This is a genomic window from Maribacter aurantiacus, assembly GCF_005780245.1.
Lineage (GTDB): Bacteria > Bacteroidota > Bacteroidia > Flavobacteriales > Flavobacteriaceae > Maribacter > Maribacter flavus.
Window position 1 is genome coordinate 288,357 of the sequence record NZ_VBUK01000003.1, and the last position, 57,671, is coordinate 346,027.

A 57,671-nucleotide genomic window follows, 5' to 3' on the forward strand; every position below is an offset into this window, starting at 1 on the left:
CTGCGGGGTGGATGTGTTGGAAACCGATAAACTAGGAACCCTGGCCCTAAGCTTAAACGGTTGCAAACAACGTGACGAATTTGTCCTAAAGACCTGCAAAGAACATGGAATTCCGGTCCAATGTAGTATGGGAGGAGGGTATTCCATGGAAATCAAAACCATTATTGAGGCACACGCCAATACGTTTAGACTAGCTACCGTTATTTTTACCTGAATACCGCAAAATAATATAATGACCCAAGTGCTCTCAAAATTAACTCGGTATGGGTCAAGCTTTTTATTTTTATGGCATATGTGAAAATAAATTTTTTAATAGTTTTAAAATCTTAAACGTTTATTTTGAAATACTTTCTTTTAATAACTCTATCCATATCCCTTTATTCAAATGCCCAGATTAAGCCTGTGGACACTGTGGATACCCGATGGAAAATGTTCACCTACGATATAGGCAACATATTCAAGGGGGTTGGCCACTCCTATTCCAGACCATTTCATTGGAAAGGGGAGCAATGGGCCGATTTTGGAATGGTCGTGGGTGGAACAGGGCTTGTTTACGTTTTTGACGACAATACATCAAGGTTTATTCGCAATAACAGGGAAAGTGTCCCGGGATGGATCAGGGACTATGGAACAAGTTACGGAAGTCCCGAAAACAATTATATTGCAACCTCTGCAGTTTATTTAACCGGACTTATACTCAAAGACGAAAAATTACGACGGACCGGGGTTCTATTAATATCATCGGCCACTTCTGCAGGTCTTTTACAACAAGTTCTAAAATCCGTTGTTGGGAGGGCTAGACCAGTGGCGAATTTGGGAAAGGATACGTTTGACCCTTTTAACTCCAGCAGAAATTTTCATTCCTTTCCATCAGGCCATGCTATATTAGCCTTTACGAATGCTTATGCCATTGCCAAACAATTCAAAAATCCTTGGCTAAAGGCCGGTATCTATACTGTAGGTGCCATTCCAGGAATATCCAGGGTCTGGGACGGACAACACTGGCTGAGCGATATGGTATTTGCTTTCGCCATTAGCATTGCCACAGTTGAATCCATAGACCGCTATCTGGATTCAAAATATGACCAAAAATATAATGACCAAGACAAAAAAGTAAGTTGGAACCTTACTTTCGGCCCAGGACAAATTGGACTTAACTTACAATTCTAGATTATTTTGCAAAGTAGACATAAATGGCTACTACAATTAGAACAACTGCAATACCGCCTTGTTTTACATACTTATAAGGCGATATATCCACCTGTTCCGTATAACGTAATTCAAAGGCCTCCTTCCGTGGATAAAACTTCCCAATAACGAGCATAATGATACAGTTCATCATGAACAATATAGCCATTACGTGCAAGTAATGTGGATAAGCATCGGCCTCTACCAAAGTAAGTTGTGCCGGGTCTGTAATACCGGCATTTTTTGCCTCCTCCAAAGATTTTCCAACAAAATGGGGCTTCATGATAAACTGACTGATAATATACAGCGCCGATCCCAAAAAGATTCCAATTTTGGCCGCAATGGCCGGAACACGCTTGGTGAGATATCCCACTACGATAATCGTGAAAATAGGAATGCTATAAATTCCATTGATTTCCTGAAGGTAATTGAACAAACTACCGGCATTGGCAATAAATGGGGCAATGAACATAGCGGCCAAGGCCAAGCAAATCCCAAAAATCTTACCGTATTTGACTACCGTAGCTTCGGAAGCCTCCTTGTTGATATGCTGTTTGTAAATGTCGATACCAAACAGGGTTACAGAACTGTTCAACACGCTATTGAAGGAACTTAGGATAGCCCCGAACAAAACGGCGGCAAAAAACCCGACCAAGGTTTTAGGCAATACGGCCCGCACCAATTCCGGATATGCCAAATCACTGGAAGCCAATCCTCCCTCAAAATAATAGTAGGCTATCATTCCCGGTAGTACCAGGATTATGGGCCCTAAAATTTTCAAGAAAGCGGCTAATAACAATCCTTTCTGGCCTTCGGCGAGGTTCTTGGCCCCCAAGGCCCTTTGAATGATCTGTTGGTTGGTGCCCCAATAGAAAAGCTGTACCAACATCATCCCCGTAAATATGGTCACAAAGGGTACCTCCTGTCCTTTCTCCCCTGTCGAATCGAATCGCTCCGGATTGGCAGTCATTAAAACGTCCAAGCCTTGCGTCACGCTTCCATCCCCAATGGCCATCAAACCAAAAATGGGAATCAATAAGCCCCCAATAATCAAACCTATGGCATTGATACTATCCGAAACGGCCACGGCCTTGAGTCCGCCAAAAACCGCATAAATAGACCCAATGATGCCAATCCCCCAAATACAATAGACCAAGGCGGCGGATTCAGAAATATTGAACATACCCGGCACATCGAACATACCACTAATGGCCACAGATCCAGAATACAATATGACCGGCAAAAGGACCACTACATAACCTGTCAAAAAGAGTGCGGAGGTAATCGTTTTGGTGGTAACATCGAAGCGGTCCGCCAAAAATTGCGGAACCGTGGTCAATCCGCCCTTCAAATACCTAGGCAACAAAAATACGGCCGTAACCACCATGGCCATGGCCGCAAGGGTTTCCCAAGCCATTACGGACAATCCGTCTTTATAAGCACTTCCATTTAAGCCAACAATCTGTTCCGTGGACAGGTTGGTAAGCAATAGGGATCCCGCTATGACCCCTGCCGTTAAGCTACGCCCGCCCAAAAAATAACCATCGGATGATTTTTCATTGGTAGTTCTAGTGGCATACCAGGCAATAATGGCTACAAGTAAGGTAAATCCCAAAAAAGAAAACACTGCAAGAAAATCCATAGGAAGGAGGTTTGTTGGTTATTATAGTCTATTAATTCTTGAATGCTGTTTCTCAATTGATTACAAAAAATCTGAATCGGATTTTTTGAAAATTATGAAATTCGCACAAAAGAACGGCAACTAATATAATACATACAATATTAGTCCGCACATTTTACCGATTAAATAAGAAAAACTTTTACTACATTTAAAAAAATCATACCAAACACCCTTAAAATGAAAAACCTCGCAGCCCATCTTCTGTTGCTTTATTCCCTTTGCCTAGCGGCACAAACAAATTCCATTCAAAATAGTCCGACACTAACTGAGGGCACTCCATCTGCCCAAGGCATGTCCCAAGAACGATTGGACAAGATCGACTTGATGTTAAGCAGCGAAATTTCAAAGGGCAATCTACCGGGGGCCGTTGCCCTCATTGCGAGAAATGGGAAAATCGTCTTTCATAAGGCCTACGGTATGGCAAATACCGAAAAAGGCGAGGAAATGGAAAAAGATGCCATTTTTAGGATAGCTTCCCAAACAAAAGCCATTACCGCCACGGCCGTGATGATGCTTTGGGAAGAGGGCAAGTTTAAATTGGACGACCCCATTTCAAAATATATCCCGCAATTTGAGGCCGCTCAAATACTGGATACCTTTAACGAAGCAGATTCCACCTACACCACAAAACCTGCGAAAAATCAAATTACCATTAGAGACCTAATTACCCATACATCGGGCATTGGCTATGGCATGATCGATGGTGACGCCCGTTTTCGCAAAATGTACGCGAAGGCCGGAATCATTGACGCTTTTACATCGGAAAAAATTCGTATTGGGGAAAACATAAAAAAGCTAGCAACCCTACCCTTGCATCATGAACCGGGCGAGGCTTGGACCTACAGCGAAGGGCTGGATGTATTGGGATATTTTATCGAAATAGTTTCAAGAATGCCCTTTAATGAATTTTTGCGCACCCGAATCTTTGAACCCTTACAAATGAACGACACGTATTTCTACCTTCCAAAGGAAAAAGCCGATAGGTTGGTAGCCGTTCAATATAAAGAAGGGAACAAATGGAAACGTTTTGAAACCCCTGTTTTCGATATTGACTACCCGAACAGCCCAGGAACCTTTTTTTCGGGCGGAGCAGGATTATCCAGTACGGCAAGGGATTACGCTAATTTTTTACAGATGTACCTCAATGGAGGCGAACTGAACGGAAAACGACTTCTTAGCAGAACTACCGTCAACAGCATCCTGAGCAATCAAATCGGCACTATTTGGGACGGTGGCAAGGATTATGGACTGGCGTTTGAAATTGTGAACAAAAAAGGCGCCATGGCCGGAGGCGAAGGAAGCGAGGGTACCTTTAGCTGGGGCGGCTACTTCAACACCCAGTATTTTGCGGATCCCAAGGAAAATGTCATCGGTATAATTATGAAGCAAACACAGGGACCCGTTAATGACGATACCGGATGGAAGTTCCGGCAGATGGTATCTACTACTATTGATGATTGATTATTGCAAGTACCAATTTAAATTAGGAAAGACTGGCATTCTCCTTTTCCAAATCCGTGAAATGGGCCACAGCCTTCACTAAACGATGATGGTTTTTCACAAACGGATTGGTCTTGTCCCAAACATAGCCCGCTAAAACGGAACAGATTTGTTCCTTGATTACTGGATTCTCAGAATCGTTAAAAAAAATTTTTTGAAGGTTGCCCGTATACCATTCCTTTACATAGGTAGAGAATACATCCACCCCTTCCAACATATATTGGGAGTACTCGGTTTCCCAGTCCACTTCCTCTCCTTTAAGTTCTTTGGCAATTAATTTTGCCGATAAGTGTGCCGATTCCGTTGCAAACGTTACTCCGGAAGAGAACACGGGATCTAAAAACTCCGCGCTATTGCCCGTAAGTACATAGCCCTTACCATAGAGTTGTTTGACGGATTTGGCTATGTTCTTTATCATTTTGGGTTCAAATTCATAGGACAGGCCTGCAAACCTGTCATGATAGTGGTCGCTCAATTTCATCATCTGCCGCAACTTTTCCTCAGTGGGGCCCTCAAAGGATTCCAAATACTCCGTGGGCCCCACATATCCTATACTGGTGTAGCCATTGGAAAAAGGAATGACCCATAGCCAGGTCTCCTGGCTTACGATATCAAAGGTAATGCGATGTCCCTCCCAGCCTTCAGGTCTTCGAACATCTTTCACATGGGTAAAAATGGAGGAGTGCTTGGGTATTTCCGATGGTTTTTCCAAATCCAACAATCTAGGGAGCACCCGACCGAAACCACTGGAATCTATGATAAACTTTGCCTCGATTTCAGAAGAATTGCCTTCTTCATCCATAATTGTGGTTACGGAACGGTCCTCCTTAAAATCGACGGCCAAAACTTCCTTTTCAAATTCGATATCAACCCCACGTGACAACAGTTCGTCCGTCAAGGTCTTATCAAATTCCGCCCTGGGAACCTGCCATGTCCAGTCCCAGCCTTTGGTATGCTTTTTACTGAAATCAAATTCGCACACCTTAGGACCCTGTAAAAATCGGGCCCCGGTTTTAACCTCAAATTTCTTTTTCTTGAGGCAATCCAGAAGACCTACTGCCTCAAAATGGTCCATACATCTGGGGATCAAACTTTCACCGATAACAAATCTTGGAAACTTGTTTTTCTCCACTACTTTCACCTTAAAACCTGCGTTGAAGAGATAGGCCGCCGCAACGGAACCGGAAGGTCCCGCCCCTATTATCAATATGTCCACTTTTTCCTTTTTCATCTAAAAACGATTTCCAGAACAATCCTGAACCTAGTTCACTAATTATTTTAAATTTGCTTCTGCAAGACCAATTACATAGACTAAAGGTATTATTTAAACCTTATAGAATCAACCATACATGCCAGAAATTAAAGGAAGTCTAGGAATTCAGGATTTTTATGATATTATTTTTGATCAAAAGCCCCTTACGCTTTCCAAGGAGCTTTTGGATACTGTAGAAGAAAGTCATAATTTCTTAAAGAAATTTTCCAAAAACAAGGTCATCTACGGGGTAAATACAGGTTTTGGGCCCATGGCCCAATACAAAATCAAGGATTCCCAGACCCTGGACCTACAGTACAATTTAATACGAAGCCATGCTTCCGGCACGGGAAATCCCATTGAACCAAAATACGTTAGAGCGGCCATGTTGGCCCGTTTAAACACCTTGAGTTTGGGAAATTCCGGGGTTCATGTTTCGGTTATTGAAGTGATGGCAGAATTACTCAACAAAAACATCGTCCCCTTAATTTATGAACATGGCGGTGTTGGAGCTAGCGGTGATTTGGTCCAATTGGCACATTTGGCCCTGGCCTTGATCGGTGAAGGGGAGGTCTTTTACAAAGGGAAAAGAAGACCTACCAGTGAGGTCTTTGAAATGGAAGGCATCAGCCCCATAAAAGTGGCCCTTAGGGAAGGTTTGGGACTTATGAACGGAACCTCAGTAATGACGGGAATTGGTATCGTAAACACGATTTACACCCGGCGCTTGTTGGAATGGGCCATTTCCTGTTCATCGGCCATAAATGAGATCATGCAAGCCTATGACGACCATTTGTCCGAAGCGCTCAACAGCACCAAAAAACACAAAGGCCAACAAGAAATTGCCCGCGCTATGCGGAGTCATTTAAAAGATAGTTCCCTAACGCGCAAGCGCGAACATCACTTGTACAATTCCAGTAGCGAAGTATCGGTCTTTGAGGAAAAGGTCCAAGAATATTATTCCATTCGTTGTGTTCCCCAAATACTGGGGCCTGTCTGGGATACGCTCAACGAAGTGGAACGTATTTTGATCGAGGAAGTAAATTCTGCCAACGACAACCCCATTGTGGATGTGGAAAAGAAACATGTATACCACGGCGGAAACTTCCATGGAGATTACGTTTCACTGGAAATGGACAAGCTGAAAATTGTGGTCACCAAAATGAGTATGCTGGCGGAGCGCCAACTTAATTATTTGCTAAATTCCAAATTGAACAATATTTTGCCTCCTTTCGTTAATTTAGGTACATTAGGATTAAATTTTGGTATGCAGGGGGTTCAGTTTACGGCAACTTCTACTACCGCGGAAAATCAAATGTTGTCCAATCCCATGTATGTTCACAGCATCCCCAATAATAATGACAATCAGGATATTGTGAGTATGGGTACCAATGCTGCCCTTATAACCAAAAAAGTAATCGAAAATGCCTATGAAGTAGTAGCCATAGAAATGATTACGATCGTTCAAGCGATCGAATACCTTGGAGTGGCCGATAAGGTTTCTTCCAAAACCAAAAAAATGTACGATGCGGTTCGTAAGATAGTTCCCCCATTCAAAGAAGATACCGTCATGTATCCTTATGTAAATCAAGTAAAGAGCTATATTATTAACCATCAAAATATGAAATCATGAAACGACTTTTAACACTATTGACCCTATTTTCATTTGTCATTTCTTTTGCCCAAGAATTGGCACTGGTTCGTGAAAACGACCTCTTCGGCTACATTAACAAATCCGGCGAATACGTAATCCAACCGCAATATGAAGGGGCCAAAAGCTTTTCGGAAGGCTTAGCGGCCGTAGAAAAGGACAAATTATGGGGATATATCAATACCAGTGGGGATTGGGCCATAGAACCGATTTACGACAAGGTCAAATATTTCAATTCCGGATATGCCCTGGTTCTAAAAGAGGACCGATGGAGGTACATCGATTCTAGCGGAAAGGAATTGGAAGTTCCTTCCACGGATAAATTCTATGACTTTGAAGATGGCGTGGCCTTTATCCGTCAGGGTGATAAGATAGGTCTCATAGGCACCGATGGAAAAATCGTCCTAGAGCCTACCTATGACGAAATCCAATCCTTTAGGGATGGATATGCGAAGGTTCAAAATGGGGAATTATGGGGAATGATAGACAATAAAGGAAAAGTGGTCATCCCAGTTGAGTACGAAGAAATTGGGAATACTTGGAACGAAGCCGGAGTGTATGGCAAAAAAGGTGCCGATTTTGGAATTATTCACAACGGATCGTTCAATGTCATCGCAGGTGCGGATAAAGTGTGGAACTTTCATGGGAACTCCGGTCTAACCTATGCCCGAAAGGATAAGTTGACAGGCTTCGTGAATTCAAAAGGGGAATGGGTGATTCAGCCGATTTATAAGAAAGCAAGAGCATTTTCAAACGGCTTGGCACCTGTGGTAGAAAATAAGGATTGGGGATATATTAACCAAGAGGGAAAAACGGTCATCGATTTCCAATATAAGGACGCTGAAATCTATTCAGAAAACGGGTTTGCCCCAGTCAAAGATAAGGATTGGGGTTTTATAGATACCAAGGGAAACCTTATTATCCCAATGGAATATGACATCACCGCGGGATTCGCCTTTTTGGCCGGCAACAACGACAAGGGATTCTTAGGGGATTTCGCCCGAATAAAATCAAAAGAAGGATGGGGCTTTTTCAACACGAAAGGAGAGCTCTTGGGCAACAAATGGTACCAAAATGCGGAGCCATTCGTAAAAAATTAATGCTTGTTATTTAATGGGAGCCGAAAAAATCAAATATGCCTTGGTCACAGGTGGATCTAGGGGAATAGGAAGGGCCGTTTGTATTCAATTGGCAAAGGATTTGGAGTATCACCTTTTGATAAATTACAACAGTAACAAAAAAGCCGCTCAAGAAACATTGACTATGGTAGAGGAAGTAGGTGGCTCCGGGCAAATCCTGCAATTTAACGTGACCGATTCCAAAGGTGTCAAAAACGCCTTGGACGAATGGCATGAAAAAAATAAAAATGCCATCATCGAGGTATTGGTCAATAATGCGGGTATAAAAAAAGACGGACTCTTCATGTGGATGCCGATGGAGGATTGGTCATCGGTTATAAACACCAGTCTTAACGGATTTTACAACGTGACCAATGCACTTATCCAAAAACTACTTACCAATAGATATGGCAGGATCATCAATATCGTATCCGTATCCGGACTCAAGGGAACCCCGGGCCAGACAAATTATTCCGCCGCCAAGAGTGCCGTTATTGGAGCTACAAAAGCCTTGGCACAGGAAGTTGCCAAGAGAAAAATCACCGTAAATGCAGTTGCCCCTGGGTTTATCGAAACCGATATGACCGAGGAATTGGACGAAGCGGAGCTTAAAAAAATGATTCCTGTTAACAGATTTGGCAAGGCCGAGGAAGTTGCCCATGTCGTCTCATTTTTAGCTTCGGACAAAACATCCTATATTACGGGCGAAGTAATCAATATCAACGGAGGTATCTATTCCTGATGAACTGAAAACGCAGAGGCAGATGAAGCGAGTCGTAATTACGGGTATGGGCATATATTCCTGTATAGGAAAGAATCTGGATGAAGTCAAGGAGTCCCTGTACCAAGGAAAATCCGGAATTGGTATCGACCCTGTTCGAACCGAGTTTGGCTTTAGATCTCCCCTCACCGGTATTTTGGAAGATCCCGATCTAAAAATGATGCTCTCCCGAAGACAGCGAATCAGCATGGGCGAGGAAAGCAGGTATGCCTACGTCGCCACGGTCGAGGCCATGCAGAACGCTGGAATCACGGAAGACTTTTTTGAGAAGAATGAAGTTGGAATCATTTTTGGAAACGATAGCACGGCACTGTCCGTGGTGGAATCCGTGGACACCATAAAAGAGAAAAAAGATACAACGCTTGTAGGATCGGGTGCCATTTTTAAGGCCATGAACTCTACGGTAACCATGAACCTTTCCACCATTTTTAAATTGAGGGGGATAAATCTAACCCTAAGCGCAGCCTGTGCCAGTGGTTCGCATTCCATTGGATTGGCCTATCATTTGATTAAAAGCGGGCTGCAAGATTGTATAATCGCCGGGGGAGCACAAGAAACCAACCACATTTCTATGGCAAGTTTTGACGGTTTGGGTGTTTTTGGTTTGCGGGATGACGACCCTACCAAGGCCTCCAGACCTTTTGACCAAGACAGAAATGGACTCATTCCCAGTGGTGGTGCAGCCACCCTTATCCTGGAAAGTTATGAGAGTGCCGTAAGAAGAGGTGCCCCTATTTTAGGTGAGGTCATTGGTTATGGTTTTTCTTCCAATGGGGACCACATATCCACTCCCAATGTAGACGGCCCATCCAGGGCCATGCAAAAGGCCCTAAAGGATGCCAACATCGATGCGGCTGCCATTGATTATATAAATGCCCATGCGACCTCAACGCCTGTAGGGGATGCCAACGAAGCAAAGGCGCTCTATGAAGTATTTGGTCAAAGTAACCCTTTGATAAGTTCCACAAAATCCATGACGGGACACGAATGTTGGATGGCCGGGGCCAGTGAAGTTCTTTATTCCATGTTGATGATGCGGCACAGCTTCGTGGCTCCAAACATTAACCTTGAAAACCCCGATGAAGTCTCGGCAAAACTTAACTTGGCCAACAAAACCATAGATAAAAAAATTGATGTATTTTTGTCCAATTCATTTGGATTTGGCGGTACAAACTCCGCACTTATCGTAAAAAATGTTGACCGATAAAATGATGACCAAACAAACCATTATCAAGAAGATAAACGACTTTTTGATAGAAGATTTTGAAGTAGAGGAGGAAGCATTGGAACCCAATGCAAACCTAAAGGATACGATTGGCCTGGACAGCTTGGATTTTGTGGACTTGGTGGTCGCCGTGGAAAGCAATTTTGGAGTGAAATTGGTTGGTGAGGATTTTGTCAACGTTGTGACCCTTCAGGATTTCTACAACCTTATAGAACGAAAACTGGATTAGCAAACTACCTCTGGGCTCGCCCCGGAGGCATTCATATGAAACCGAACCTCAATTTTGCGGCAAGCCAAGGGATATCAAATTCTTCGGCGGAGCCGATAAAATCCCAAAGAACATAGAGACATGGCGACGGAGTGGGAAGGAAAATCTAAAGGTACCGTCCTAGGCTATAAGCTATATATCTTTTTCCTAAACACTTTTGGAATTGGCACGGCCTATTTTATTCTGAGGTTTGTAGTCCTGTATTATTTCCTATTCTCCTATAGTAGCTCCAAGTCCATTTTCTATTATTTCAATGGAAGACTCAAATACACCGGGTTAAAAAGTATTGCCGCCATTTACAAAAGCTATTACATGCTGGGCAAGGTGTTGACGGACAGGGTCGCCATTTCTACAAAATTCAGGGACAGATATCAATATACCCATGACGGAATGGAGCATATTGATGAGTTGCTTAAACAAAACAAGGGTGGTATCTTAATAAGCGGACATATTGGAAACTTTGAGGTTTCCCATTATTTTTTGGAGGATCGTTATTCCATTTCAAAGATTTTCATGGTGACCACACATGCGGAACATGAGAATATAAAAGAGTATATGGACGGCATTGTATCAAAATCCTCCATGGAGTTTATTGTGGTCCAAGAAGATATGTCGCACATCTTTGAAATACACAATGCCCTGGCACAGGGTGGTCTGGTCGTTTTTACGGGAGACAGATACCTTCCAGGCACCAAGACCCTAAAACAGGAATTCTTGGGTGCCGAAGCTGAATTTCCATTGGGCCCCTATCTTTTGGCCACCCGTTTAAAGGTGCCCGTACTGTTCGTGTATGTCCTGAAAGGCCCAAAAAAAGAATACCATCTTTACGCAAAACAAGCGGTTGCCAAGGCACGGGATCCACAAGCCTTACTAAGTGAATTCACCCAAAGCATGGAATGGATTTTAGTAAGGTATCCCTATCAATGGTTCAACTATTTTGACTTTTGGAAAGACAGTCTAAAGAAATGAAGGAAGTTTTAATTATATATTATTCCCAGACCGGACAGTTATTGACCATACTGGAAAATATCGCAAGAAACATACAAGGCGATAACGTTCGTATTTCCTATTATGAAGTAGTGCCGAAACCAGCATACGACTTTCCCTGGAAGAAGGAAAAATTCTATGATAGCTTTCCTGAATCTTTCCTTCAGATTCCAACCGATTTTGAATCTCCATCCAAAACGATCTTGGACAAAAAGTACGATTTGGTGATTTTAGGCTATCCGGTCTGGTATCTGACCCCATCGATTCCCATAAACTCCTTTCTAAAATCGGCCGATGCAAAATTACTTCTTAAGGACACCCCAGTGGTTACGGTGGTGGCCTGTAGAAATATGTGGATCATGGCCCAAGAAAAAATGAAGAAGCTGCTGCTTGATGTAGGGGCGAAGTTGGTGGGGCATATCGCCCTTGTAGATAGAAATATCAATCATATCAGTGTGATCACCATTGCACATTGGATGTTTTCAGGCAGAAAGGACCGGTATTTGGGTATTTTTCCAAAACCCGGGGTATCTGATAAGGACATTAAAGAAGCGGAGCGGTTTGGGACTCCCATTAAGCAAGCCCTGCTTTCCAATAATTTTGACGCCCTTCAAAATGAAATTTTAGCCCTGAACGGAGTTAGGGTAAATCCCTTTCTCATCATGACCGATAAAAGGGGAAACATACTTTTTTCCAAATGGGCGAACCACATTATCAAGAAAGGAGAACCCGCAAATCCCAAACGCCTCAAATGGATTGGTTTCTTCAAAATTTATTTGTTATTTGCTATTTGGGTCATAGCCCCTATAGTTTTTGTCGTATTTTTGCTGACTTATTTGCCGAGCTATAAACGAAGGAAAAGGGATAAAATCTATTATTCCTCGGTTGCGTTAAAAGAGAATTGATGAAGGACGTATTTATAACTAAAATTGCCAAATTTTTACCCAATAAACCCGTATCCAATGAGGAAATGGAGGAAAAACTGGGAGTTATAGACGGAAAGGCCTCCAAAGCTCGCCGTATCGTCCTACGCAACAATCAAATAAAACAACGGTATTATGCCATTGATGAACATGGCAATACGACCCATAACAATGCACAACTGACCAAAGAGGTGGTGGAGAAACTGTGTGATGAGAGTTTTACCACCAAGGACATTCAACTATTGTCCTGTGGCACCTCCAGTCCCGATCAAATATTGCCGTCGCATGCGGCCATGGTGCATGGATACTTGAAAAATGGCAACATGGAAATCAATTCGCCTTCCGGGGCATGTTGTTCCGGAATGAATGCCTTAAAGTACGGTTATCTTTCTGTAATGACAGGACAAGTGGAAAATGCCGTCTGTGCCGGTTCCGAACGTACCTCATCCTGGATGACCAACGATATTTTTGAAAACGAGGTCACCCATTTAAAGGAATTGGAGGACAATCCCATGTTGGCCTTTAACAAGGAATTCCTTAGATGGATGCTCTCCGATGGGGCGGGCGCCGTCTTATTGGAAAGTAAGCCAAAAGGACCCAATCCCCTGAAAATCGAATGGATGGAGGGTTACTCGTATGCGTTCGAAATGGATGCATGTATGTACGCTGGCGCCGAAAAAACTGAGGATGGCAATCTAAAACCCTGGAGTGAATATCCCGCAGAGGATTGGGGAAAGATGTCCCTATTTGCCATGAAACAGGACACCCGTTTATTGGGCGCCAACATCTTGGTCAAAGGAGTGGACAGCCTAAAACAAGCGTATGAAAAACATGGCATAGGCCCAGGGGACGTAGACTATTATTTGCCCCACATCTCCTCGTATTATTTTAAGGAAGGCCTGTACAAGGAAATGGAAAATCAAGGGATACCCATGCCATGGGAAAAATGGTTTTTGAACCTTGAGCGGGTAGGCAATGTGGGTGCCGCTTCCATTTATGTGATGCTGGAAGAGCTTGTAGCATCGGGAAACTTGAAAAAAGGGGACAGAATTTTGCTCCATGTTCCGGAAAGTGCCCGATTTTCCTACATGTACGCTTATTTAACCGTCTATTAGATGGAACGATTGCAACCCCCAATTACCGATTCGGAATTCATCATCGAACTGATACCCCAAAAAAATCCGTTTGTAATGGTCGATACGTTGCACCATTTTTCAGAACATAAAATTGTATCGGGACTGACCGTAAAAAGCGAAAACCTTTTCTGTGTCGATGCACTATTTTTGGAGCCTGGGCTGATCGAGAATATGGCCCAAACCGTGGCCATGCACAAAGGCTATACCTACTATTTAAAAAATAAACCTGCTCCTGTAGGATACATAGGCGCCATTAAAAAAGCCGAAATTTTCGAATTGCCCAAATTGGGTTCGGAATTGGTTACAACGGTTACGATTCTTCATGATATCATGGGTGTTACCTTGGTGGAGGCAAAAGTCGAATGTGGCGAAAGAGTGATCGCAACCAGTGAAATTAAAACCGCTTTGGCATAAATCCAATGGAAAGGGACGGGCAAAAAATAGACATTCGGAAGTTCTTGCCCCATAGGCCTCCCATGCTTTTGGTAACCGATATGCCCTTTGTGGACAGTACTTCCGTAATTACGGAATTCAACATACAGCCGCACTGCATTTTTTTGGAAAACGGATACTTTACCGAAGCTGGACTCATTGAAAACGCCGCCCAAACCTGTTCCGCGATCGTTGGCCAAAGTTTTTACGACGTAAAGGATTTTGAAGGTACGAGCAATGACCTCATCGGCTATATAAGTGCCATAAAAAAAGTTCGTATTTATGAACTACCCAAAGTACATGAGGTTCTGGTTACAAAGGCACAGCTCTTGTCACGGTACGACCTTAACGGGGTAAGCATTTGCACGATGAGCTCCAGCACTTTTAGAAATGACGATTTAATTGTAGATTGTACGTTGAACTGTTTGATCAAAGAAGTACACGTATGAAGAAAGAAGATGTGCCGCAGGACGAAAGTAACCTGGCATCTGCCAATTTCAGGGAAATGGTCTATGCAGTGGACGAAGACGGCAAATACACGACTTCACTGAGCACTGGCTGGGATCCCAAAAAAATTGCCTTGGACAACGCCATTAAGGAAATAGAAGAGCGTGTGGCACATGCAAAGAGTCGGGTTCTGAACCATGAAACGAGTCCCATTGAATATTATATGGAAGTCCATAAAATGGATCTTCCCGTGCTGGCAAGCTATATGGGCCTTTGGCAATGGCGCGTAAAAAGACACTTTAAACCATCGGTATTTAAAAAATTAAGCCAAAAGACGTTACAGAAATATGCCGATGTATTCGATATCAGTATTGAACAATTGAAATCCATTGATGACGGAAAATCTTAAAATAGACTTTACCCACAATCAGTCCGCACATTGTGAAAACGGCGTGGTTTCAAACCTCATGAAGCACAACGGTTTCCAAATAAGCGAGCCAATGGTCTTTGGCATAGGTTCTGGATTGCTTTTTAGTTACCTCCCTTTTTTAAAGGTCAACTATGCCCCCGTGTTCACCTACCGATCCATGCCAGGGTTCATATTCAATAGGTTTGCCAAACGGACAGGCATAAAAATGAAACGGGAAAAGTTCAATAATCCAAAAAAGGCGCAGGAACGTCTGGACCAGAATTTGGCAAAGAACAATCCGGTAGGTCTTCAGGTAGGTGTGTACAATCTGGTGTATTTTCCAGATGAGTACCGTTTCCATTTCAATGCCCATAATATGGTCGTGTACGGCAAACACGGAGACCGGTATTTGATCAGTGACCCCGTAATGGAAGAGGTTACCAGCCTATCGAGTAAGGAGCTGGAAAAGGTACGCTTTGCCAAAGGCGCATTTGCGCCCAAAGGACATATGTACTACCCTATTTCTTTTCCGGAGAAACTGGAACTAAAAAGCGCCATTGTAAAGGGCATCAAACAGACGGCCCGGGATATGACGGCCCCCGTGCCCATTGTGGGCGTAAAGGCCATGCGGTGGGTAGCCAAAAACATTCGTAAATGGCCCAAAAAACTGGGGCCTAAAAAAGCGAACCATTATTTGGGCCAGATCGTGCGTATGCAGGAGGAAATTGGTACGGGCGGTGGCGGATTTAGGTACATTTATGCTGCATTCTTACAAGAGGCCAGTGTTTTACTGGAAAATCCCAAACTCATGGAGCTTTCCAAGGAGATGACTTCTATAGGTGACGCTTGGCGCGATTTTGCGGTGGACGCCTCACGGATCTATAAAAACCGAAACGCGGAAAGTAACGGCTATGAAGATGTGGCCATCCAATTGGAAGCACTTGCAGACAGGGAAGAACATTTTTTCAAAACCTTGAAGAAAGCCGTATAAACCGCCTTACCCCATGATTCAAATAGACCAACTTTCCAAAAAATACAAGGAGGCGGAACAGTACTCCCTTCTGGAGTTGGACCTGAACATCCAAACAGGGGAAATATTTGGACTGCTGGGTCCTAACGGCGCCGGTAAGACCACCCTTATTTCCATACTCAGCGGTTTGATAAGGCCCACTTCCGGTTCCTTCAAGATAGACGGACTTGATTATGCCGCAAACAAAAAGGAACTGAAACAACTGATCGGTATCGTGCCCCAGGAATATGCCCTCTACCCCAGTCTTACGGCGTACGAAAACCTCTATTATTTTGGAAGTATGTTCGGGTTAAAAGGACCCTCGTTCAAAACTTCCATACAGGAACACTTGGGAATTTTGGGGCTCGAAAAATTCGCCCATAAAAAAATAAAGGGTTTTTCAGGTGGTATGAAACGAAGGATCAACCTAATTGCCAGTATCCTTCACCGTCCCAAAGTACTGTTTTTGGACGAACCAACGGTTGGGGTGGACGTTCAGTCCAAGTCGGTCATTATCGAATACTTGAAGGAACTGAATGCCCGTGGAACGACCATTATTTATACATCGCACCATTTGAACGAAGCCGAAACCTTTTGTACCAAAGTGGGTATCATAGACCATGGCAAGCTATTATGTTTGGGTACGCCCAAGGAATTGATCCAAAACGAACAAGGTGCGGAACACCTGGAAGAGGTTTTCTTGGCCCAAACTGGTAAAGCCCTTCGCGATTATGCATAAACTCTGGGTATCGGCAAAAAAGGAGTTTTGGTTGCTCACCAGGGATATGGGCGGCCTGGCCGTTTTGTTCCTGATGCCATTGCTTTTGGTCGTTACCATCACGCTGATACAGGACAATACCTTTAAGACCATTCAGGAAAACAAGATACCTATTCTTCTGGTAGATTTGGACAAAGGCGAAGTCTCGGACCAGGTTGGAAACAACCTAATGGAGTCCCGTATTTTTGAAATCGTTAGGGAAGAAAGTGAGGAACAAGCTCAGAACCTGGTACAAAAAGGAGAATATCAATTGGCCATTATCCTACCCAAACACCTGACGCGGGATTTACATCTGAAAATAGACCAAAACGTATCTGGAATATTGGCCCAATTTGGGGTTGAAGAAACACAGGATGGTCAAGAACTAAAAATCGAAAAAAAGGAAATTAGGCTCTACTTTGATCCCGCCACCCAACAATCGTTTAAAAGCTCGGTGCGGAACAACATTGATAAAATGATTTCCCAAATAGAGAGCAAATCCATTTACAAGGCCTTCCAAGAGGAGTTAGGCGAAGAAGAGGACAGTCCCATTTTTGATACGGAAAGTTTTATTTCCTTCACGGAGATCGTTCCGAATACTAACAAAAAAGAGGGAATTCCCAATTCCACACAGCACAATATTCCGGCCTGGACCCTGTTCGCCATCTTCTTTATCATTTTGCCCTTATCCATCAATATTGTACACGAAAAAAATCAAGGGACTTTTATTAGGCTTAAAACCCAGCCCGTTCCTTATGCCACGGTGTTGGGCGGCAAGGCCCTTGTCTTTGTGGTCGTTTCCCTCCTCCAATTTTTATTGATGTTATTGTTGGGGGTATACCTATTTCCCGTAATAGGACTTCCAAAACTGGAAGTCGCGGGAAGAATTCCGCTGTTGATGATCGTTGCGTTTTTTGCAGGGCTGGCGGCCATTGGTTTGGGACTGCTGTTGGGAACCGTTGCCAGGTCCCAGGAGCAATCGGCTCCCTTTGGGGCAACCTTTGTGGTGATTCTCGCGGCCATTGGCGGGGTTTGGGTGCCCGTTTTTGCCATGCCCCATTTCATGCAGCTGCTCTCAAAACTGTCCCCAATGAACTGGGGACTGAATGCCTTTTATGATGTATTTTTGAGAAATGTTGGGTTTGGGGAAATCCTTCTGGAAATAATCGCCCTTTTCCTATTTTTCATTGCTACAACGGTTGTGGCCATAATTTATAACGAAAGAAAAAATGCCGTCTAACAGTTCCAAGGAAATCAGTTTTACCAGCAAGGTACGTGTGCGTTTTACCGAAACCGACCCATTGGGTATTGTTTGGCACGGAAACTACATTCAATATTTTGAGGATGGGCGTGAAGCTTTTGGGAGGCATCACGGTATTTCCTATTTGGATCAGCAAAAGCATAATTTTTCATCCCCTATTGTTAAATCGACCTGTGAACACAAACTTCCCCTTCGCTATGGCGATGTTGCCGAAATTAGGACGACCTACGTGGATTCTGCCGCTGCCAAGATGATATTCAGGTACGAAATCATGAATCCCGAAGGAAAAGTGGTATGCACCGGGGAAACCGTACAGGTTTTTGTGGAACTCCAAGGGGAACTTTCCTTGGTCATTCCCAATTTTTTTAAGGAGTGGAAGAAAAAAGTAGGTTTATTGGATGGATAACGTTTACCTATCACATAACAACATCGTTTCTTCCTTAGGTTTTGATAGTACCACGGTTATCGATAGTATCGAAAAAGGAAACTGCGGGTTATCGGTCTATGAGGACAACAAGGTATTGCATGTGCCCTTTTGTTCCTCACGGATAGCCCCAAAGGAGCTTCAAAAACGATATGAAAACCTCAATCCCAACACGGAACACACCCGTTTGGAGAAAATGATGTTGGTTTCCCTTGCGGACACGCTAGAAAAATCAAAAATAGGATTGGACGAAAGAACGGGACTACTTATTTCCACCACCAAAGGAAACATAGACGTTCTGGAGGAGGACAGTAATTTTGCGGAATCCAGGGCCTATCTTGCCGAATTGGGCGAACAGGTTCAGAAATTCTTCGGATTTAAAAACAAGGCCATCATTGTTTCCAATGCCTGTGTTTCCGGGGTTCTGTCAATTGCCGTAGCCAAAAGGCTGATTAAACAAGGTAGGTACGACCGCATTCTTGTGGTGGCTGGAGATCTGGTAACCCAGTTCATACTTTCTGGGTTCAATGCTTTTCAAGCCTTAAGCTTGGAACCCTGTAGACCGTACTGCAATTCCCGGACCGGCATCAATATCGGAGAGGTGGCGGCAAGTGTTTTGGTGACCAAAAACCCGAAGGAACTTGCGCCGGAATCTGTTCAAATCATGGGGGAGGCATCGTGCAATGATGCCAATCACATTTCGGGTCCTTCCCGCACGGGTGAAGGGCTGTACAGAAGTATTGAAAATGCCCTGGGACAATCCGGTGTTCGCAAAAAGGATATCGATTATATATCGGGACATGGTACGGCCACGATGTTCAATGACGAAATGGAGGCCATCGCCTTTGAACGGGCCGGCCTATCCAAAACACCCGTAAACAGTCTAAAAAGTTATTTTGGACACACCCTGGGCGCATCGGGCCTACTGGAATCCATCATCGGCATGCATTCCCTGCATAGAAACACTTTGTTCGCTTCTTTGGGTTTTGAGGAACTGGGCGTCTCAAGGCCCATGAACATTATCAAAAAAACAACCAATAAGGAACTAAACGTATTCCTGAAAACTGCCTCAGGGTTTGGCGGTTCCAACACCGCAGTCATCTTTAAGAAGGTATAAACTTTGTTATTATGATGTGGGGTATTAAATTCGCCTTTTTCAATCCTTGATTTTAAGAAATGCCAAAAAAATACATTAAGGCCATTGATGCACTGCAGGAGGCTCAGAAGATAGCTTTTGCCCCTTTCGTATTCCAGACCACGGTTTCGTTGAAAAACCTAGGCGTTTTTGACTTTATCTTTCAAAACGTAGCCAAAGGCGGGGTCACCCTTACCGAAATTTGTGAGGAACTCTCCATTAGCGAGTATGGCCTGAGCGTACTATTGGAAATGGCCGAAAGTGCCAACATTGTCTCCATGGACGAGCGCGGAAGGTATGAACTCACCAAAATTGGGTATTTCTTAAATTACAATCCTATGACCCAGGTGAACATGAATTTTACCCAGGATGTTTGTTACCAGGGACTTTTCCACTTAGAAGAATCCATCAGGGAAGGAAAACCTGCCGGACTCAAGGAATTGGGAAATTGGCCCACAATTTATGAGGGACTTTCCCAATTGAAACCTGAAATCCAGAAGTCATGGTTCGCTTTTGACCACTTCTATTCCGATGGCATTTTTGAGGAAGCGCTAAAAATCGTCTTTAGGCACCAGCCCAAACTGTTGTTCGATATTGGCGGAAACACCGGTAAATTTGCCATCCAATGTTGTGCTTACAGCGAAGAGGTAAACGTGCATATTTTCGATTTACCAGGACAATTAAGGGTAGCCTTGAAGAATACCGCAGATCAAGGTTTTGGGGACAGGGTCCAAGGAAGTGAAATCGATTGGCTTTCAGAAAATCCGCAAATTCCCATGGGTGCGGATACGATTTGGATGAGCCAGTTTTTGGACTGTTTCTCCAAGGAAGAAATCCTAAAAATTCTCAAAACGGCCGTTAATGCCATGGATTCCCAAACGGAATTGATCATTATTGAGACCTATACGGACCGACAAAAATTTGACAACGCCAAGTTTACCTTGGAGGCCACATCCCTCTACTTTACCGCCTTGGCCAACGGAAACAGCAAGATGTACAAGGCCACGGAACTTATTGAACTTGCCGAAGCCGCCGGTTTGGAATTGAAGGATGATATAAGTTTGGGCGAATTCCACACATTATTCGTCTGCAAAAAGAAATAATTTTATTGGAGAACCGGTACTACATAGAATCCTTTAGCCACGTAAACAATGGCATCGTTTCCGTTAACGGCGCGCCTGTATTCAAGACCTTGGAAACCGATTTTAAATCGGTCATGAAATTGGCCTACAAACAGCTGATCGTGGATTATCCCAAGTTCTTTAAAATGGACAACCTGAGTAAACTGGGACTTTTGGCCGCGGAAGTGCTATTGAGGGAAGAATGGGAAAAAAATATCGCCATGGTATTCTCCAATAGGGCTTCCAGTTTGGATACGGACCGTGGGTACCAAGACTCCATAAAGGATGCCACCCAGTACTATCCCAGCCCCGCCGTTTTCGTATATACCTTGGCCAATATCTGTATGGGCGAAATTAGTATCAAACACAAGATTCATTCGGAGAACTGTTTCTTTGTCATGGACGAATTCAGTCCTGAAACCCTGAGTTCCTATACTGCGGAATTGATGGATGAAAACAAGGCCGAAAAGGTATTATGTGGGTGGGTAGATGTGGATAATGAAAAATATGATGCATTTTTGTATGTTGTAGCGAAGAAAGGTACTTTTGTCCATTCCGATGCTGAAATAAACCGATTATATAAGACGACCCATGAGCAGTGATTTGAAACAAGAATTAAAGGAAAAAATTATAGAGCAGCTGAACCTGGAAGATGTTACCGCAGCTGAAATTGCGGACAACGATCCATTGTTTGGAGACGGTTTGGGACTTGACTCCATTGACGCGTTGGAACTCATCGTAATGCTGGACAAGGATTATGGCATTAAACTGGCAGATCCAAAGGAAGGCCGAAAAATCTTCGAGTCCATAGATACCATGGCCGCTTTCATCAGTGCGAACAAAGCCTAACTTGGTACCCTATCACAGATTTACATACAAGGTGTAATCTGCTATTTGTCTAAATATTTTCAATGAATCAAGGAGTTGCGATTACTGGAATGGGCCTAATTTCCGCTATTGGTAACAATGTTGCGGATAACTTCGCTTCCTTGATTTCTGGCACAACGGGCATTTCCAAAATTAGCCGTATAAAAACGGTCCATGAACATGAAATCATGGTGGGGGAAGTTCTGTTGACCAATGGGGAATTGGAAAAATTACTGGGCCTGCCCGCAGATTCCCATTCGAGGACCCCATTATTGGGGATCATGGCCGCAAAGGAAGCACTGGCACAGGCAGAAATTCAAGATATATCTGAGTACAGAACCGGACTTATATCCGGCACTACGGTAGGGGGCATGGACAAATCCGAGCAATATTTCTATGACTTTTATGAAAGGGACCTCCATTGGAATCATATAAACAGCTTACATGCCGGTGACTCCACACAAAAAATTGCGGATGCCATAGGTCTGACCAAAAGCTTTGTAACCACCATTAGTACGGCCTGTTCCTCCGCCGCCAATGCAATCATGTTGGGGGCCAGAATGATAAAAAGTGGTGAACTGGATCGGGTAATCGTGGGAGGGTCGGACAGTCTTTCAAAGTTTACCATCAACGGTTTTAAGACCTTGATGATCTTATCCGATACGTATAACACTCCCTTTGATGAACACAGAAAAGGGTTGAATCTGGGCGAAGCGGCGGCATTTTTGATTTTGGAATCCGATGCAATCGTTTCAAAGGAAAACAAAAAGGTCTTGGCCTATGTAAAAGGCTATGGCAATGCCAACGACGCCTATCACCAAACCGCTTCCTCGGAAAATGGCGACGGAGCCGTCATGGCAATGGAGAAGGCCCTAAAAGTAGCAGGTATTACTCCAAGCGAGGTGGATTATATCAATGCCCACGGTACGGCAACGCCCAACAACGACCTTTCCGAAGGGAGGGCCTTACTTCGTGTGTTTAAGGAGAACGTTCCGGAATTCAGTTCCACCAAACCCTTTACGGGGCATACCTTGGCAGTAGCGGCGGGTGTAGAGGCCGTTTATTCCGTTTTGTCCATCCAAAACAACGTCATCTATCCCAACCTCAACTTTAAGACGCCCATGACCGAATTTAATTTGGTTCCAGAGACCCAATTAAAGTACAAGGAGATAAAAACGGTACTCTCCAATTCCTTTGGTTTTGGCGGTAACTGTTCTACCCTTATTTTTACCAAAGAGGCATGAAACCCTCATCGAGGGCATTGGTAAGGTAAGTGAAATACCCAGGCGAAAGAAAATGTTTAAAAATCAAGCCAATAAACTAATTTTAAACGCATGAAAATGGAGGTGTACATAAACAGTATCGGATCTGTTTCCGTCCAAAAAACTTTTGATGATTCGGGGTTTTTAGATGAGGTCGTTGATTATGAGGGCACTTCGGTTAAAGCGGTCGACCCCAATTATAGGGACTACATACCTCCAGCTGCGGCTAGAAGAATGGCAAAAGGCTTAAAAATGAGCACCGTAAGCTCCCAAAATGCCCTAAAGGAAGCGGGTCTGGACAATGTGGACGCCATCATCGTAGGTACGGGTCTAGGCTGCTTGGGCGAATCCGAAAAATTTGTGCGGGACTTATTGGATAACGATGAACAATACCTTACCCCTACCCGGTTCATTCAATCTTCCCACAACACCGTAGCGGGCTCCATTGCATTGGATATGGGGTGCAAGGGATACAATTTTACCTACGTGCATTCCAACATATCGTTCGAGTCCAGCCTATGGGACGCCAAGCTACAATTAGAGAACAATGAAGCTGAAAACATATTGGTAGGTGCCGTGGACGAATTGGTAGAACACCATGTAACCACCCATCAATTCATCGATCATATAAAAAAAGAACCCGTTTCCAGGGAACAGGTACTTCGCTCCGGCACCAAGGGCATTGTTTTTGGGGAGGGATCCCACTTTTTTGTACTGTCCAATCAAAAACAGGATACAACCTATTCAAGGCTCATTGCCATGGGAATTTACAATACCCTAAAGAAGGAGGAGGTCTCCGATACAATTCTGGGTTTTTTGCATACGAATGGATTGACACTCGAAGATTTGGACGGTGTCATTTTAGGTAACAATGGGGATATAGATTTCGATACGATTTACCAAGACCTTGCAAATGGGATATTTCAAACTATTCCACAATTTGTGTATAAACATCTTTCCGGAGAATATGACACGGCTTCCGGTTTCGGTTTTTGGATGGCCAATAAAATCTTCAAAACCGGTAAGGTTCCAGAGGTCATCCGCTGGAACGATATAAAAGTAAGCCAACCAAAAAGGCTTTTATTATATAACCAATATCGGGGTAAAAACCACAGTCTGGTAGTCCTGGAAAAATGCTAACTCGGAAAACAGTAAATACCATTTTCCTGTTGGGCCTGGTTTTCTCTCTGGTCATTTCCATTTTCAAACCGATTCCGTGGCCCGCTTTCGCCCTATTGATGGCAAGTTGGTTCCTTTTGACACTGGGTGGTTCTTTTTTTATCCGGTGGAACTACCACATGACTTCCTTGAATTCAAATAACGAAATCAATAAACCCCAGGTCGCCATAACCTTTGATGACGGGCCGCATCCGGAATACACGCCAAAGGCGCTTTCCCTCCTAGAAAAGTACAATGCCAAGGCGACCTTTTTCTGCATCGGGAAAAATATTGAAAAACATCCGGAGCAATTTAAGGAGATTATACGGCGGGGACATTCCGTTGGAAACCATACCTTTTCACATGCCAACACTTTTGGTTTTTTTGGAACTGAAAAGGTTATGGAAGAACTTACCCTAACCAACAAACTTGTTGAAGGTATCTCAGGGTTAAAAATGGCCTTGTACCGGCCCGCTTTTGGTGTCACCAATCCAAGTATAGCCAGGGCGGTAAAAAAGTTGGGGTTAAAGACCATAGGATGGAACGTGCGTTCCTTGGATACAACCTTTAGAAATGAGGACCAGGTTTTAAAACGGATAACCAGCCGTACCCAAAACGGGGCCATCATCCTACTTCATGATACCAGTGCAAAATCGATCGCCGTTTTGGAACGATTATTGGTATTTTTGGAGGAAAGAAAGTTGCAATCGGTCACGGTAGACCAAATGTTCCAAATACGGGCGTATGAATAGAATCCTGGCAATCCTCTTATTATTCTCCTACTTGGGTTTCGCACAGACCAGAATGTCAGCGGAAGCGGCAAAATCCTTACAGCAATTGGTGAAACGAAAGGCAGAAGAGACCCAGACCATCACCAGTGATTTTGTACAGTACAAGCATTTGGACTTTTTGTCAAGCGACATCGAATCGACCGGCAAATTGGCTTACAAAAGCCCGGACAATGTGAGTTGGCAATACGTAAAGCCTTTCTCCTATAAGGTAGTCTTTAAGGACCAAAAACTGCTTATCAATGACAATGGCAACAAAAGTAAGCTGGATCTTCGTTCCAACGAACTTTTTAAACAGCTAAACCATTTGATAAGCGCCAGTATTAACGGGAATATGTTCAATGCCGATGATTTTGAAATTGCCTACTTCAAGGAGAACAAGACAAGTTTGGTGCATTTTTTACCCAGGGACCCTCAGTTTTCAGAGTTCATCCAAGCCTTCCACATCACATTTTCGCAAAGAGGGACCGTGGAAGAAGTGAAAATGATCGAACCCAGCGGCGATTACACCAGAATTGTTTTTTCCAATCGGATAGAAAACAAAACCCTACCCGATGCGGTTTTTGACCTTTAGCCTTTTCCTGCTCCTATTCAGCTGTGCCTCATACCCAAAAAAAATGGGCTACCAACCTACTGCACTTGACACCCTGGAAATAATGAACCCCTATTTCTCGAATGTACAAAAGGATTACGTCTACAAGGCGAACATCATTGTTTTCGAGAATAACTTCGGAGGGATCTTGGTCCTAAAAAAGTTGGCAGATCAAACCCATAGAATTGCCTTTACTACGGAACTTGGGAACACGATTTTTGATTTTACCCTTAGCGGGACCGACTTTGAAGTGAACCGCATCCTAAAGGAAATGGACCGTAAAATCCTTTTAAGTATCCTGGAACAGGATTTTAGAAGCTTGATCCAGGAAGAAATTGTACCATTGAATACCTACACGAAGAACGACAGCGAACTGACAAAGACCAAAATAGGTTCCAAAACACATTTCTACACGTTCAAAAACGATATCCTTACCAACATTACACGGGTGGGAAACGAAAAGGAAAAAGTGGTCATCACATTCTCAGAGATCGATGACCGTGTGGCAAGACAAATTGTAATTTCGCACAAAACAATGAAACTTACCATATCTTTACAGGCCATCAAATGAAGAAGTCCATAACATTCCTGTTTTTGTTTGCATGTACCTTTCCCTATTTTTTAGGAGCTCAGGTAGCTCCCGGCATCAAAATGGGCTACAACGAAAGCACCATTAGCAAAACAAGGCTGGAACCAAAATCGGGTTTGTATATTGGTGGATTTCTGGACATTCCCATTACGAAGTTGTATACCATTCAACCTGAAGTTTTTTATTCCTCCCAGGGAGGTACCTCGGTGAGCCTGGATTACGGAGATGTTCAGATCGATTATTTGTCCATCATGGGCGCCAACAAATTCTATGTAGGTCCCAACAAGGGGTTCCATTTCAATCTTGGTTTGGGTCTGGATGTCAACTTAAAGAACAATTTAGTGAATTTGTCCAATGGTAACGGTGATGGAGAAATATCCCCTTTTGATGTGGTCGTTTTTGGAGGCATTGGTTATGAATTCAAATTTGGGCTTACTTTGGAGGCGCGGTATAAACAGGGAACCGTAAGTGTGGACTTTTTTGGTGCCGATGACCTTTACGAGGAAGCGGGAAGCAACCTGAACGGTGTTCTTCAAGTGGGCGCCGCTTATAAATTTAAAACCAAATAAATGCTGTTAGAAGGATTGTACGAGATTCAGGAATTTAATTACATGGAACCGTATGTGAAGGCCACGGTCAAACTCAACAAGGATCATGAAATCTTTGAAGGTCATTTTCCCGGCCATCCTGTATTGCCCGGGGTCTGCGTGATACAGATAATTAAGGAACTCACCGAAAAATCCCTAGAAAAAAAACTGCTGCTGTCCGTTGCTTCCAACGTCAAGTTCATGGCCGTTATCAATCCAGAAAAGAATTACACCGTCCAATTTGATATTGAACTTTCCCAGTCAGATGACGAGGTCAAGATCAAAAATACGGTCAGCTTTGAGGACACCCTGGCACTAAAATTGAACGCAAGTTTTAAAATTAGGGCCTAATGAAGATGTTGTTGCTTGGTTTTCTGAGTTTTATAGCTTACTCCACATCCTTGGATGAGGTACGCAGCTTGTATCCAAAGGCCAAGGACGATGCCTCCATAACGAACACCCTCGCTGAAAAACTATCTGGCATTTCCCAAGATGATGCCATAGAACTTTATGGATATAAAGGAGCCGTTTTGACCTTAAAGGCCAATCGTGCCAAAGCCGTCAAGGATAAAAAAGGGTTTTTTAAGGAAGGTGTAAGCATCTTGGAGGCCGCCATCGCTTCAGAACCTGGGAACATTGAACTTCGTTTCATCCGGTTGAGCGTTCAGGAAAATGCTCCCAAGATTGTAAAGTATAACGATGCTATCGATTCCGATAAGGGTTTTATCCTAGACCACTTTACAGAAATTAAGGATGGTTCCCTGAAAAAAATGATCCGTAACTATATTCAGGGTTCAAAGGTATTTACCGATGAGGAGAAGTCGGCCCTGTAGACCTATTTGATTGTGTATCTTTACGAAGATTTTAGGCCCAAAAACCTATAAGCCCGTGCCAAACCAAGCGACCATACAGGAAAAGATGCAACAATGGCGTTGCTGTGTGCTGATACCTACGTACAACAATGAGAAAACGTTGGCCCGGGTTCTGAAGGATGTATTGCGGTACACCTCCAATATCCTGGTTGTAAATGATGGCGCTACTGATAGTACTTCCCAAATCTTGGATGAGTTCCATGAAATTGAAGTGTTTCAGTTGGAGAAAAACCAAGGTAAGGGCAAGGCCCTTAAAACCGGATTTAAAGAGGCTTTGAAAAAGGGCTACGAATATGCCATAACTATGGATTCTGATGGGCAGCATTTTGCGGAGGACATTCCCGTGTTTCTGGATGCCTTGGAGTCCGAGACCACCAAAAACGTGCTCTACATAGGGGCAAGAAATATGACCCAGGCCGATGTACCAGGAAAAAGTAGTTTTGGCAACAAATTTTCCAATTTCTGGTTTTGGTTCGAGACCGGAACCTGGTTACAGGATACGCAATGCGGCTATCGCCTTTATCCACTAAAAGAGATCAAAAAATTATCGCTTTATACACCCAAGTTCGAATTTGAAATCGAGGTCATCGTAAAAGCCTCTTGGAAAGGCACCTTGGTTAAAAACGTTCCCGTCAAAATTTTATATGACGATGTAGACCGGGTCTCCCATTTTAGGACGGTCCCGGATTTTACACGGATAAGCATCCTCAATACATGGTTCGTAATCGTTACCATATTCTATATAAAACCGCGGGATTTTTTTAGAAAGATAAAAAAAAAGGGAGTCAAGAAATTCCTTTTGAACGATGTGCTGGGAAGTAACGATTCCCCTGCGAAGAAAGCGGGATCGATTGCCTTGGGGGTATTTATTGGCCTTAGTCCGTTTTGGGGCCTGCATACACTTTTGGTGCTTTTTTTATCCTTCTTATTGAAATTGAACAAACCCATTGCCTTCGCTTTTTCCAATGTTAGCCTTCCTCCCTTTATACCCTTCATAATACTTGCAAGCCTGCAGACCGGTAGCTGGATTTTAGGTGAATCCTTTACACTTTCATTGGATTCCATCAATGAGAATTTCGACTTTGTGATACACCTAAAGGCCTATCTTCTGGGAAGTTTGGTATTGGCCATTTTAGGTGCGGTACTTTTTGGTGGAATAGGCTATCTTACCCTTACATTTTTTGGAAAGCGGAAAATGGCCGTCAACAATGGGTGATTTCTTTTTTAGGGCATACCAACGAATACGAAAAAACAGGACAGTAAGTGTTTTTCTGCTACTACTTATAATTGCAGGACTAATAGTTTGTACTACCAGAGTCAATTTTAAGGATGACATCACGGCCCTCATACCTTCCAATCCGGAGTCTAGGCGCATCCAAAAAGTATTGAAGTCTATTGCCTTTACGGACAAAATCATTGTAAATATTGAAAAAAAGGAAGCAGGATCCGTAGAAGAACTTACCAAGTATGCCTCGGAATTCCTGGACAGCCTTCAAAATGGGTATTCAGATTATGTCAAGAACGTTCAAGGAAATGTCGCTGATGCGCAGGTATTGAACACGTTGGATCTGGTGTATAACAATCTTCCCGTTTTTTTGGACGAACCGGATTATGGTAGCATCGAACAAAAACTTTCAAACGATAGTATTGACGTACAAATGGCCCAAAACTATCGCACTTTGGTCTCCCCATCAGGAATAATTGCCAAAAAGAATATTCTCAAGGACCCGCTTGGACTTTCCTTCATTGCACTCAAAAAACTTCAAAAAATAGGTGTTGCCGAGGATTTTATCATCCGCGATGGTTTTTTGCTCAACAAGGAGGAGACCAATATCCTATTGTTCATCACGCCTACAAATCCTTCAAGTGCCACGGTGGAAAACCAACCCTTGGCCGAAGGCATGTATGACATTCAAAATAGCTTGAACGTATTATACGGCGGCAAAGTGGAAGCTTCGTTTTTTGGCGCGGCCTTGGTTGCAGTGGCCAATGCCCAGCAAGTAAAGAACGACATCCTATTTACGGTGAGCATCGCCATGATCGTCCTTCTTGTACTATTGATCTTGTTTTACAGACGCCTCGCCCTGCCCTTCATACTTTTTGCCCCAACACTTTTTGGGGCGCTTTTGGCGATGGCCCTATTGGCGATTTCACGGGAGTTCCTTTCGGCGGTCTCTTTGGGAATCGGGGCGATATTACTGGGGGTTACCCTGGACTATGCCCTGCATATTTTGACCCACATTCGCAAAGGCGAAGAATTGCAAACAATGTACCGGGAGGTGACTCCCTCCATTTTAATGAGCAGCCTTACGACGGCTTCGGCCTTTCTATGTCTGTTGTTTTTGGAATCCCAAGCGCTACAGGATTTGGGAGTTTTTGCATCGGTCAGTGTAGTGGGATCGGCTGTTTTTTCGTTGTTGTTCATCCCACAGGTATATGCTTTTGAGGGACATCGGCCCAAGGATTCCAACATATTGGAAAAAATGGCGGCTTTTGAATTCCATAAAAATAAATGGGCCATTGGCACTGTACTCTTGGGGAGTATACTGAGTATTTTTTTCTACAGCCGCGTGGGTTTTGACCAGGATATCGCAAAACTCAATTATGAATCCGAAGTGTTGAGCGCTGCGCGGAAAAAATTGGAGTCATTAACAGATCTGGAATCAAAATCGGTATACCTATCCACCTACGGGACCGAACAGGAAAAGGTATTACAGCAGAACGATGTCATTTATACCGACCTACTAAGACTGAAAAAAGAAGGAAAACTGGTCAATTTCACCTCTGTATCCAGCCTTGTTAAATCCGAAAAGACCCAAACCGATAAAATAAGGCAATGGCAGAAATTCTGGTCGCGACCCAGAAACGATTCCTTAAAGAAACAATTAAATAATAGCGCCGATGCTTTGGGCTTTAAGGAGGGTACCTTTCAACATTTTTACGATTGGCTCCAGGGTGATTTCAAACCCATGTCCTTATCCTCATTCAAGGAATTTCCGGCACTCAGTGTCGATGACTATCTTGTAACCGACAGCACAGGAACAACGGCCACTTCGCTCCTCAAATTGAACGAAGATCAATACCCTGGCATCAAAATCTACTTTGCCAATCATGAAAATACGCTTTTGATCAACCGAAAAGAGGTCAACGAATCCTTCCTGGGAACTTTAAAGGAAGACTTTAATCGTCTGCTCTGGCTGTCCCTACTCGCGGTTGTCATTATTCTGGCCCTATTTTACAGAAGCCTTTCGCTTACCCTGGTCACTGGTATACCCATTTTTTTAACATGGTTTTTGACCGTGGGGATCATGGGGATTTTGGATATCGAATTCAATATTTTCAATATCATCATCTGCAGTTTTATCTTTGGGCTGGGAGTGGATTATAGTATCTTCATTACCAACGGGTTGCTCATGGAGCACCGAACGGGCATTAAAACCCTCCCGACGCATAAAACTTCGATCATACTTTCGGTCATAACGACCATTGCCAGTGTAGGGGTAATGGTTTTTGCCAAACATCCCGCGCTGTTTTCTATATCCAGGGTATCCTTGATCGGGATTTTTTCAGCGGCTTTTGTGGCGTTCACCATTCAACCGCTATTGTTCCTGCTGTTTATCGGCACTAAAAACAAGCGGCCCATTTCACTGCGCTATTTTGTGCATTCCGTTCTTTCCTTTGCCTATTTTGGCCTGGGCGGACTCCTATTTTCTCTATATGCATGGGTAGTGACTTTGTTGAACCCAACCCAACCTAAAAAAGAGAACCTCGGTTTTCATAAGTCGGTTTCCAAGTTGATGAAATCGGTCTTATACACCAACCCTTTTGTCAAAAAGCAGGTGTTGAATCCTACTAAGGAAACTTTTGAAAAACCAGCAATGCTCATCGCCAACCATACCTCATTTTTGGATATTTTATGTATTGGGATGCTGCATCCCAAGATTATCTTCCTAGTAAACGATTGGGTCTACAACTCGCCTATTTTTGGAAAGGCAGCAAAGTTGGCAGGAGCCTATCCAGTCTCTGGCGGTGTGGAAAACGGGGAGGAATATGTGGCCGAAAAACTCCAACAAGGATTTTCCATCATCGCTTTCCCGGAGGGTACACGTTCCACATCCAACAAAATAAACAGGTTTCATAAAGGAGCATTTTATTTGGCCGAAAAATTCGGATTGGACATCATCCCCATTTTGATCCATGGGAATTCCGAAGTACTTCCAAAAGGCAGTTTTGTGATTAGGGACGGCAGTATCACGGTGAAAATCCTACCACGAATTGTACATGGGGACAAAAAATACGGGGAGAATTATACCGAACAGGCAAAAAAGATAGGCGCTTATTTTAGGAACGAATTTCAAAACATGCGTACGCATGTAGAAACCAAGGATTATTGGAGAAAAACCCTGTTGGAGCATTTTCGCTTTAAAGGGAAGACGCTATTTAATCGGGTAAAAATTGATTTGCAACAAAATGATGTATTCTATTATGATTTGCTAAGGTCAATTCCATCCAAAGGAAGTATCGTACATCTTTCCAAGGACGATGGACAGTTGGACCTACTCTTATCCATAGATTCTTCAGAACGTAAACTTCACTCATTTATAGAAAACAAGGTGGCTTCAACAGCCTTGAAACAGAATTTTCTCTACAATAATTATAGTAAAATAAACCTGTACGATACTCCAGAGGATGCATTAGCAAACGAGGCGGAAATTCTACTATTCAATTTGGATACATGCTCCTTTTCAGAATCTTTATTTGCGAAATTTGAGACCATATTTCTATTGAAACAGGGCAAACAGTTGAAGTATGCCGAAGTTTTACCCTTAGATTTTCTGGTTAAAGCGCAAAATGATAATTTTATTGTACTCAACAAAAACCTATCACATTGAATAAACAGTACGATGTCGTCATCATAGGTAGTGGTATGGGCGGACTCGTGGCCGCCAATATCATGGCCCGTGAGGGACTTACTGTTTGTGTGCTGGAAAAGAACAACCAATTTGGGGGCAATCTGCAGACCTTTGTAAGGGACCGTACCATATTCGATACCGGGGTCCATTATATTGGCGGATTGGCACCCGGACAAAACCTACATCGCTACTTCGACTATTTGGGTATTCTGGATGGTCTGCATCTGAGAAAAATGAACAGGGACGGGTTTGACATCATCACATTTGACAACGATGAAATTGCCTACCCGCATGCCCAAGGCTATGAAAACTTCATAGACCAACTGGCAAAACAATTTCCGCAGGAAAGAAAGGCTATTGAGATTTATTACAAAAAACTTAGGGAAATATGCCACAAGTTTCCGCTTTACAATTTGGAGGAAGGAAAGCCCTATGGAAACGACCCGGAGCTTTTTCAACAAACCGCGAAGGAATACATTGCCAGTATTACCCAAAACGAAAAGCTGCGTGCGGTTTTGGCAGGTTCCAATTTGTTGTACGCCGGCGACCCTGATAAAACTCCATTGTATGTACACGCCCTATCCATCAATTCCTATATTGAAAGTGCCTACAGATGTGCCGATGGGGGTAGCCAGATTACCAAATTATTGATCAGAAGGCTTAAGGAAAACGGCGGGGAGGCCTACAAGCACAGTGAGGTAACGGATATAACCTGTACAGGCAAGAAATTGGAATCGGTTACCCTAAAGAACAGCAAAAAAGTGTACGGCAATATCTTCATTTCCAACATAGAACCAAAGCATACCCTACGGATGATCGGGGAGGAGCACTTTAGAAAATCCTATAATCACCGCATCCAGAATATGGAGAGTATAATATCTGCCTTTAGCATTCATATTGTATTGAAACCGAAAACTTTTAAATACCTCAACAAAAACTATTACCATTTTAAGGATTATAGAAAGGTCTGGGACGCCCATAAGTATACCCAGGAAACCTGGCCGGAAACCTATATGGTCTCCATGGGGGTACGTAAAAATCAGGATGCATGGGCAGAGCAACTTACGGCCATTACCTACATGCGATATGAGGAGGTAAAAGAATGGGAAAACACCTTTAATACGGTAGCCCATACACGTGACCGCGGAAAAAGTTATGAGGAATTTAAAAAGCACAAAACAGCCGTGTTTCTGAAGGAACTGGAGAAAAAATTTCCGAATATCAGGGAGTGTATCCGGTCCGTATATGCTTCCACCCCACTATCGTATAGGGACTACATAGGGAATCATCAAGGATCCATGTACGGTTACGTAAAGGACGTTAACGACCCTTTAAAATCCTTTATTTCGCCCCGCACCAAAATCGAAAACCTGTATTTAACGGGGCAAAGCCTGAACATGCATGGCATTCTAGGTGTCACTATCAGTGGTGTGGTTACCTGCTCCGAGATTTTGGGAGGTTCCTATTTGATCAACAAGATTACCGATACACTTGCGAAAAAGGCCAACGAAAAAATGACCGTCTAATGGGCACGTTTAAAACAACTCCAATTACAGTTTTGGAAACTATTTCCAAGGAAGATTTTATCCGAAATTATTACAAGCCCCAGAAACCTGTGTTGCTGAAGGGCCTGACCAAAGATTGGCCCGCCTATAGAAAATGGTCCTTGGATTATATTCAAGGAAAGGCGGGCGACCAAATCGTGCCTTTGTACAACAACGAACCGGCCAAGGACAAACAAAGTGTATACGCGCCCGTGGAGGAAATGAAATTGGCGGATTATATTGAAATACTGAAAACCAAGCCTACGGACCTTCGGATTTTCTTTTATGAAATCCTGAAAAAAATGCCCGAACTAACCAACGATTTTGAGTACCCGGATATAGGTCTAAAATTTTTTAAAAAACTACCCGCACTGTTCTTTGGTGGTGGGGAGTCCAAGGTTTTTATGCATTATGATATCGATTTACCGGATAGCATGCATTTTCACTTTGACGGTCATAAGCATGTGACCTTGTTCTCTCCAGAGCAGACAAAGTATCTGTATCGGGTGCCGTATTCCATCCATAACCTGGAATCCATCGATATGGACAATCCCGATTTTGAAAAATATCCAGCATTACAATATGCCGAAGGAATTACCGCCAACATGGAACATGGCGATGCCCTTTTTATGCCCAGTGGCTATTGGCACTACATAAAATATCTGGATGGCGGCTTTTCCATGACGCTCCGCGCGCTTCCCCGAAACCCCAAAAGATTCGCTAACATGCTCTATAATGTATTGGTCATGCGCAATTTCGACAACTTTACCCGAAAGCATTGGGGACAAAAATGGTTGGATTACAAAGACCGTATTGCCATAAAAAAGACACATAAAAACCTAGTGAACCTTTCATAATTGGAAAATTACAAGCCATTATTGCGAGTTTTTTGGATGCCGATGTGCATGGCACTATGCGTATCCTGTGGGGTTTCCAAATCCTTACGGGAGAAACCCGATGTCTCCCTGTATCAAACCGAAATTCCGGCACGTGAAAAAATAAACGATTCCACCTTTACCATTGCCCATAATTTCCTGCGAAAGAACCGCCAAGGTCTATGGGAACTTAAGGTTAGTGGAAATCCCTTGGAACTGGGGCTAAAAACAGGTAGTCTCACACAAGAATTGTTCAATGAACAGGAAGATATCTTTGTAAAAAAAATAGATGAACTGGTACCCTCCAAGGGCTATCAGAATTTGCTTCGTAAGTTTTTGGCCTGGTTCAACCGTAAAATGTACCTCAATATTGATTCGCAATTTAAGGCGGAACTTTATGGGGTCTCCCAGTATGCCTCCCCCAAATATGATTACATAGCCAAACCCTACCAACGGGTCATGTATTTTCACGGGGCCCATGATATTGGTCATGCCTTACAGGATTTGGCCTTGGTAGGCTGCTCCTCCTTTGCGGCTTGGGGAGATAGCACTGAGGATGGTAAATTATTGATCGGCAGGAATTTCGACTTCTACGCCGGGGATGCCTTTGCAAAGAATAAAATCATTGCGTTTGTAGCGCCTAATCAAGGTTACAAGTTTATGTCGGTCACCTGGGGCGGTATGATCGGCGTGGTCTCCGGGATGAACGATCAAGGGTTGACCGTGACCATCAATGCCGGAAAGTCCGAATTTCCCCTAATTGCCAAAACTCCTGTTTCATTGGTCACCCGTGAAATTTTACAATATGCCTCCACCATTGATGAGGCCATTGAAATTGCCAAGAAACGGGAAGTCTTTGTTTCGGAATCCATATTCGTGGGAAGCGCCAAGGACAAAAAAGCGGCTATCATTGAGGTCTCTCCCAAGAATTTCGGGGTCTATGAAGTGGAAAATTCCGATCAGTTGATCTGTGCCAACCACTTCCAAAGTGCTGCCTATGCAAATGATAAAAAAAATCAGAAACATATTTTGGAAAGCCATTCCCAATACCGATACGAACGCATGGAAGAACTTTTGAAGGAAACACCCAAAATCGGCCCAGAAGATGTGGTTTCCATATTGCGGAACAAAGAGGGCTTGGACGAGGAAAAAATAGGGTACGGAAATGAAAAGGCATTGAACCAATTGTTGGCCCACCATGGCATTGTTTTTCAGCCCGAAGATTTATTGGTCTGGGTATCCAGCAACCCCTATCAGTTGGGCGAATTTGTGGCCTATGACCTAAACGAGGTATTTAATCTTTCCGCATTTGCCGATGCTCCTATAGCCGAAACGGAACGCAATATTTCCAAAGATCCCTTTTTACAAAGCGAAGCTTACCTGAATTACGAACGATATAGAATTTTGAGAGATGAAATAGAGGATGTTATTTCCAATGAAGCCCATGTGGAGCAAACCAAATTGAAAAAATTGGTGCAACTAAACCCTTATTTCTGGGAAGGCTATTATCTGGCAGGATTGTATAATCACAACAAGGGCTACGATTTGGTAGCTAAAGGCTATTTTGAAAAGGCCTTGGAATTGGAAATTACTACTGTTCCAGATCGGGAAAATGTGGAGAAGTATCTTCGTAAACTACGATGACTAGGAACTCCTAAAAAATAACCCCGATATCCATAAAGGGAACCGGGGCTTATCAAAACTTTGATTTAATTTATTTTCCCAACATCAAGAGTTCATTGCAACGGATTTCCGTAATATAACGCTTGTCACCTTCCTTAGTCTCATAAGAGCGATGGGTCAGTTTACCTTCTACGGCCACTTGCTTTCCTTTCGTCAAATAATTTTCCACGATTTCCGCTGTCTTGCCCCAAGCTACTATGTTATGCCATTGGGTGTCGTCTACTTTCTCGCCTTTGGCATTTTTGTAGCTCTCTGTAGTGGCCAATGAAAATTTGGCCAATTTGGTACCATTCTCCATGGTTACGATTTCTGGGTCTTGACCCAAGTTTCCAATCAACTGTACTTTGTTTTTAAGTGCATTCATAATTTTATTTTTAGCGTTAAACAGTTAATACTATCGAACTGCTTTTGTTCGACGGGACAAACGTATAACCACTTCAAATCGGTACTCGGTTTTAAAACACTTATTTTCGTTTGTAATCGTTTATTGTCGTTTGTAAACTTTTATTTACTTGAATATAAGTTTCTTATACAAATCACAAATGATAAGATTTTTTCAAAAAAGAAGAGTTTTTTTCAAATTTTTTAAAACAACAGGGTAAATTTTAATTCAAAAAAAATTAAATTTATGAGGTTCTCGAATTATCCAAAACAATGGGAATAGATTCACGACCTAGATTCGAATTTGAACCTCATCACAAAGCTTAATGAGTATACCTATGAAAACACTCTATTCTCTTATAAGTTCTCTTTTATTAGTGCTCACCACCCAGGGTCTGTTTTCACAACGTTTGCAAGTGAGCACCAACGGGCGGTATTTGGTGACCCAAGAAAACGAACCTTTCTTTTGGTTGGCGGATACGGCCTGGGAACTATTTCATCGATGCGATGAAAAACAGGCTGCCCTGTACCTATCAAAAAGAGCGGAACAGGGATTCAATATCATACAAGCGGTGGCGCTGGCAGAACTGGATGGGTTGAACGACCCTAACCCGTATGGAGAAACACCCTTGAATAACAACGACCCAACATCTCCAAACGAGGCTTATTTTCAGCATGTGGACCGTATCATCCAAATGGCGGATTCCTTAGGACTTTATATAGCCTTGCTTCCCACTTGGGGTGATAAGGTCAACACCAAGGAGTGGGGTGTTGGTCCGGAAATCTTCCATCCGAAAAACGCCTACTCATTTGGTGAATGGATGGGAAACCGATACAAGGATTTCGAGAATATCATTTGGGTCATCGGGGGAGATAGAAACCCTAGGAACGAAAGTGATGACGTACTTATTTGGAACCAAATGGCCGAAGGCATCGTCAAAGGTGCCGGTGGCTATGACCGAACCTTAATGACCTATCATCCACAACCGACCCAAAATGGAGGTTCTTCCACTTGGTTTCACGATCAAAAATGGTTGGATTTCAATATGCATCAAACGGGACACTGTGCAAATAAAGGCACGTACAAACACATCCAACACGATTATGCGCTTGTTCCCGTAAAGCCCGTTTTGGACGGAGAGCCACTCTATGAAGATCATCCAAATTGTTTCAATGCCAAGGAGCTTGGTTATAGTTCCGCCGAGGATATCAGAAGAATCATGTATTGGAACATTTTTGCAGGAGCTTTTGGACAATCCTATGGATGCCATGACGTTTGGCAGATGTACACTCCGGACAAGGAACCTATAAACGGACCCTTGCGCCCATGGACCGCCGCTTTGGACATGCCCATGGCCAATCAGGTAAAGTATCTTAAAAATTTAATGCTGTCCAGACCCTACCTAACCCGTATACCCGACCAAGGTATAATTCATGGTGAACAAGCGGAGAACAATGATTACAAGATTGCCACGCGAGATCAAAATGGTAGCTATGCCATGGTATATATGCCTACTGGCGGAAAAGTTGATTTGGATGTGACCGCATTGACTTCCAACAAATTGACAGCTTGGTGGTATGACCCCAGAACGGGGAATAGCTTTTTGGGCGGTGAAGTGTTGAAATCGGACCACGTAACCATTAACGCGCCCACCTCCGGTAAAGGCCATGATTGGGTGTTGGTGCTGGATGCCACTCAAACCGAGTTTTCCGCGCCAGGAAAGGTAGGTAATTCCCAACCTTGAAAATATAGGAACAACTCCGTAATTTTTCCTATCTTAAAAGCTTCAAAATACGAACTCCCTATGGATTTAAACGTGACCGATAATCCGGACAAAAAGAGATACGAGGCCAACGTTGAAGGCTCAACGGCCTTTATTGAATACATTAAGGCAAATGATAAAATCTACCTCACCCATACGGAAGTACCAACGGCCTTGGAAGGTAAGGGCATCGGTTCATCGCTCGTCTTAAAAGTATTGGAAGACGTAGAACGACAGGATTTGACCCTTGTTCCCCTGTGCCCCTTCGTAGCGATGTACTTAAAAAAACATCCCGAATGGAAAAAATTGGTCATGAAAGGCATCAACATTGAATAATCGAATTGTATGGATAAAGAAATCGTAAAGGAATACACCAACGGAGAACTGACCGTGGTGTGGAAACCAAAAAAATGCATTCACTCAGAGGTCTGTGTAAAAACCCTCCCAGAGGTATATGACCCCAACGGAAAACCTTGGATTACCCCGGAAAATGCCAGCACGGAGTCTTTGAAATCCCAAATCGAGGCATGTCCATCCGGAGCTTTGACCTTCTATATGAACGGTAGTACAAAGGAAGCGTCTGAAAATACCGAAGAAGGACAAAAAACGGCGATAGCCGTACTTGCCAACGGTCCCCTACGCGTGTCTGGCAATTTGCAGATACAATTGGTTTCCGGAGAAACGGTACAAAAAGAAGGAACCACGGGCTTTTGTAGATGTGGTGCTTCAGAAAACAAACCTTTTTGCGATGGATCACATCGAAAAATACAATTCATCGGATAACCGAGATAAAAACAAAGCAACCTTATGGAACTAGCCATACATAACTGGATGCGGGCAGAATCCCTGGAACATACCTTGGGCCGTATTGCCAAGCTGGGATATACCCGTCTGGAAATCCAGGGCACCCCGGAAAACTATGATGCAAAAAAAATAAAACCTGTCATGGACGACCATGGCATACAATGCTGGGGTTCCGTTACCTTAATGTTGGAAGAGCGAAACTTATTGGCGAAGGACCCCGCGCAGCGTAAAATGTCCGTGCAGTATGTGAAGGATGTAGCCAAAATGGTATATGACCTTGGTGGTTCCGTGATCTCGCTGGTTCCTGCAACGGTCGGTAAAATTATCCCGGATGCCACCCCGGAACAGGAATGGGAGTGGGCCGTTGAAGGCGTGAAGGAAATCTATGCCTATACCGAGGATTTAGGGCTGAAAATAGGCATAGAACCTATCAACCGATTTGAAACCTATTTTATCAATCGGGGCGGACAGGCATTGGCCCTTGCAGAGGCCGTAGGACCCAATTGCGGGGTGTGCTTGGACACCTTTCACATGAACATTGAGGAGGTGGACATGTTCGAAACGATGAAAAAAGTGGGCGACCGCTTGGTAAACTTCCATGTGGCGGACAATAACCGCATGGCGCCCGGCATGGGCCATTTGGACTGGGCACGAATCATACGCACGCTGAACGAGATCAATTATGACCAGGTACTCTCGGTTGAGTTCTGCGCCCCCTTGGATAGGACCCCGGCCAATCCCTTCCCCAATTCCATCGATACTGACCCGGAAGGCTTGACCGCTGAACAGAAGAAATTTTTGGAAGATCATGGCAGTTCCGCCGTTACGGATGAATTCTATACCATGCTGACGAAAAAATCCATGGAAACATTGACCAAACTGATCAATAAATGAAAATAGCGAATATTGAGGCTTTCTGGTTGCGTTGTCCCATCCCCAAGGAAAAGCAACATTTTAGCGATTACGGACTGCTGACCAATTTTGATATGACACTGGTGGTAGTCACCACGGATACCGGTCTACAAGGTTTTGGGGAGGCCAAGGCCGCGGTGGGATCCTCGGGATCCTGTGCGAGTATTGTTAGTTGTATCGAGAACGAACTAAAACCCCAACTAGTGGGGCAGGATGCCCGAAATATTTCTCGAATCTGGGAGATGGTCTATAACGGAACTCGTGACCACTATTCCTTGTCCCGAGGTCGTAAGTTTCCTATTTTAGGCCGACGGGGACTTACCATTTCCGCCCTTAGTGGTATCGATACCGCCCTTTGGGATATCAAGGGAAAGGCCCTCAACGCTCCGGTGGTGGATCTGTTGGGCGGTAGTTGCCGAGAGAAAATGGAAGCCTACGCCAGCGGTGGATGGGCCAAAGTGGATGCCATTGGGGAGCAATTGAAAGGGTACACCGCCAAAGGTTTTTCGGGGGTGAAAATGCGTGTGGGCATCATGGACGAGACCGTAATAGCGAGCGTGGATCGCGTAAAGGCCGCACGTGAAGCCTTGGGCGATGCTATCAAGTTGATGACGGATGCCCACGGCACCTTCAGCGTGCCGGAGGCCAAACAGTTCTGTCGTGGTGTGGCCGATTGCAACTTGTATTGGTTCGAGGAACCCATCAACCCAGATAACAAAATAGGGACCGCCGCAGTGCGTTCCCAGACCCATATTCCCATCGCTGCCGGGGAAAGCGAATATACGGCCTTTGACATCAGGGATATGATCGCGGAACGGGCCTTGGATGTCATCCAGCCCGATTGTGCCATTATCGGCGGTATCACGGAGGCCATGCGTGTATCGCAATTGGCCCATACCTATCAGTTGGAACTGGCACCGCATTGTTGGGGATCTGCCTTTTCCTTTATGGCCGGACTATCGGTGGCCTTTGCCTCGCCTTCGGCTAATGTCATTGAATTTTCCTTGGGTGGAAACCCCATGATGTACGACCTGGTGAAAGAACATATTAGTGTGGACCAAAACGGCATGATCGCCGCTCCGGACAGACCCGGTTTGGGCCTGACGCCCAATTGGGATTTTGTAAAAGAATTTAAACAATAAGATCCATGGCAAAAGCAGTAAAAATCAATCATGTAGCCTTGGTGGTGAGCAATTTGGAGGAAGCTTGTGAATTTTATGAGCATGAACTGGGCCTGGAACCCATTCCCGCATTTTTGTTCGACTACCCAACGGCCTTTTTCAAGTTCAATGAGGAGCAACAGCTACACCTGACCGAATGGGAAGATACCTACTCCTTTCGAGGACATTTGTGCGTTACCGTAGACGATATCAACGCGGTTTTCTTCAGAATGAAGGAACTGGGAGTCATTGACATCCAACCTTGGGGAAAGGTGCGCCAACTGCCCGATGGTGCTATCCAGATGTTCGTGCGGGATCCATCGGGCAACTTGGTGGAAATATCCTCGGACCCGGACGATAAGGATAAAATCGACCCTAAGATTTTTGAGGACGAATTATACCAAGAAGGAATTTATGTGTCCGGAAGGAACGATTTTAGGGGATACAAGACCAAGGATGCCACCTTATATCACAATAAATAAATGCCTAAAAACATCCTTTTATTGGAAACCGTAGCCGAGGAAGCCATGCAGGTTTTGGAATCGGCCGAGGATATGAACATCCTAACCGGTTTTGACCCAGCTTCTTTGGAAAGGCATCTTTCCGAGAACGAAATTCATGCCATTATCACCCGGGGAAAAGGTCAGGTACGGTCATCCCTAATAGCATCCCTCCCCAAATTGGAAGTCATTTCAAGATGTGGCGTTGGCTTGGACAACATCGATGTCTCAGCGGCGACCGAACAAGGCATCAAGGTCGTAAATGCGCCCAATTCCAACGCCAATACCATTGCGGAACACACCATTTCCCTGTTATTGGTACTGCAAAGGAACCTTTACAATGCCATCACCCTGGTGAAGGAAGACCGATGGCAAGATCGTGGCGGTTATGTGGGCGACGAACTGCACGGGAAGACCTTGGGTATTTTGGGGATGGGCAACATCGGTAAAAAAGTTGCCAAAATTGCCGATGCCCTAGGTATGGAAGTCATTTATTGGAGCTCAAAACAGGAAGAAGTCCCCTACCCTTTTAGGGATTTGGATGATGTCCTGAAAACTTCGGATTGCATCAGTCTGCACCTACCCCTTACAAAGGAAACGGAAAATCTCATCGATGCCCAAGCACTATCAAAAATGAAACCATCGGCCCTAATCATCAATACCGCCCGGGGCAAGATCATTGACCAAACGGCACTGACCGAAGCACTCTACGCCAACCGATTGGGCGGTTTTGCCGCCGATGTACTATCCGAAGAACCGCCAAAAACGAACGACCCTTTATTAAAACTGCCCAATACCTACATTACCGCGCACGTGGGTAGCCTCACCAAAACGACCTATGATTTTATGTGCATGTTCACGGTACAAAATACCCTGGCAATCCTTCGGGACGAAATGCCCGCCAACAATTGCATCTATAACTTGAAGGAATTAAAAGATTCAAACCGATAAGAATGAAGTATCAATCCAAACCAACCCTTCTTTTCTTCCTGTTCCTATTGTCTTGTATTTCAGCGAATTCCCAAATTCTTGTGAATCAAGACCGATTGGAACAACGGATTTTCGATTTGGCAAAATTCGGACTTCAGGAAAATGGCGAAACGGAGCGGGTCGCTTTTAGTGATGCCGATTTGGAAGCCCATCAATGGGTAATAAATGAACTTACAAAAATGGGGCTTGATACCCATACCGATTTTGCAGGGAACATAGTGGCGACCAGGTCGGGTACAAAAAAGAACATAAAACCCATCGTTTTCGGGTCGCACATAGATCGTGTCCCAAACGGAGGTAATTACGATGGCTGTGTGGGCTCCATGGCCGCTTTGGAGGTGATTAAGACCTTGAACGAAAACAATATCAAAACAAAACACCCGCTTCAGGTCATCATCTTCTCCAACGAGGAAGGCGGTGTTATGGGTAGCAGGGCCATTGCCGGACATTTGGGCAAGAGTGCCCTAGGCGTTAAAAATTCCACGGGCTACACCATGGGCGAAGGCATCATGCGTTTGGGCGGGGACACTACCCGACTTGCGGAGGTTGTACGAAAAGAGGGTGACGTGGCCGCATTTTTGGAGCTTCACATTGAACAGGGAGGCATCCTTGAAAAGGAAAATTTGGAAATTGGGGTGGTAGAGGGTATTGTGGGACTTAAATGGTGGGATGTCGTATTTACAGGTTTTGCCAACCATGCAGGCACCACGCCCATGGATGCCAGACAGGATGCGCTATTAGCAGCGGCAAAATTCATCGTTGCCGTAAAGGAAATCACCAACAGCTTTGACGGGGCCCAAGTAGGTACGGTGGGACGGATAAAAGCGGAGCCAGGTGCGCCAAATGTAATTCCTGGAAAGGTAACCGCCAGCTTGGAAATACGGGATCTCTCATCGGATGTAATCCAAAAGGTGTATCAGGCCATTAAAACCAAAACGGAAGAAATTGCAGCTTCCTCAAATGTCACGGTGGAATTCCGTCCCTTGGATACAACTGCGGACCCTGCCATTATGAATTCGGAAGTACAAAAAATCATTGCCGAAAATGCCAAATCCTTGGGATTGACCTATAAATATATGCCCAGCGGAGCGGGACACGATGCCCAGGATATGGCCATCCTTGCCCCCACGGGAATGATCTTTGTTCCAAGTAAGGGAGGTATAAGCCACTCCCCCAAGGAATTTACTTCTGCAAAGGATATGGCCAATGGGGCCAATGTGCTCTTGAAATCCTTATTGGAGTTGGATAAAAAATTGGATTAATTGGGATACTTTAGATATCATTTTCGGGGTTTTATCCCTAACTTGAAAGCATATCACTAATAGCTACAGAAAATGCAAAAACAACTACTATTTTCCATCCTGTTCATTGTTGGATTCTTCCTAAATTCTAATGCCCAAACCGTTGAAGAAATGGTGGCGGCCATAGAAAAAGAGGGTACCGAAAATTCCCAATTAGAGGAACTGGCCTATCAATTGATGGACCTCAATGGCCCAAGGTTGGTGGGTACGCCAGAAATGAAATCTGCGCACGATTGGGCGGTAAACACCTATAAAAGCTGGGGCATCGATGCGCAAAACCAGCAATGGGGCACCTGGAAAGGATGGCAACGGGGCATTACCCATGTTGATATAGTACATCCCAGGGTGGCCTCCTTGCATGCTACCCAATTGGCTTGGAGCCCAAGTGCGGGTAAAAAGGGAGTTACGGCCGAGCTTATTGCCCTCCCAACAATACAGGATTCCTTGGCGTTTGCCCAATGGCTTCCCAATGTAAAGGGGAAAATCGTGATGGTCAGCATGATGCAGCCCACCGGAAGACCGGATGATAATTGGGAAGAATTCGCTACCGAAGCTTCCTTCAAAAAAATGAAGGAAGAGCGGGAAGCGATGGAAAAAGCCTGGGACGAGAACATGAAAAATACCGGATATTCCAGCAGGACCATCAACAAAGTTTTGGAAGAAGCGGGAGCGGTAGCCATTGCACAATCCCGATGGTCGCGTGGATTTGGGGCGAACAAAATTTTTAGTGCCGGAACCGACAAAATTCCCGTAGTGGACATTTCCTTGGAGGATTATGGGATGCTATACCGTATGGTGGAGCACGGCGCCAAGCCTCAGATCAAGATTATGGCGGAATCCAAGGAACTTGGTGAAGTACCTACCTTCAACACCATTGCCACCATTCCAGGAACGGAACTCCCCGATGAATACGTAATCTTATCCGCCCATTTCGATTCTTGGGACGGGGCTACGGGTGCAACGGACAATGGCACAGGGACCATCACGATGATGGAAGCCGCACGGATACTTAAAAAGTTATACCCCAATCCCAAAAGGACCATATTGATCGGTCATTGGGGAAGCGAAGAGCAGGGGTTAAACGGGTCCAGGGCCTTTGTGGAGGATAACCCAAAAATTGTGGAAGGACTTCAGGCACTGTTCAACCAGGATAATGGTACGGGAAGGGTGGTGCGTATTTCAGGGCAGGGCTTTCTGCATGCCTATGATTACCTAGGCCGATGGTTGGAAGCGGTTCCGGATGCCTATAAAAACGAAATTGAAACTACATTTCCCGGTACACCTGGAGGCGGCGGTTCAGATTATGCCTCTTTTGTGGCCGCAGGGGCACCGGCCTTTTCGTTGAGCTCCCTAAGTTGGGCCTATTGGAACTATACGTGGCATACCAATCTGGATACCTATGACAAAATTGTCTTTGACGACGTTCGGAACAACGCCATCCTTACGGCCATCCTAACCTATATGGCCTGTGAGGACCCAGAAAAAACATCTAGGGAAAAAGCGGTATTGGGTATCGATCCCAGAACCGGGGAACAACGGGAATGGCCATCCCAACGTAGTCCTACCAGAAAGGGTGGCATGGATTAAAACTCATGCTATCGGGAAAATGCACCTATGAAGGTAGTAGTGCCGATCGTATGGTCAGGCTCCAAATTTCATAACCCGCTTTGTTTAAGTGTAGTCCATCCGCCATATACAGTTCGGGTCTTAGTTGGTGGTCTTGGGATATCATCTGGCTAAAGACATCAATAAATTGGGCCTGTAGTTCATGGACCACATACTTTTCCAATAACCGATTGGTTTCCAGTATATCCGGAAACATCTCCTGCCTTGCAATCGTAGGTTTTATGCTGATGATTGCCAAAGCTATGTTTACATCCTTTGCCTTGATTTTTTGTACCAAGCTCTTGCAGTCTGCTAAAACTGTTTGGGGTGATTTTCCTTCGCCCAAATCGTTCTCGCCAGCATATAATACAATCTTTTTTGGCTGTAAAGGTTCAAAGACCTCATCAAAATAATGGGCACACCAAGCATAGTTGGAACCACCAAAACCCAGGTTCAACACATTTAAGGGAGCAATGTCTTCCCTCATATGCACCCACAGCCGTATGGAGGAACTCCCATAAAAGACAACTAGGTTTTCTTGGTTTTCAACACTTCGGACCCTCCTTTTGAGTCGGTTTATCTGGTTGCGCCAGAAGTCGGAGGGGTCTTCGCCATCCGGTAAGACATTTTCAGATATTTCGTCCAAAACATCATCGGATGGCACCTTAAACCCTATATCCCTCCAAAACTTTATAAATCCCAATTTTAATTCCTTTAGATATTCCATTTAGCAGTAGCTATAGGGGGCAAAGGTACGATATGCCGATTAGTATCTGGATGTAACCCCATTTCATATAATTATCTTTAAATAACATTCGTACCTAGACCCCCTACACAAGAAGAATTCCTCACTAAAGGAGAGGCTTCCTTTAAAAAGCTTCACTCCTTGATTAGGGAGGGGTGTTACGCGACAGCGGAACGGGGTGGGTCGAGGTTTCTTACCGATACTTTTTCCATCGCCGAAAAAGTATCCAAAAAGGCTAGGCTGATTTTAGGATACTTGAAATCCAGCAAGTCCTTGGCCCGCATCGCCCAGGCCGTTTCCGATTGCATCGGAATACTATTTGGGCGATTTCCTTTTGCCAAGTCCAAGGACGCCCGGATTTACTACGTATCCCAAAATAGGCCGGTATACTCCTTAAAATTCATTTAAGTCACCTGCTACATTTAAAACCCGAAAAAGCTCCCCTCCCTGTTTAGGGAGGGTTGTTTCGCGATAGCGGAACGGGAGGGTCGGGTTAAGACTTTTTGTATTTGCTGAGATTCCAACTTTTGAACGGAAAATATACCCCAATTCATTATCTTCATAGCCCTAAAACCATCCGAAACCATGATACAAAAACTAAGCTGTCTCATCGCACTACTTTTTATTTTACCAACTACCTTAGAAGCCCAACGTAGAAAAAACAGAAATCAATCGGACTATATAAAAGTTCAAGACTCCATGTTCACTGGCCTAAAGTGGCGAAACATTGGCCCTTCAAGAGGCGGTAGAAGTGTTGCCTCCACTGGGGTCGTTGGTGAACCCATGACCTATTATATGGGAACAGTAGGCGGTGGCATCTACAAAACTACGGATGACGGACTTACGTGGAAGAATATTTCGGACGGCTTCCTAAAAACAGGTACCGTAGGGGCCATTGCCGTGGCGGAAAGCAACCCGAACATCGTATTTGCAGGTATGGGCGAACATGCGGCCCGGGGGGTGATGACCTCCATGGGCGATGGGGTCTACAAATCTAACGATGCCGGAAAGACCTGGACCCATGTGGGCTTGGATGAAACCCGACATATTTCGGATGTGATCATTCACCCAAGCAATCCTGATATTGTTTTTGTCGCGGCCCAAGGCGCCCAATACGGACCCAGTGCACAACGGGGCATCTATAAATCCGTGGACGGTGGAACCACGTGGGAGAACGTCCTTTTTGTGGATAACAATACGGGAGCTTCCTCCCTATCCATGGACATGAAAAATCCCTTGATTCTGTATGCGGCCATGTGGCAACACAGAAGATATCCTTGGGTGATGGAATCTGGTGGTAAAAATTCTGGCATTTATAAGTCTACTGATGGCGGCTCAACATGGAAACAATTGAAAGAGGGACTTCCAGAGGAAATGGGGAAAATTGGCATATCGGTTTCCAGGGCCAATCCGGAAAAGGTTTTTGCCGTCATTGAGGCCGAAGGTGAGAAAGGCGGGGTCTATCGCTCCGATGATGCCGGAAAAAAATGGAGCCAGGTGAATAATGACCGTATCAATATTGCCAGGGCCTGGTTCTACATGGAAATTTTTGCAGATCCGCAAAATGAGAACGTAGTGTACGTCCTCAATGCCCCGGTGACCAAATCCATCGATGGGGGTAAGACCTTTACACCTGTACCTACTCCTCACGGAGACAACCACCATTTATGGATCAACCCTTATGACAACCAGAAGATGGTCAATTCCAACGATGGGGGTGCCAATGTCTCAAACAACGGTGGAAAAAGTTGGAGTACCCAGGAAAATCAAACAACCGCCCAATTTTATCGCGTGATTACGGATAATTTGGTGCCTTATAATGTGTATGGCGGACAACAGGATAACACGACGGTGGCTATCGCCTCCAGGACCAACGATTCCGGTATCGATTGGAAGGACTGGTATCCCGTGGCGGGAGGTGAGAGTGCCTTCTTGGCCTTTGACCCGGATGACCCCAAATTGATTTATGGTGGCACCTATCAAGGTAATATCGACAAGTGGGACGCTGCGACCAAGGAATCCAAACCCATCAAACAATATCCGGAACTGGGCCTCAGCATTGCTCCCAAGGATGCGAAATATCGGTATAACTGGAATGCACCCATCATTACATCGCCCCATAACAGACAGACTATTTACCATGCAGGGAACGTCGTTTTTAAATCGACCGATGAGGGTATCAGTTGGACCGCCATCAGTCCGGACCTGACCAAAAACGAAACCGACAAGCATGGCCCAGGCGGAACCCCCTTTACCAATGAGGCCGCGGGGGGCGAGAATTACAATACCCTAACCTATTTGGTAGAATCCCCGCATGAGGAAGGTGTACTTTGGGCAGGTAGTGATGACGGACTCTTGCATGTAACTCGCGACGGTGGCCAAAACTGGCAAAACGTAACCCCATCAGGAATCCCCGATGGTATTGTGAACAGCATTGAGGTTTCTCCCCATGACCCGGCAACCGCATACGTAGTGGTCATGCGCTATAAGTCCATGGACTTGAATTCCTATATATTTAAAACATCTGATTACGGTACTACTTGGACCAAAATCGTAAACGGCATCACGGGAGAGCATACCTTTACGAGGGTCGTTCGGGAAGACCCCAAACAAAAGGGGCTTTTGTACGCTGGCACCGAAACCGGTCTTTTCATTTCCCTAAACGATGGTGCCCATTGGCAGCCTCTGCAATTGAATTTGCCTATAGTGCCCATTAACGACCTCATTATCCATGACAATGACCTAGTAGCCGCTACGGCCGGAAGGGCCTTTTGGATTCTGGACGACCTATCGGCCTTACAAAATATTAAGACCGAAAAGCAGGCAGTAACCGTTTTTCAACCCAAGGACACGTATTTATTTTTTGGAGGCTATACTGAAAATCCAGGGCCAGGGGAAGGCTCCAACCCAAAAAGTGGCGTGACTTTCGATTACTATCTGGAAGAAAAACTGGATTCCACTGAACTTAAATTGGAGGTGTTGTACAAGGGCAAGGTCATCCGCACCCTAACCAACCAAAAACCAAAGGATTTTAAATCGTGGCCGGGAGGTCCTTCAAAACCGGAAGTTTTGCCATCCAAAAAAGGCTATAACCGCTTTACATGGGATTTTAGAAAGGACCCCATTGTGGCCGTGGACAAGGTATTCGTTCTGGGAGGCGATCAAGGCTCGACCGTGGCCCCGGGAACCTACACGCTGCGTCTTTCCATGCCCGGAACCACTTCCGAAACGGAAGTCAATATTTTGGCAAACCCCAACGTAAAGGCAACTCCGGCGGACTATGCAGAGCAACAGGAAATGTTGAATACCATTGATGAAACGGTCGTGGACATACATGAAGCCGTCAATGCAATGCGGTCTGCCAAGGCACAACTGGAAAATTATAAAAAGTTGTTGAAGGATACCGATAGTGCTTCGGAGTTACTAAAACAGGGGGATTCCATTTTGAAAAGGATTACACAATGGGAAGAAAAATTGATACAACCCAAACAAAAAACATTTCAGGATGTCATCAACTTTAAGAACCAGCTAAATGCGCAACTTCTGACCTTAAAAGGCTATATAGACGTGGCCGAACCCAAGGTTACCCAAGGGGCCAAGGAACGGTATAGGGATCTGTTGCAGCTTTGGAACGGACTCAAACAAGAGCAACAAACCATCATTCAAAAAGAAATGGCGGAGTACAATCAAACGTACCGTTCTTTGGAGCTTCCAGCTATTATTATGGAAGAATAATGATAGAAATATATGGCCGATTTTATCTGCGACCGAACCTTCAAAGCGCAGGATTTCACCAAAACCCGTTTAAAGAGGGCGGAATATGAAAACTGCCGTTTTGAAGGTTGCGATTTTTCCGATGGCTTTTTGGACAACCAACACTTTATGGAATGTACCTTTTTGGAATGCAACTTGAGCAACGCCAACGTGGTCAATACCATTTTTAAGGAAGTCCGCTTTGAGCATTGCAAGATGATGGGGTTAAAGTTTGAGACATGCAACGCCCTGTTCATTGACTTCGGTTTTTTGGACTGCACCTTGAATTATAGCTCCTTTTATGGCCTAACGCTGAAAGGGCTTCGCATGGTAGACTCGAAACTTATTGGGGCCGATTTTACGGATTGTAACTTAACGCAGTCCCAATTCGTTCGATGTAACCTTGAAAATGCCCTATTTCAAAACACCAACCTCTCCCAAGCGGATGTAAGCACTTCAACCAATATGAATATAGATCCGGAAAGGAACGTTCTGTCCAACTGTACGTTTTCCATGGAAAATCTGCCCGGATTATTGGCCAAATACAAAATAAAGGTAGTTTCCTAATGCTTTCAAAGGTCCATCATATTGCCATTATTTGTTCCGATTATGAAAAATCCAAGGAATTTTATACCCAATTTCTGGGACTGACCATTTTAAATGAAACCTACCGAACCGAGCGGGATTCCTATAAACTGGATTTAGCCCTAAACGGTCATTATATCCTAGAACTTTTCTCCTTCCCCCAACCTCCAAAACGCACTTCCAGACCGGAAGCTTGTGGATTGCGACATTTGGCCTTTCAAGTTGGGAGTATCGAAGAAATGGTCACCCATTGCAACCAAAACAATATTGCGGTAGAACCTATCCGGGTGGATGAAATCACTGGGAAAAGATTCACTTTCATTTCTGATCCTGACGATTTGCCCATCGAATTTTACGAGCAATAATTTTATCCATTTGTAAACGGATAATTGTTACCTTGTTGCAAACGAATCATATATGAGACTATTCTTGATTATTTCCTTGTTTCTTATTCATTCCATAGGTGCACAGAATACCCTTTCTTGGGAAGAAGGAATGGAATCCCCGGAAGCCACCCTCAAACATGTAGAATGGATGACAGGGCACTGGAAAGGGGAAGCTTTTGGCGGCATTACGGAAGAAATCTGGAGTCCGCCATTGGGAGGCACCATGATGTTTTCCTTTAAATTGGTATCGGATGGTACCGTAAGTTTTTATGAATTAGGGCACATCCGGGAATTGGACGGAACTTTGTTATTTCAATTAAAACACTTTGACGGAGACCTTTTTGGGTGGGAAGAAAAAGAAGAAACGGTAGACTTTAGATTGATCAAAATAGACGGAAACAGGATCTATTTTGACGAGTTTACCCTTGAAAGGATTTCGGATCAGGAAGTGAATCTATACGTTGTCATAGAGAATGAAGATGGCACCCAGGAAGAAGTGCAGTTCAATTACAAAAGGCAATAGATGGAAAAAAGAAAGTGTCTGGAATGTGGGACGGAAGTCATGGGCAGGGCAGACAAAAAATTCTGCAACGATTACTGCCGAAACGCTTACAATAACAAATTCAACAAGGATAGTAAAAACCTCGTACGGAACATCAACAATCGCCTACGAAAGAACTACCGGGTGTTGGACAGTTTCAAACTTACGGACGGTAAAACAAAGACCACAAAAACCCGACTGATGGACAAGGGTTTTGATTTTGAGTACATCACCAATCTTTATACCACCAAAAAAGGAACCACCTACTTTTTTGTCTATGACTTGGGCTATCTGCCCTTGGACAATGATTTTTATATGATCGTAAAGCGGGAATAATAGTCACGAAAACCGCAAAAACAAAAAAAATCCGAATCTATGAAAACACTAGTATCCGCAACATGGCTTCATCAGCATATGGAAAAACCGAACCTGGTCATTCTCGATGCCAGTTCGGCGACCAATGGAGGGACCATTCCAAAGGCAAGGTTCCTGGACTTGGATCATGCTTTTGTGGATGCCTCCAGCCCTTTTCCAAATACCGTTCCCAAACTGGAACAATTTGAGCTTGCATGTCAAAACCTGGGCATCGACCAGGATTCTGAAATTGTAGTGTTCGACACTAAGGGCATTTATACCAGTCCACGGGTTTGGTGGTTGTTCCAGCTTATGGGACATAGGAACATTAGCGTTTTGGACGGTGGCCTTCCCGCCTGGATAGAAAATGGTTTTGAAACGGTTACGGAACATTTAAAGCCGACAAAAAAAGGAAATTTTAAGTCGGATTATCAAACCGATATGGTAGTGACCTTTGACCAGATCAAGGCTAATATCGACCAACAAAAATTTGTCATTGTGGATGCGCGGTCGGCCGGCCGATTCAACGGAACGGCTCCAGAACCCAGAAAACACCTACAGAGCGGCAGTATACCAAATTCCGTGAATCTTCCTTTTGAAGAGGTGTTGGAAAATGGCCGTTTCAAATCCGCGGAAGAAATCAAAAACCTGTTCCAAGGCATCCTCAAAGAACCCCAAGAAATGGTCTTTAGTTGTGGCTCCGGAATTACGGCCAGTATCATTTTATTGGCCAGTGCTATCGGATATGAAAAAAGTCTAAAACTATATGACGGTTCCTGGACGGAATGGGCGGAATTGAACCAACTAACAACTGACAATTAATAGCACGTTTTAGGAGGTAGCAAAAACCTTCAAAATTTGAATTTTCAAAAATTCCAAATTCCAAAACAATAGCATGACATATTGCAGGTTCATGCGATAGGCTCCATGCTGAAAACATGGCATTGGAACCCAAAAAAAATGCCTCCTTTCGGAAGCACCTTTGTTAACTAACTTGGTTTAAAAATTTATTTCCAATTGTGGCCGCTCAGCTTTAGGGCCGCAATGACGATGTCCTTTCTACTGATCTGCCCCACCAAAATACCGTTGCGCATTACGGGAAGCCTTCTTCTGTTATGCTGGGCAAAGATACCGGCTGCATCGAATATTGAGATATCATCGGGGATGGTTTCCACATTTTTGGTCATGAAGTTCTCCACGTTCTTTTCCAAAATAGGCTGGTTAAAATAGCGGCTCTCTGATATTTGCTTCATACAATCGGCCTCGGAGATGATCCCCACCAAAAATCCGTTGTCATCCAAAACTGGCCCACCGGAAATATGGTGCTTGGCAAACTTTTCCATGACCTCCAAAATCGACTGGTCCGGCCTAAAGGTCACCAATTTGGTGGTCATATAATCGGCCACCAATATAGGGGCCTCAAATTCCTTTTTAACGGTCTTCCTGATTCCTTGAAAGCTTTTGATTCCCATGAGTATATATTTAGCGGTTAATTAATAAATATATTAAAAAAAAGTTAATATGGTAAAAAAAATAGATGAATGGTCACATCTCTTTAATATTTAATAATTTTAGACAGAACCGATAACCAATGAAAAAGACTTCCTCCGTACTTATATTGCTCCTCTTGACGTTGGCCGTGTATTGGAGCATTGCTTCCCTAATGCCCACATATTCCGCGGATATTGACCTTGGTAAGGATAGCTTTTCCACGGATAGGGCCTTGGCCCATGTAGAAGCGATTTCCAAGGAACCGCACGGCGTTGGATTTCCCGCACATCAAAAAGTAGGCTCCTACATCGTTTCCCAATTGGAAAAAATGGGCCTGCAGACCCAATTACAAAAGGGATACACCGCCGGGGACTGGGCCAACCTCAGTAAGGCGACCAATATTCTGGCCAGGATTAAAGGAACGGGTACCGGTAAGGCCCTCCTTTTATTAAGCCATTACGATAGTAGTCCGCATTCCTCCTTGGGCGCCAGCGATGCCGGTAGTGGGGTTGCCACCATTCTGGAAGGGGTAAGGGCCTTTTTGGCCAAAAACGAATCGCCAAAAAATGACATTATCATCCTCATTTCCGATGCCGAGGAATTGGGGCTGAACGGGGCCGATCTGTTTGTAAGGGACCATCCGTGGACCAAGGACGTGGGCCTTGTTATCAATTTTGAGGCCCGCGGGAGCGGTGGCCCCGGAATCATGATTTTGGAAACCAACCGGGGCAATTATAATTTGATAAAGGAATTTACAAAGGCAAATCCCGAATATCCCGTAGCCAATTCCCTCGCCTACAGCATTTACAAATTGCTTCCCAACGATACGGACCTAACCGTGTTCCGGGAAAAAGCGGATATAGATGGATTCAATTTTGCCTTTATTGACGACCATTTCGATTACCATACGGCTAGAGACTCCTACGAACGCTTGGATAAAAACACCCTCGCCCACCAAGGTAGCTACCTCACCGCTTTGTTAGATCATTTCAGTGCCTTGGATTTGACCACCGTACGAAGTTTGAAGGAATCCGTTTATTTCAATGTTCCCATTTTTAAAATGGTCTCCTATCCCTTTGAATGGATCTGGCCCATGCTCTTTCTGGGCATTGCCCTTTTCTTAGGGATGTTGGTCTTGGGTATACAAAAAAAGGTACTCAACGGCAAGGACATGCTGAAAGGTTTTGCACCCATGCTCATCGCATTGATCATCAACGGAGCGGTTGGTTACTTTTCTTGGGGCGTGCTAAAATCCATATATCCCGCATACACGGATATGTTGCATGGTTTTACCTATAACGGTCATGCCTACATTCTCGTTTTTGTTTTTTTCTCCTTGAGCAGCTGTTTTTATGCATACCATAAGTTTCAGATGGTAAAAACGCCCAATTTATTGGTCGCGCCCCTCTTTCTTTGGCTGGTGGTCTGCACGCTCATTTGTAGCTATCTAAACGGTGCCGCATTTTTTATCATCCCGGTGTACGCAAGCTTGGTGGCCCTGTATATAGTAATCAACCAAAAAAGTCCCAACGGGTTTTTGTTGTTGTTTTTGGGATTACCGGCCATTTTTATTTTCGCGCCTTTTATTCAGCTATTTCCCATTGCCCTAGGGCTCAAAATGATGGTGGCCAGTACGGTGTTTACTACGCTGACCTTCTTTCTCCTGCTGCCCCTGATCATTCGGATACGAAACAAAAGGGGCTTGGCCTTTTTAAGTTTTTTACTGTTTTTGGGCTTTTTTGTATCGGCGCACATGAATTCCGATTTTGATGTGGATAACCCAAAACCGACCAGTCTACTGTACGTATGGAACGTCGATAAAAACGAAAGCCACTGGGCCACGTATGAAAAGGTAGTGTCGGATTGGACCAAGCAGTATATTGGCGATACCAAAATGCGACCTGAGGAGCTGTCCGAAAACACCATCAGCAGCAAATACGGTTCGGGATTCAGTTACGTAGCAGAAGCCCCAAAAAAGGAAATCGCCCCGCCGATCATCGAGGTACTATCGGATACCGTTATCGGCATGCATCGATCCCTAAAACTCCAGGTTATCCCACAACGCAATGTAAACCGGTTGGAAGTGTTCACCAACGATACGCCCATAGACAAGGCCATGGTGAACGGAATTGCACTTTCTGATTATTACTTAAAAGACCGAAGGAACGGGAAATTGGTAACCCATTACATCACTGACAACGAGCCTACCTTGCTATCGCTCGTATATCCGGCGGATGCAACTCTGGAACTTACCTTTTACGAGGCAAGCAACGACTTGCTGACAAATCCACAATTCACCGTCCCAAAACGACCAGAAGACAACATCCCTATGCCCTTTGTGCTGAACGATGCCATACTAACCATCCAAAAAATGAAGTTTGAATAAGGTAATAGGAGTCATAGGCTGCGGCTGGTTGGGACTTCCCTTGGCAAAATCGCTCGTAACAAAAGGGTATGAGGTAAAGGGTACCACAACCTCCAAGGAAAAATTGGAAACCCTTTCCAATGTGGGCATCGCACCATTCCGGGTATGGCTTTCCGAAAATGAAATACAGGGAAATATCCAGGAATTCCTAAATGGGACGGACACGCTAGTGGTCAACATTCCTCCAAAACTTAGGGGCAAGGGACCTAAAGAGAACTATGTCCGTAAGATAGCACTGTTGGTAGCCAATATATCGACCTCGGCCGTTCGCGAGGTGCTTTTTGTGAGCAGTACATCGGTGTATGGGGACGGCCAAGGGGAAGTGGATGAGGAAACCCTCCCGGTACCGACATCGGAAGCCGGCAAACAGCTTTTGGAAACGGAAAAATTACTCACGGAAAATCCAAATTTTGAAGCGACCATCCTTCGGTTTGGGGGACTTATCGGTCCGGATAGACATCCCGTACATATGCTATCTGGTAGAACGAACCTTTCGGGAGGCAATGCCCCCGTCAACCTTATCCATTTAGAGGATTGCATCGGCATCATTACCTCCATAATCCAAAACAATTTGTGGGGCGAAATAATAAACGGGGTATATCCGGTCCACCCAACAAAGAAATCCTACTATACTCAAAAGGCCCAAGAGAAGGGATTAAACCCACCCAGTTACAATACGAGTGAGACTGAAAATCTGAAAAAAATCACTTCTTGTAATCCTTTTATTACTAAAAATTACGTTTTTTCCGCATCTATTTAGTCTATTTTAACCACAACTTTTGGCGCTTTCACAACAAAGTCCGCCATTTTTTGTTAATAAAATGTTGGTTTTTAATGGGTTATCGACGAAATACATAACTTAGAGTGAACTTTAAAACAAATTGTCATGAAAAAATCTAAGCTTAACGAACGGATTATCATGGAGTTGGAACGCTTGATCGCGCAAAGTTGCGGAGACGAGCGAAAATCCAGGAAGTTTACACAGCTACATGTAGCCTTGCTCAAAAAATATTATAATGCCGCCGATGTTTCCATCGATTATCACAGACACCGCGTAAAAATGGATGTCATAATGGACGATGAAGCCTACAGGCCAGGGAAATTGAACATCAACTTACCCGTCCTGCATACCAACCTTTTGTTTGGCAACCTTAAGAGCTTTCTCCGTTCCTGTATTGACAGGGACCACAAAAGTCTTGGTTTTTATGCCCAACTCCTGAAGAATTTTAAACAAAAGGAACAGGTCTATTCGCTCGCCTAGGAAATTTCGAATAAAGCAAATCAAGGACACCCAACGGTGTCCTTTTTGTTTTATCCCAAAATATGCAATAGAAAATCTAGTATGGTTTCAATCTACTTCAAAAACACGCTATTAAAGCTTTATTTTGATGTAACCATAGCGATTCTATGCTAGAATCAAGAAAACACCTATGTTTATTGTATTTTGAAACATCATTACGAAGTCTTAATGCATAATTTGGGTTTAAGGACAATTAAACGGTTCATTAACAAGTTCATTGGGAATAATTTAATAGTTTAG

At 44.2% G+C, this 57,671-nt stretch carries 59 protein-coding genes (1 of these 59 only partly in view); 53 read left to right on the top strand and 6 right to left on the bottom strand.

Annotated features, from left to right (window positions below):
• Nucleotides 1-214: the 3' end of a histone deacetylase family protein gene (locus FEK29_RS08145; RefSeq protein WP_138257927.1), read on the top strand. The gene continues 689 nt to the left of window position 1, outside the view; only the last 214 of its 903 coding nucleotides appear in the window; its start codon lies beyond the left edge, outside the window; its stop codon occupies nucleotides 212-214.
• A gap of 125 nt (nucleotides 215-339) precedes the next feature.
• Nucleotides 340-1,170 carry a phosphatase PAP2 family protein gene (locus tag FEK29_RS08150; RefSeq protein ID WP_240042697.1) on the top strand — a complete coding sequence of 277 codons (831 nt, stop codon included), beginning with the start codon at nucleotides 340-342 and terminating at the stop codon, nucleotides 1,168-1,170.
• 1 nt (nucleotide 1,171) lies between these two features.
• Here FEK29_RS08150 and FEK29_RS08155 read toward each other — a convergent pair whose 3' ends face one another.
• Nucleotides 1,172-2,830 (bottom strand): solute:sodium symporter family transporter, encoded by a 1,659-nt coding sequence (locus FEK29_RS08155; RefSeq protein ID WP_138257928.1) that lies wholly within the window; start codon nucleotides 2,828-2,830, stop codon nucleotides 1,172-1,174.
• Between the two features lie 216 nt (nucleotides 2,831-3,046).
• Here FEK29_RS08155 and FEK29_RS08160 point away from each other — a divergent pair, with 216 nt between their 5' ends.
• Nucleotides 3,047-4,330 carry a serine hydrolase domain-containing protein gene (locus tag FEK29_RS08160; RefSeq protein WP_138257929.1) on the top strand — a complete coding sequence of 428 codons (1,284 nt, stop codon included), beginning with the start codon at nucleotides 3,047-3,049 and terminating at the stop codon, nucleotides 4,328-4,330.
• Nucleotides 4,331-4,352: 22 nt separating this feature from the next.
• On the opposite strand, the gene FEK29_RS08165 is transcribed toward FEK29_RS08160, so the two are convergent.
• Nucleotides 4,353-5,600, bottom strand: coding sequence for an NAD(P)/FAD-dependent oxidoreductase (locus FEK29_RS08165; RefSeq protein WP_138257930.1), 1,248 nt, complete (start codon nucleotides 5,598-5,600; stop codon nucleotides 4,353-4,355).
• A gap of 118 nt (nucleotides 5,601-5,718) precedes the next feature.
• Here FEK29_RS08165 and FEK29_RS08170 point away from each other — a divergent pair, with 118 nt between their 5' ends.
• From FEK29_RS08170 to FEK29_RS08325, 32 genes are all read left to right on the top strand, one after another.
• On the top strand, nucleotides 5,719-7,254 hold the full coding sequence (locus tag FEK29_RS08170) for an HAL/PAL/TAL family ammonia-lyase (RefSeq protein WP_138257931.1): 1,536 nt from the start codon (nucleotides 5,719-5,721) through the stop codon (nucleotides 7,252-7,254).
• A complete protein-coding gene (locus FEK29_RS08175; RefSeq protein WP_138257932.1) occupies nucleotides 7,251-8,372 on the top strand; it encodes a WG repeat-containing protein in 1,122 nt (373 codons plus the stop codon). The genes FEK29_RS08170 and FEK29_RS08175 overlap by 4 nt, the downstream gene beginning before the upstream one ends.
• A 28-nt stretch (nucleotides 8,373-8,400) precedes the next feature.
• On the top strand, nucleotides 8,401-9,132 hold the full coding sequence (fabG, locus tag FEK29_RS08180; protein WP_138258003.1) for a 3-oxoacyl-ACP reductase FabG: 732 nt from the start codon (nucleotides 8,401-8,403) through the stop codon (nucleotides 9,130-9,132).
• A gap of 22 nt (nucleotides 9,133-9,154) precedes the next feature.
• Nucleotides 9,155-10,378, top strand: coding sequence for a beta-ketoacyl-[acyl-carrier-protein] synthase family protein (locus FEK29_RS08185; protein ID WP_138257933.1), 1,224 nt, complete (start codon nucleotides 9,155-9,157; stop codon nucleotides 10,376-10,378).
• Nucleotides 10,379-10,382: 4 nt separating this feature from the next.
• A complete protein-coding gene (locus FEK29_RS08190) occupies nucleotides 10,383-10,625 on the top strand; it encodes an acyl carrier protein (protein WP_138258004.1) in 243 nt (80 codons plus the stop codon).
• A 120-nt stretch (nucleotides 10,626-10,745) separates the two neighbouring features.
• Complete coding sequence (locus tag FEK29_RS08195) at nucleotides 10,746-11,633, top strand: LpxL/LpxP family acyltransferase (RefSeq protein WP_138257934.1); 888 nt, start codon at nucleotides 10,746-10,748, stop codon at nucleotides 11,631-11,633.
• On the top strand, nucleotides 11,630-12,556 hold the full coding sequence (locus FEK29_RS08200) for a flavodoxin family protein (protein ID WP_138257935.1): 927 nt from the start codon (nucleotides 11,630-11,632) through the stop codon (nucleotides 12,554-12,556). Before FEK29_RS08195 ends, FEK29_RS08200 begins: the two co-directional genes overlap by 4 nt.
• Nucleotides 12,556-13,689, top strand: coding sequence for a beta-ketoacyl-ACP synthase III (locus tag FEK29_RS08205; protein ID WP_138257936.1), 1,134 nt, complete (start codon nucleotides 12,556-12,558; stop codon nucleotides 13,687-13,689). Before FEK29_RS08200 ends, FEK29_RS08205 begins: the two co-directional genes overlap by 1 nt.
• Nucleotides 13,690-14,124 carry a hypothetical protein gene (locus FEK29_RS08210; protein ID WP_138257937.1) on the top strand — a complete coding sequence of 145 codons (435 nt, stop codon included), beginning with the start codon at nucleotides 13,690-13,692 and terminating at the stop codon, nucleotides 14,122-14,124.
• Nucleotides 14,125-14,129: 5 nt separating this feature from the next.
• Nucleotides 14,130-14,591: an ABC transporter permease gene (locus tag FEK29_RS08215; RefSeq protein ID WP_138257938.1), complete on the top strand. Its 462-nt coding sequence runs from the start codon at nucleotides 14,130-14,132 to the stop codon at nucleotides 14,589-14,591.
• Nucleotides 14,588-14,998 carry a hypothetical protein gene (locus FEK29_RS08220; RefSeq protein ID WP_138257939.1) on the top strand — a complete coding sequence of 137 codons (411 nt, stop codon included), beginning with the start codon at nucleotides 14,588-14,590 and terminating at the stop codon, nucleotides 14,996-14,998. The genes FEK29_RS08215 and FEK29_RS08220 overlap by 4 nt, the downstream gene beginning before the upstream one ends.
• Nucleotides 14,982-15,989, top strand: a complete 1,008-nt coding sequence (locus tag FEK29_RS08225; protein WP_138257940.1) for a BtrH N-terminal domain-containing protein — start codon at nucleotides 14,982-14,984, stop codon at nucleotides 15,987-15,989. Before FEK29_RS08220 ends, FEK29_RS08225 begins: the two co-directional genes overlap by 17 nt.
• Nucleotides 15,990-16,002: 13 nt before the next feature.
• On the top strand, nucleotides 16,003-16,746 hold the full coding sequence (locus FEK29_RS08230) for an ABC transporter ATP-binding protein (RefSeq protein WP_138257941.1): 744 nt from the start codon (nucleotides 16,003-16,005) through the stop codon (nucleotides 16,744-16,746).
• Nucleotides 16,739-18,004, top strand: a complete 1,266-nt coding sequence (locus tag FEK29_RS08235; protein WP_138257942.1) for an ABC transporter permease — start codon at nucleotides 16,739-16,741, stop codon at nucleotides 18,002-18,004. Before FEK29_RS08230 ends, FEK29_RS08235 begins: the two co-directional genes overlap by 8 nt.
• Nucleotides 17,994-18,431 (top strand): acyl-CoA thioesterase, encoded by a 438-nt coding sequence (locus tag FEK29_RS08240; protein ID WP_138257943.1) that lies wholly within the window; start codon nucleotides 17,994-17,996, stop codon nucleotides 18,429-18,431. The genes FEK29_RS08235 and FEK29_RS08240 overlap by 11 nt, the downstream gene beginning before the upstream one ends.
• The gene (locus FEK29_RS08245; RefSeq protein ID WP_138257944.1) at nucleotides 18,424-19,566 is read left to right on the top strand and encodes a beta-ketoacyl-[acyl-carrier-protein] synthase family protein; all 1,143 of its coding nucleotides are present in this window, start codon (nucleotides 18,424-18,426) and stop codon (nucleotides 19,564-19,566) included. The genes FEK29_RS08240 and FEK29_RS08245 overlap by 8 nt, the downstream gene beginning before the upstream one ends.
• 59 nt (nucleotides 19,567-19,625) lie before the next feature.
• Nucleotides 19,626-20,687, top strand: a complete 1,062-nt coding sequence (locus tag FEK29_RS08250; RefSeq protein ID WP_138257945.1) for a methyltransferase — start codon at nucleotides 19,626-19,628, stop codon at nucleotides 20,685-20,687.
• 5 nt (nucleotides 20,688-20,692) lie between these two features.
• On the top strand, nucleotides 20,693-21,307 hold the full coding sequence (locus FEK29_RS08255) for a 3-oxoacyl-ACP synthase (RefSeq protein WP_138257946.1): 615 nt from the start codon (nucleotides 20,693-20,695) through the stop codon (nucleotides 21,305-21,307).
• The gene (locus tag FEK29_RS08260; protein WP_138257947.1) at nucleotides 21,297-21,554 is read left to right on the top strand and encodes a phosphopantetheine-binding protein; all 258 of its coding nucleotides are present in this window, start codon (nucleotides 21,297-21,299) and stop codon (nucleotides 21,552-21,554) included. Before FEK29_RS08255 ends, FEK29_RS08260 begins: the two co-directional genes overlap by 11 nt.
• Nucleotides 21,555-21,616: 62 nt before the next feature.
• Entirely contained in the window at nucleotides 21,617-22,816 is a 1,200-nt protein-coding gene (locus tag FEK29_RS08265) for a beta-ketoacyl-[acyl-carrier-protein] synthase family protein (RefSeq protein WP_138257948.1), read from the top strand.
• Nucleotides 22,817-22,912: 96 nt separating this feature from the next.
• A complete protein-coding gene (locus FEK29_RS08270; protein WP_317129174.1) occupies nucleotides 22,913-23,974 on the top strand; it encodes a beta-ketoacyl synthase N-terminal-like domain-containing protein in 1,062 nt (353 codons plus the stop codon).
• A complete protein-coding gene (locus tag FEK29_RS08275) occupies nucleotides 23,968-24,744 on the top strand; it encodes a polysaccharide deacetylase family protein (protein ID WP_138257950.1) in 777 nt (258 codons plus the stop codon). The genes FEK29_RS08270 and FEK29_RS08275 overlap by 7 nt, the downstream gene beginning before the upstream one ends.
• Entirely contained in the window at nucleotides 24,737-25,354 is a 618-nt protein-coding gene (locus FEK29_RS08280) for a LolA family protein (protein WP_138257951.1), read from the top strand. The genes FEK29_RS08275 and FEK29_RS08280 overlap by 8 nt, the downstream gene beginning before the upstream one ends.
• Entirely contained in the window at nucleotides 25,335-25,943 is a 609-nt protein-coding gene (locus FEK29_RS08285; protein WP_138257952.1) for a hypothetical protein, read from the top strand. Before FEK29_RS08280 ends, FEK29_RS08285 begins: the two co-directional genes overlap by 20 nt.
• On the top strand, nucleotides 25,940-26,530 hold the full coding sequence (locus FEK29_RS08290; RefSeq protein WP_138257953.1) for an outer membrane beta-barrel protein: 591 nt from the start codon (nucleotides 25,940-25,942) through the stop codon (nucleotides 26,528-26,530). The genes FEK29_RS08285 and FEK29_RS08290 overlap by 4 nt, the downstream gene beginning before the upstream one ends.
• Complete coding sequence (locus FEK29_RS08295) at nucleotides 26,531-26,899, top strand: 3-hydroxyacyl-ACP dehydratase (RefSeq protein ID WP_138257954.1); 369 nt, start codon at nucleotides 26,531-26,533, stop codon at nucleotides 26,897-26,899.
• Nucleotides 26,899-27,381, top strand: a complete 483-nt coding sequence (locus FEK29_RS08300) for a hypothetical protein (protein ID WP_138257955.1) — start codon at nucleotides 26,899-26,901, stop codon at nucleotides 27,379-27,381. The genes FEK29_RS08295 and FEK29_RS08300 overlap by 1 nt, the downstream gene beginning before the upstream one ends.
• A gap of 85 nt (nucleotides 27,382-27,466) precedes the next feature.
• Nucleotides 27,467-28,636, top strand: coding sequence for a DUF2062 domain-containing protein (locus tag FEK29_RS08305; RefSeq protein ID WP_138258005.1), 1,170 nt, complete (start codon nucleotides 27,467-27,469; stop codon nucleotides 28,634-28,636).
• Nucleotides 28,629-32,312: an MMPL family transporter gene (locus FEK29_RS08310; RefSeq protein WP_138257956.1), complete on the top strand. Its 3,684-nt coding sequence runs from the start codon at nucleotides 28,629-28,631 to the stop codon at nucleotides 32,310-32,312. The genes FEK29_RS08305 and FEK29_RS08310 overlap by 8 nt, the downstream gene beginning before the upstream one ends.
• Entirely contained in the window at nucleotides 32,309-33,859 is a 1,551-nt protein-coding gene (locus FEK29_RS08315; RefSeq protein ID WP_138257957.1) for a phytoene desaturase family protein, read from the top strand. Before FEK29_RS08310 ends, FEK29_RS08315 begins: the two co-directional genes overlap by 4 nt.
• Entirely contained in the window at nucleotides 33,859-34,734 is an 876-nt protein-coding gene (locus tag FEK29_RS08320) for a cupin-like domain-containing protein (protein ID WP_138257958.1), read from the top strand. The genes FEK29_RS08315 and FEK29_RS08320 overlap by 1 nt, the downstream gene beginning before the upstream one ends.
• Before the next feature lie 48 nt (nucleotides 34,735-34,782).
• Nucleotides 34,783-36,396, top strand: a complete 1,614-nt coding sequence (locus FEK29_RS08325) for a C45 family autoproteolytic acyltransferase/hydolase (protein ID WP_240042698.1) — start codon at nucleotides 34,783-34,785, stop codon at nucleotides 36,394-36,396.
• Nucleotides 36,397-36,466: 70 nt separating this feature from the next.
• Here the strand turns inward: FEK29_RS08325 and FEK29_RS08330 are convergent, their stop codons facing one another.
• Entirely contained in the window at nucleotides 36,467-36,799 is a 333-nt protein-coding gene (locus FEK29_RS08330) for a single-stranded DNA-binding protein (protein ID WP_138257959.1), read from the bottom strand.
• Between the two features lie 355 nt (nucleotides 36,800-37,154).
• Here FEK29_RS08330 and FEK29_RS08335 point away from each other — a divergent pair, with 355 nt between their 5' ends.
• The 9 genes from FEK29_RS08335 (at nucleotide 37,155) to FEK29_RS08375 (ending at nucleotide 45,833) form a co-directional block, all read left to right on the top strand.
• A complete protein-coding gene (locus FEK29_RS08335) occupies nucleotides 37,155-38,561 on the top strand; it encodes a glycoside hydrolase family 140 protein (RefSeq protein WP_138257960.1) in 1,407 nt (468 codons plus the stop codon).
• A 60-nt stretch (nucleotides 38,562-38,621) separates the two neighbouring features.
• Entirely contained in the window at nucleotides 38,622-38,915 is a 294-nt protein-coding gene (locus tag FEK29_RS08340) for a GNAT family N-acetyltransferase (protein WP_138257961.1), read from the top strand.
• A 9-nt stretch (nucleotides 38,916-38,924) separates the two neighbouring features.
• Nucleotides 38,925-39,362 (top strand): (4Fe-4S)-binding protein, encoded by a 438-nt coding sequence (locus FEK29_RS08345; protein WP_138257962.1) that lies wholly within the window; start codon nucleotides 38,925-38,927, stop codon nucleotides 39,360-39,362.
• Between the two features lie 24 nt (nucleotides 39,363-39,386).
• Nucleotides 39,387-40,277, top strand: a complete 891-nt coding sequence (locus FEK29_RS08350; protein ID WP_138257963.1) for a sugar phosphate isomerase/epimerase family protein — start codon at nucleotides 39,387-39,389, stop codon at nucleotides 40,275-40,277.
• Nucleotides 40,274-41,437: a mandelate racemase/muconate lactonizing enzyme family protein gene (locus tag FEK29_RS08355; RefSeq protein WP_138257964.1), complete on the top strand. Its 1,164-nt coding sequence runs from the start codon at nucleotides 40,274-40,276 to the stop codon at nucleotides 41,435-41,437. Before FEK29_RS08350 ends, FEK29_RS08355 begins: the two co-directional genes overlap by 4 nt.
• A 5-nt stretch (nucleotides 41,438-41,442) precedes the next feature.
• On the top strand, nucleotides 41,443-41,937 hold the full coding sequence (locus FEK29_RS08360) for a VOC family protein (protein ID WP_138257965.1): 495 nt from the start codon (nucleotides 41,443-41,445) through the stop codon (nucleotides 41,935-41,937).
• Nucleotides 41,938-42,906: an NAD(P)-dependent oxidoreductase gene (locus FEK29_RS08365; RefSeq protein WP_138257966.1), complete on the top strand. Its 969-nt coding sequence runs from the start codon at nucleotides 41,938-41,940 to the stop codon at nucleotides 42,904-42,906. It begins immediately after the preceding gene.
• 2 nt (nucleotides 42,907-42,908) lie between these two features.
• Nucleotides 42,909-44,207, top strand: coding sequence for a Zn-dependent hydrolase (locus FEK29_RS08370; protein WP_138257967.1), 1,299 nt, complete (start codon nucleotides 42,909-42,911; stop codon nucleotides 44,205-44,207).
• A 72-nt stretch (nucleotides 44,208-44,279) separates the two neighbouring features.
• Complete coding sequence (locus tag FEK29_RS08375) at nucleotides 44,280-45,833, top strand: M20/M25/M40 family metallo-hydrolase (protein ID WP_138257968.1); 1,554 nt, start codon at nucleotides 44,280-44,282, stop codon at nucleotides 45,831-45,833.
• A 25-nt stretch (nucleotides 45,834-45,858) separates the two neighbouring features.
• On the opposite strand, the gene FEK29_RS08380 is transcribed toward FEK29_RS08375, so the two are convergent.
• Both FEK29_RS08380 and FEK29_RS17930 read right to left on the bottom strand, forming a co-directional pair.
• Nucleotides 45,859-46,578 (bottom strand): SGNH/GDSL hydrolase family protein, encoded by a 720-nt coding sequence (locus tag FEK29_RS08380; protein ID WP_138257969.1) that lies wholly within the window; start codon nucleotides 46,576-46,578, stop codon nucleotides 45,859-45,861.
• A 176-nt stretch (nucleotides 46,579-46,754) separates the two neighbouring features.
• Nucleotides 46,755-46,904 carry a hypothetical protein gene (locus tag FEK29_RS17930; RefSeq protein WP_161595332.1) on the bottom strand — a complete coding sequence of 50 codons (150 nt, stop codon included), beginning with the start codon at nucleotides 46,902-46,904 and terminating at the stop codon, nucleotides 46,755-46,757.
• A 277-nt stretch (nucleotides 46,905-47,181) separates the two neighbouring features.
• On the opposite strand from FEK29_RS17930, the gene FEK29_RS08385 reads away from it, so the two are divergent.
• From FEK29_RS08385 to FEK29_RS08410, 6 genes are read left to right on the top strand one after another with little or no spacing between them, the layout of a single operon-like run.
• A complete protein-coding gene (locus FEK29_RS08385) occupies nucleotides 47,182-50,331 on the top strand; it encodes a VPS10 domain-containing protein (protein ID WP_138257970.1) in 3,150 nt (1,049 codons plus the stop codon).
• 12 nt (nucleotides 50,332-50,343) lie between these two features.
• Nucleotides 50,344-50,916, top strand: a complete 573-nt coding sequence (locus FEK29_RS08390) for a pentapeptide repeat-containing protein (protein ID WP_138257971.1) — start codon at nucleotides 50,344-50,346, stop codon at nucleotides 50,914-50,916.
• Nucleotides 50,916-51,299, top strand: a complete 384-nt coding sequence (gene gloA2 / locus FEK29_RS08395; RefSeq protein WP_138257972.1) for an SMU1112c/YaeR family gloxylase I-like metalloprotein — start codon at nucleotides 50,916-50,918, stop codon at nucleotides 51,297-51,299. Before FEK29_RS08390 ends, gloA2 begins: the two co-directional genes overlap by 1 nt.
• 52 nt (nucleotides 51,300-51,351) lie before the next feature.
• Nucleotides 51,352-51,843 carry a DUF6265 family protein gene (locus FEK29_RS08400; protein ID WP_138257973.1) on the top strand — a complete coding sequence of 164 codons (492 nt, stop codon included), beginning with the start codon at nucleotides 51,352-51,354 and terminating at the stop codon, nucleotides 51,841-51,843.
• Entirely contained in the window at nucleotides 51,844-52,197 is a 354-nt protein-coding gene (locus FEK29_RS08405) for a hypothetical protein (protein WP_138257974.1), read from the top strand. It abuts the gene before it with no gap.
• Between the two features lie 39 nt (nucleotides 52,198-52,236).
• Entirely contained in the window at nucleotides 52,237-53,037 is an 801-nt protein-coding gene (locus tag FEK29_RS08410; RefSeq protein WP_138257975.1) for a sulfurtransferase, read from the top strand.
• Between the two features lie 185 nt (nucleotides 53,038-53,222).
• On the opposite strand, the gene FEK29_RS08415 is transcribed toward FEK29_RS08410, so the two are convergent.
• Nucleotides 53,223-53,687 (bottom strand): CBS domain-containing protein, encoded by a 465-nt coding sequence (locus tag FEK29_RS08415; protein WP_125221560.1) that lies wholly within the window; start codon nucleotides 53,685-53,687, stop codon nucleotides 53,223-53,225.
• 119 nt (nucleotides 53,688-53,806) lie between these two features.
• Between FEK29_RS08415 and FEK29_RS08420 the strand changes: the two genes are divergently transcribed.
• The 3 genes from FEK29_RS08420 to FEK29_RS08430 all read left to right on the top strand — a co-directional run bounded on the left by FEK29_RS08420 (nucleotide 53,807) and on the right by FEK29_RS08430 (nucleotide 57,392).
• The gene (locus tag FEK29_RS08420; protein ID WP_138257976.1) at nucleotides 53,807-56,092 is read left to right on the top strand and encodes a M28 family peptidase; all 2,286 of its coding nucleotides are present in this window, start codon (nucleotides 53,807-53,809) and stop codon (nucleotides 56,090-56,092) included.
• Nucleotides 56,085-56,891: an SDR family oxidoreductase gene (locus tag FEK29_RS08425; protein ID WP_138257977.1), complete on the top strand. Its 807-nt coding sequence runs from the start codon at nucleotides 56,085-56,087 to the stop codon at nucleotides 56,889-56,891. Before FEK29_RS08420 ends, FEK29_RS08425 begins: the two co-directional genes overlap by 8 nt.
• A gap of 126 nt (nucleotides 56,892-57,017) precedes the next feature.
• Entirely contained in the window at nucleotides 57,018-57,392 is a 375-nt protein-coding gene (locus FEK29_RS08430) for a hypothetical protein (RefSeq protein ID WP_138257978.1), read from the top strand.
• Nucleotides 57,393-57,671: the final 279 nt, after the last annotated feature.

Excerpts from the sequence above, each read along its gene's own strand:
- FEK29_RS08155 (WP_138257928.1), bottom strand. The coding sequence starts at position 2,830 with ATGGATTTTCTTGCAGTGTTTTCTTTTTTGGGATTTACCTTACTTGTA.
- FEK29_RS08160 (WP_138257929.1), top strand. The coding sequence starts at position 3,047 with ATGAAAAACCTCGCAGCCCATCTTCTGTTGCTTTATTCCCTTTGCCTA.
- FEK29_RS08165 (WP_138257930.1), bottom strand. The coding sequence starts at position 5,600 with ATGAAAAAGGAAAAAGTGGACATATTGATAATAGGGGCGGGACCTTCC.
- FEK29_RS08170 (WP_138257931.1), top strand. The coding sequence starts at position 5,719 with ATGCCAGAAATTAAAGGAAGTCTAGGAATTCAGGATTTTTATGATATT.
- FEK29_RS08175 (WP_138257932.1), top strand. The coding sequence starts at position 7,251 with ATGAAACGACTTTTAACACTATTGACCCTATTTTCATTTGTCATTTCT.
- FEK29_RS08185 (WP_138257933.1), top strand. The coding sequence starts at position 9,155 with ATGAAGCGAGTCGTAATTACGGGTATGGGCATATATTCCTGTATAGGA.
- FEK29_RS08190 (WP_138258004.1), top strand. The coding sequence starts at position 10,383 with ATGACCAAACAAACCATTATCAAGAAGATAAACGACTTTTTGATAGAA.
- FEK29_RS08195 (WP_138257934.1), top strand. The coding sequence starts at position 10,746 with ATGGCGACGGAGTGGGAAGGAAAATCTAAAGGTACCGTCCTAGGCTAT.
- FEK29_RS08200 (WP_138257935.1), top strand. The coding sequence starts at position 11,630 with ATGAAGGAAGTTTTAATTATATATTATTCCCAGACCGGACAGTTATTG.
- FEK29_RS08205 (WP_138257936.1), top strand. The coding sequence starts at position 12,556 with ATGAAGGACGTATTTATAACTAAAATTGCCAAATTTTTACCCAATAAA.
- FEK29_RS08210 (WP_138257937.1), top strand. The coding sequence starts at position 13,690 with ATGGAACGATTGCAACCCCCAATTACCGATTCGGAATTCATCATCGAA.
- FEK29_RS08215 (WP_138257938.1), top strand. The coding sequence starts at position 14,130 with ATGGAAAGGGACGGGCAAAAAATAGACATTCGGAAGTTCTTGCCCCAT.
- FEK29_RS08220 (WP_138257939.1), top strand. The coding sequence starts at position 14,588 with ATGAAGAAAGAAGATGTGCCGCAGGACGAAAGTAACCTGGCATCTGCC.
- FEK29_RS08225 (WP_138257940.1), top strand. The coding sequence starts at position 14,982 with ATGACGGAAAATCTTAAAATAGACTTTACCCACAATCAGTCCGCACAT.
- FEK29_RS08230 (WP_138257941.1), top strand. The coding sequence starts at position 16,003 with ATGATTCAAATAGACCAACTTTCCAAAAAATACAAGGAGGCGGAACAG.
- FEK29_RS08235 (WP_138257942.1), top strand. The coding sequence starts at position 16,739 with ATGCATAAACTCTGGGTATCGGCAAAAAAGGAGTTTTGGTTGCTCACC.
- FEK29_RS08240 (WP_138257943.1), top strand. The coding sequence starts at position 17,994 with ATGCCGTCTAACAGTTCCAAGGAAATCAGTTTTACCAGCAAGGTACGT.
- FEK29_RS08245 (WP_138257944.1), top strand. The coding sequence starts at position 18,424 with ATGGATAACGTTTACCTATCACATAACAACATCGTTTCTTCCTTAGGT.
- FEK29_RS08250 (WP_138257945.1), top strand. The coding sequence starts at position 19,626 with ATGCCAAAAAAATACATTAAGGCCATTGATGCACTGCAGGAGGCTCAG.
- FEK29_RS08260 (WP_138257947.1), top strand. The coding sequence starts at position 21,297 with ATGAGCAGTGATTTGAAACAAGAATTAAAGGAAAAAATTATAGAGCAG.
- FEK29_RS08265 (WP_138257948.1), top strand. The coding sequence starts at position 21,617 with ATGAATCAAGGAGTTGCGATTACTGGAATGGGCCTAATTTCCGCTATT.
- FEK29_RS08270 (WP_317129174.1), top strand. The coding sequence starts at position 22,913 with ATGGAGGTGTACATAAACAGTATCGGATCTGTTTCCGTCCAAAAAACT.
- FEK29_RS08275 (WP_138257950.1), top strand. The coding sequence starts at position 23,968 with ATGCTAACTCGGAAAACAGTAAATACCATTTTCCTGTTGGGCCTGGTT.
- FEK29_RS08280 (WP_138257951.1), top strand. The coding sequence starts at position 24,737 with ATGAATAGAATCCTGGCAATCCTCTTATTATTCTCCTACTTGGGTTTC.
- FEK29_RS08285 (WP_138257952.1), top strand. The coding sequence starts at position 25,335 with ATGCGGTTTTTGACCTTTAGCCTTTTCCTGCTCCTATTCAGCTGTGCC.
- FEK29_RS08290 (WP_138257953.1), top strand. The coding sequence starts at position 25,940 with ATGAAGAAGTCCATAACATTCCTGTTTTTGTTTGCATGTACCTTTCCC.
- FEK29_RS08295 (WP_138257954.1), top strand. The coding sequence starts at position 26,531 with ATGCTGTTAGAAGGATTGTACGAGATTCAGGAATTTAATTACATGGAA.
- FEK29_RS08300 (WP_138257955.1), top strand. The coding sequence starts at position 26,899 with ATGAAGATGTTGTTGCTTGGTTTTCTGAGTTTTATAGCTTACTCCACA.
- FEK29_RS08305 (WP_138258005.1), top strand. The coding sequence starts at position 27,467 with ATGCAACAATGGCGTTGCTGTGTGCTGATACCTACGTACAACAATGAG.
- FEK29_RS08310 (WP_138257956.1), top strand. The coding sequence starts at position 28,629 with ATGGGTGATTTCTTTTTTAGGGCATACCAACGAATACGAAAAAACAGG.
- FEK29_RS08320 (WP_138257958.1), top strand. The coding sequence starts at position 33,859 with ATGGGCACGTTTAAAACAACTCCAATTACAGTTTTGGAAACTATTTCC.
- FEK29_RS08325 (WP_240042698.1), top strand. The coding sequence starts at position 34,783 with ATGGCACTATGCGTATCCTGTGGGGTTTCCAAATCCTTACGGGAGAAA.
- FEK29_RS08330 (WP_138257959.1), bottom strand. The coding sequence starts at position 36,799 with ATGAATGCACTTAAAAACAAAGTACAGTTGATTGGAAACTTGGGTCAA.
- FEK29_RS08335 (WP_138257960.1), top strand. The coding sequence starts at position 37,155 with ATGAAAACACTCTATTCTCTTATAAGTTCTCTTTTATTAGTGCTCACC.
- FEK29_RS08340 (WP_138257961.1), top strand. The coding sequence starts at position 38,622 with ATGGATTTAAACGTGACCGATAATCCGGACAAAAAGAGATACGAGGCC.
- FEK29_RS08345 (WP_138257962.1), top strand. The coding sequence starts at position 38,925 with ATGGATAAAGAAATCGTAAAGGAATACACCAACGGAGAACTGACCGTG.
- FEK29_RS08350 (WP_138257963.1), top strand. The coding sequence starts at position 39,387 with ATGGAACTAGCCATACATAACTGGATGCGGGCAGAATCCCTGGAACAT.
- FEK29_RS08355 (WP_138257964.1), top strand. The coding sequence starts at position 40,274 with ATGAAAATAGCGAATATTGAGGCTTTCTGGTTGCGTTGTCCCATCCCC.
- FEK29_RS08360 (WP_138257965.1), top strand. The coding sequence starts at position 41,443 with ATGGCAAAAGCAGTAAAAATCAATCATGTAGCCTTGGTGGTGAGCAAT.
- FEK29_RS08365 (WP_138257966.1), top strand. The coding sequence starts at position 41,938 with ATGCCTAAAAACATCCTTTTATTGGAAACCGTAGCCGAGGAAGCCATG.
- FEK29_RS08370 (WP_138257967.1), top strand. The coding sequence starts at position 42,909 with ATGAAGTATCAATCCAAACCAACCCTTCTTTTCTTCCTGTTCCTATTG.
- FEK29_RS08375 (WP_138257968.1), top strand. The coding sequence starts at position 44,280 with ATGCAAAAACAACTACTATTTTCCATCCTGTTCATTGTTGGATTCTTC.
- FEK29_RS08380 (WP_138257969.1), bottom strand. The coding sequence starts at position 46,578 with ATGGAATATCTAAAGGAATTAAAATTGGGATTTATAAAGTTTTGGAGG.
- FEK29_RS17930 (WP_161595332.1), bottom strand. The coding sequence starts at position 46,904 with ATGCAATCGGAAACGGCCTGGGCGATGCGGGCCAAGGACTTGCTGGAT.
- FEK29_RS08385 (WP_138257970.1), top strand. The coding sequence starts at position 47,182 with ATGATACAAAAACTAAGCTGTCTCATCGCACTACTTTTTATTTTACCA.
- FEK29_RS08390 (WP_138257971.1), top strand. The coding sequence starts at position 50,344 with ATGGCCGATTTTATCTGCGACCGAACCTTCAAAGCGCAGGATTTCACC.
- gloA2 (WP_138257972.1), top strand. The coding sequence starts at position 50,916 with ATGCTTTCAAAGGTCCATCATATTGCCATTATTTGTTCCGATTATGAA.
- FEK29_RS08400 (WP_138257973.1), top strand. The coding sequence starts at position 51,352 with ATGAGACTATTCTTGATTATTTCCTTGTTTCTTATTCATTCCATAGGT.
- FEK29_RS08405 (WP_138257974.1), top strand. The coding sequence starts at position 51,844 with ATGGAAAAAAGAAAGTGTCTGGAATGTGGGACGGAAGTCATGGGCAGG.
- FEK29_RS08410 (WP_138257975.1), top strand. The coding sequence starts at position 52,237 with ATGAAAACACTAGTATCCGCAACATGGCTTCATCAGCATATGGAAAAA.
- FEK29_RS08415 (WP_125221560.1), bottom strand. The coding sequence starts at position 53,687 with ATGGGAATCAAAAGCTTTCAAGGAATCAGGAAGACCGTTAAAAAGGAA.
- FEK29_RS08420 (WP_138257976.1), top strand. The coding sequence starts at position 53,807 with ATGAAAAAGACTTCCTCCGTACTTATATTGCTCCTCTTGACGTTGGCC.
- FEK29_RS08430 (WP_138257978.1), top strand. The coding sequence starts at position 57,018 with ATGAAAAAATCTAAGCTTAACGAACGGATTATCATGGAGTTGGAACGC.